The organism is Enterobacter sp. PTB, from assembly GCF_051130085.1.
GTDB lineage: Bacteria > Pseudomonadota > Gammaproteobacteria > Enterobacterales > Enterobacteriaceae > Enterobacter > Enterobacter ludwigii.
The window spans coordinates 1-56,629 of record NZ_JBDKEE010000019.1; the positions used below are offsets into that span (position 1 = coordinate 1).

General features: G+C 54.9%; 57 protein-coding genes and 4 tRNA genes (1 of these 61 cut by a window edge). 41 read left to right on the forward strand and 20 right to left on the reverse strand.

Annotated elements, in window-relative coordinates; genetic code table 11:
- Positions 1-86: 86 nt before the first annotated feature.
- From AAIR21_RS20015 to AAIR21_RS20030, 4 genes are all read left to right on the forward strand, one after another.
- A tRNA-Gln gene (locus tag AAIR21_RS20015) sits at positions 87-161 on the forward strand.
- Between the two features lie 17 nt (positions 162-178).
- Positions 179-255: transfer RNA gene (locus AAIR21_RS20020), tRNA-Met, on the forward strand.
- A 44-nt stretch (positions 256-299) separates the two neighbouring features.
- Positions 300-374 (forward strand) — tRNA-Gln (locus AAIR21_RS20025).
- Between the two features lie 36 nt (positions 375-410).
- Positions 411-485 (forward strand) — tRNA-Gln (locus tag AAIR21_RS20030).
- Between the two features lie 96 nt (positions 486-581).
- Here the strand turns inward: AAIR21_RS20030 and ubiF are convergent.
- Complete coding sequence (gene ubiF, locus AAIR21_RS20035; RefSeq protein ID WP_151887604.1) at positions 582-1,757, reverse strand: 3-demethoxyubiquinol 3-hydroxylase; 1,176 nt, start codon at positions 1,755-1,757, stop codon at positions 582-584.
- Positions 1,758-1,893: 136 nt separating this feature from the next.
- Here ubiF and miaB point away from each other — a divergent pair, with 136 nt between their 5' ends.
- The 10 genes from miaB to rihA all read left to right on the forward strand — a co-directional run bounded on the left by miaB (position 1,894) and on the right by rihA (position 12,102).
- Positions 1,894-3,318, forward strand: coding sequence for a tRNA (N6-isopentenyl adenosine(37)-C2)-methylthiotransferase MiaB (gene miaB, locus AAIR21_RS20040; protein WP_020884986.1), 1,425 nt, complete (start codon positions 1,894-1,896; stop codon positions 3,316-3,318).
- A gap of 164 nt (positions 3,319-3,482) precedes the next feature.
- Positions 3,483-4,529, forward strand: coding sequence for a PhoH family protein (locus AAIR21_RS20045; RefSeq protein ID WP_183516529.1), 1,047 nt, complete (start codon positions 3,483-3,485; stop codon positions 4,527-4,529).
- Positions 4,526-4,993 (forward strand): rRNA maturation RNase YbeY, encoded by a 468-nt coding sequence (gene ybeY / locus AAIR21_RS20050; protein ID WP_040016936.1) that lies wholly within the window; start codon positions 4,526-4,528, stop codon positions 4,991-4,993. Before AAIR21_RS20045 ends, ybeY begins: the two co-directional genes overlap by 4 nt.
- 89 nt (positions 4,994-5,082) lie before the next feature.
- Positions 5,083-5,961 (forward strand): CNNM family magnesium/cobalt transport protein CorC, encoded by an 879-nt coding sequence (corC, locus tag AAIR21_RS20055; RefSeq protein WP_014169132.1) that lies wholly within the window; start codon positions 5,083-5,085, stop codon positions 5,959-5,961.
- 5 nt (positions 5,962-5,966) lie between these two features.
- Positions 5,967-7,505, forward strand: coding sequence for an apolipoprotein N-acyltransferase (lnt, locus tag AAIR21_RS20060; RefSeq protein ID WP_044857535.1), 1,539 nt, complete (start codon positions 5,967-5,969; stop codon positions 7,503-7,505).
- Positions 7,506-7,836: 331 nt separating this feature from the next.
- Complete coding sequence (locus AAIR21_RS20065) at positions 7,837-8,742, forward strand: amino acid ABC transporter substrate-binding protein (protein WP_020884991.1); 906 nt, start codon at positions 7,837-7,839, stop codon at positions 8,740-8,742.
- A gap of 155 nt (positions 8,743-8,897) precedes the next feature.
- Entirely contained in the window at positions 8,898-9,638 is a 741-nt protein-coding gene (locus tag AAIR21_RS20070; protein ID WP_020884992.1) for an amino acid ABC transporter permease, read from the forward strand.
- Positions 9,638-10,312, forward strand: a complete 675-nt coding sequence (gltK, locus tag AAIR21_RS20075) for a glutamate/aspartate ABC transporter permease GltK (protein ID WP_014169128.1) — start codon at positions 9,638-9,640, stop codon at positions 10,310-10,312. The genes AAIR21_RS20070 and gltK overlap by 1 nt, the downstream gene beginning before the upstream one ends.
- Positions 10,312-11,037: an amino acid ABC transporter ATP-binding protein gene (locus AAIR21_RS20080; protein WP_014169127.1), complete on the forward strand. Its 726-nt coding sequence runs from the start codon at positions 10,312-10,314 to the stop codon at positions 11,035-11,037. The genes gltK and AAIR21_RS20080 overlap by 1 nt, the downstream gene beginning before the upstream one ends.
- A 120-nt stretch (positions 11,038-11,157) precedes the next feature.
- Complete coding sequence (rihA, locus tag AAIR21_RS20085; protein ID WP_040016929.1) at positions 11,158-12,102, forward strand: pyrimidine-specific ribonucleoside hydrolase RihA; 945 nt, start codon at positions 11,158-11,160, stop codon at positions 12,100-12,102.
- A gap of 79 nt (positions 12,103-12,181) precedes the next feature.
- Here the strand turns inward: rihA and AAIR21_RS20090 are convergent, their stop codons facing one another.
- Positions 12,182-12,664: a zinc ribbon-containing protein gene (locus tag AAIR21_RS20090; RefSeq protein ID WP_025204671.1), complete on the reverse strand. Its 483-nt coding sequence runs from the start codon at positions 12,662-12,664 to the stop codon at positions 12,182-12,184.
- Between the two features lie 214 nt (positions 12,665-12,878).
- Between AAIR21_RS20090 and leuS the strand changes: the two genes are divergently transcribed.
- The 14 genes from leuS (at position 12,879) to lipA (ending at position 27,842) form a co-directional block, all read left to right on the forward strand.
- Positions 12,879-15,461 carry a leucine--tRNA ligase gene (leuS, locus tag AAIR21_RS20095; RefSeq protein ID WP_020884994.1) on the forward strand — a complete coding sequence of 861 codons (2,583 nt, stop codon included), beginning with the start codon at positions 12,879-12,881 and terminating at the stop codon, positions 15,459-15,461.
- Positions 15,462-15,475: 14 nt separating this feature from the next.
- Positions 15,476-16,045: an LPS assembly lipoprotein LptE gene (gene lptE, locus AAIR21_RS20100; protein WP_025204672.1), complete on the forward strand. Its 570-nt coding sequence runs from the start codon at positions 15,476-15,478 to the stop codon at positions 16,043-16,045.
- The gene (holA, locus tag AAIR21_RS20105; protein WP_183516531.1) at positions 16,045-17,076 is read left to right on the forward strand and encodes a DNA polymerase III subunit delta; all 1,032 of its coding nucleotides are present in this window, start codon (positions 16,045-16,047) and stop codon (positions 17,074-17,076) included. Before lptE ends, holA begins: the two co-directional genes overlap by 1 nt.
- A complete protein-coding gene (gene nadD / locus AAIR21_RS20110; RefSeq protein WP_014169121.1) occupies positions 17,069-17,734 on the forward strand; it encodes a nicotinate-nucleotide adenylyltransferase in 666 nt (221 codons plus the stop codon). The genes holA and nadD overlap by 8 nt, the downstream gene beginning before the upstream one ends.
- Positions 17,735-18,004: 270 nt before the next feature.
- Positions 18,005-18,322, forward strand: coding sequence for a ribosome silencing factor (rsfS, locus tag AAIR21_RS20115; protein ID WP_003858696.1), 318 nt, complete (start codon positions 18,005-18,007; stop codon positions 18,320-18,322).
- 3 nt (positions 18,323-18,325) lie between these two features.
- On the forward strand, positions 18,326-18,793 hold the full coding sequence (gene rlmH, locus AAIR21_RS20120) for a 23S rRNA (pseudouridine(1915)-N(3))-methyltransferase RlmH (protein ID WP_003858701.1): 468 nt from the start codon (positions 18,326-18,328) through the stop codon (positions 18,791-18,793).
- Positions 18,794-18,821: 28 nt separating this feature from the next.
- Positions 18,822-20,723 (forward strand): peptidoglycan DD-transpeptidase MrdA, encoded by a 1,902-nt coding sequence (gene mrdA, locus AAIR21_RS20125; protein ID WP_014169119.1) that lies wholly within the window; start codon positions 18,822-18,824, stop codon positions 20,721-20,723.
- Between the two features lie 2 nt (positions 20,724-20,725).
- Positions 20,726-21,838, forward strand: coding sequence for a peptidoglycan glycosyltransferase MrdB (gene mrdB / locus AAIR21_RS20130; RefSeq protein ID WP_014169118.1), 1,113 nt, complete (start codon positions 20,726-20,728; stop codon positions 21,836-21,838).
- A 16-nt stretch (positions 21,839-21,854) separates the two neighbouring features.
- Positions 21,855-22,967, forward strand: coding sequence for an endolytic peptidoglycan transglycosylase RlpA (rlpA, locus tag AAIR21_RS20135; protein ID WP_047743935.1), 1,113 nt, complete (start codon positions 21,855-21,857; stop codon positions 22,965-22,967).
- 139 nt (positions 22,968-23,106) lie between these two features.
- On the forward strand, positions 23,107-24,318 hold the full coding sequence (gene dacA, locus AAIR21_RS20140) for a D-alanyl-D-alanine carboxypeptidase DacA (RefSeq protein WP_014169116.1): 1,212 nt from the start codon (positions 23,107-23,109) through the stop codon (positions 24,316-24,318).
- Between the two features lie 105 nt (positions 24,319-24,423).
- Positions 24,424-24,687, forward strand: a complete 264-nt coding sequence (gene ybeD / locus AAIR21_RS20145) for a DUF493 family protein YbeD (RefSeq protein WP_003858718.1) — start codon at positions 24,424-24,426, stop codon at positions 24,685-24,687.
- A 95-nt stretch (positions 24,688-24,782) separates the two neighbouring features.
- Positions 24,783-25,424, forward strand: coding sequence for a lipoyl(octanoyl) transferase LipB (gene lipB / locus AAIR21_RS20150; protein ID WP_041162491.1), 642 nt, complete (start codon positions 24,783-24,785; stop codon positions 25,422-25,424).
- Positions 25,425-25,715: 291 nt separating this feature from the next.
- Complete coding sequence (locus AAIR21_RS20155) at positions 25,716-26,669, forward strand: YbeF family transcriptional regulator (protein WP_020885001.1); 954 nt, start codon at positions 25,716-25,718, stop codon at positions 26,667-26,669.
- 207 nt (positions 26,670-26,876) lie between these two features.
- On the forward strand, positions 26,877-27,842 hold the full coding sequence (gene lipA / locus AAIR21_RS20160; protein WP_014169113.1) for a lipoyl synthase: 966 nt from the start codon (positions 26,877-26,879) through the stop codon (positions 27,840-27,842).
- Between the two features lie 81 nt (positions 27,843-27,923).
- On the opposite strand, the gene tatE is transcribed toward lipA, so the two are convergent.
- Complete coding sequence (tatE, locus tag AAIR21_RS20165) at positions 27,924-28,127, reverse strand: twin-arginine translocase subunit TatE (protein ID WP_014169112.1); 204 nt, start codon at positions 28,125-28,127, stop codon at positions 27,924-27,926.
- Between the two features lie 126 nt (positions 28,128-28,253).
- Positions 28,254-29,042 (reverse strand): deaminated glutathione amidase, encoded by a 789-nt coding sequence (locus tag AAIR21_RS20170; RefSeq protein ID WP_050737391.1) that lies wholly within the window; start codon positions 29,040-29,042, stop codon positions 28,254-28,256.
- Between the two features lie 67 nt (positions 29,043-29,109).
- On the opposite strand from AAIR21_RS20170, the gene crcB reads away from it, so the two are divergent.
- Positions 29,110-29,493, forward strand: coding sequence for a fluoride efflux transporter CrcB (gene crcB, locus AAIR21_RS20175; RefSeq protein WP_014169110.1), 384 nt, complete (start codon positions 29,110-29,112; stop codon positions 29,491-29,493).
- A 220-nt stretch (positions 29,494-29,713) separates the two neighbouring features.
- Here crcB and cspE read toward each other — a convergent pair whose 3' ends face one another.
- Positions 29,714-29,923: a transcription antiterminator/RNA stability regulator CspE gene (gene cspE / locus AAIR21_RS20180; RefSeq protein ID WP_002439184.1), complete on the reverse strand. Its 210-nt coding sequence runs from the start codon at positions 29,921-29,923 to the stop codon at positions 29,714-29,716.
- A gap of 190 nt (positions 29,924-30,113) precedes the next feature.
- A complete protein-coding gene (pagP, locus tag AAIR21_RS20185; protein WP_014169108.1) occupies positions 30,114-30,731 on the reverse strand; it encodes a lipid IV(A) palmitoyltransferase PagP in 618 nt (205 codons plus the stop codon).
- Between the two features lie 495 nt (positions 30,732-31,226).
- On the opposite strand from pagP, the gene dcuC reads away from it, so the two are divergent.
- Complete coding sequence (gene dcuC / locus AAIR21_RS20190) at positions 31,227-32,594, forward strand: anaerobic C4-dicarboxylate transporter DcuC (protein WP_020885003.1); 1,368 nt, start codon at positions 31,227-31,229, stop codon at positions 32,592-32,594.
- Between the two features lie 94 nt (positions 32,595-32,688).
- Positions 32,689-33,498: a ribonuclease I gene (gene rna, locus AAIR21_RS20195; RefSeq protein WP_020885004.1), complete on the forward strand. Its 810-nt coding sequence runs from the start codon at positions 32,689-32,691 to the stop codon at positions 33,496-33,498.
- Here rna and AAIR21_RS20200 read toward each other — a convergent pair.
- Together AAIR21_RS20200 and AAIR21_RS20205 are read right to left on the reverse strand one after the other, a co-directional pair.
- The gene (locus AAIR21_RS20200; protein ID WP_025204679.1) at positions 33,492-34,109 is read right to left on the reverse strand and encodes a flavin reductase family protein; all 618 of its coding nucleotides are present in this window, start codon (positions 34,107-34,109) and stop codon (positions 33,492-33,494) included. The two genes, rna and AAIR21_RS20200, sit on opposite strands and share 7 nt — an antisense overlap.
- Positions 34,110-34,198: 89 nt before the next feature.
- Positions 34,199-35,029: an alpha/beta fold hydrolase gene (locus AAIR21_RS20205; RefSeq protein ID WP_041162487.1), complete on the reverse strand. Its 831-nt coding sequence runs from the start codon at positions 35,027-35,029 to the stop codon at positions 34,199-34,201.
- 254 nt (positions 35,030-35,283) lie between these two features.
- Here AAIR21_RS20205 and rnk point away from each other — a divergent pair, with 254 nt between their 5' ends.
- Together rnk and yldA are read left to right on the forward strand one after the other, a co-directional pair.
- Positions 35,284-35,694: a nucleoside diphosphate kinase regulator gene (gene rnk / locus AAIR21_RS20210; protein WP_014169101.1), complete on the forward strand. Its 411-nt coding sequence runs from the start codon at positions 35,284-35,286 to the stop codon at positions 35,692-35,694.
- A 137-nt stretch (positions 35,695-35,831) separates the two neighbouring features.
- Positions 35,832-35,921: a small membrane protein YldA gene (gene yldA, locus AAIR21_RS20215; RefSeq protein ID WP_271661446.1), complete on the forward strand. Its 90-nt coding sequence runs from the start codon at positions 35,832-35,834 to the stop codon at positions 35,919-35,921.
- A gap of 9 nt (positions 35,922-35,930) precedes the next feature.
- On the opposite strand, the gene AAIR21_RS20220 is transcribed toward yldA, so the two are convergent.
- The gene (locus AAIR21_RS20220) at positions 35,931-37,169 is read right to left on the reverse strand and encodes a zinc-dependent alcohol dehydrogenase (protein WP_020885007.1); all 1,239 of its coding nucleotides are present in this window, start codon (positions 37,167-37,169) and stop codon (positions 35,931-35,933) included.
- 180 nt (positions 37,170-37,349) lie between these two features.
- On the opposite strand from AAIR21_RS20220, the gene uspG reads away from it, so the two are divergent.
- Positions 37,350-37,778: a universal stress protein UspG gene (uspG, locus tag AAIR21_RS20225; protein ID WP_020885008.1), complete on the forward strand. Its 429-nt coding sequence runs from the start codon at positions 37,350-37,352 to the stop codon at positions 37,776-37,778.
- A 59-nt stretch (positions 37,779-37,837) separates the two neighbouring features.
- On the opposite strand, the gene ahpF is transcribed toward uspG, so the two are convergent.
- Positions 37,838-39,403 (reverse strand): alkyl hydroperoxide reductase subunit F, encoded by a 1,566-nt coding sequence (ahpF, locus tag AAIR21_RS20230; RefSeq protein WP_183516532.1) that lies wholly within the window; start codon positions 39,401-39,403, stop codon positions 37,838-37,840.
- A 175-nt stretch (positions 39,404-39,578) separates the two neighbouring features.
- Complete coding sequence (gene ahpC, locus AAIR21_RS20235) at positions 39,579-40,142, reverse strand: alkyl hydroperoxide reductase subunit C (RefSeq protein WP_008501015.1); 564 nt, start codon at positions 40,140-40,142, stop codon at positions 39,579-39,581.
- A gap of 639 nt (positions 40,143-40,781) precedes the next feature.
- On the opposite strand from ahpC, the gene citR reads away from it, so the two are divergent.
- Positions 40,782-41,681 (forward strand): DNA-binding transcriptional repressor CitR, encoded by a 900-nt coding sequence (gene citR, locus AAIR21_RS20240; protein WP_032677673.1) that lies wholly within the window; start codon positions 40,782-40,784, stop codon positions 41,679-41,681.
- A 154-nt stretch (positions 41,682-41,835) separates the two neighbouring features.
- On the opposite strand, the gene AAIR21_RS20245 is transcribed toward citR, so the two are convergent.
- Positions 41,836-42,996, reverse strand: a complete 1,161-nt coding sequence (locus tag AAIR21_RS20245) for a pyridoxal phosphate-dependent aminotransferase (protein ID WP_025204683.1) — start codon at positions 42,994-42,996, stop codon at positions 41,836-41,838.
- Between the two features lie 123 nt (positions 42,997-43,119).
- Between AAIR21_RS20245 and AAIR21_RS20250 the strand changes: the two genes are divergently transcribed.
- Genes AAIR21_RS20250 through AAIR21_RS20260 form a run of 3 tightly spaced genes read left to right on the forward strand, consistent with a single transcriptional unit; the run spans position 43,120 to position 44,959 of the window.
- On the forward strand, positions 43,120-43,734 hold the full coding sequence (locus AAIR21_RS20250; protein WP_020885012.1) for a methylthioribulose 1-phosphate dehydratase: 615 nt from the start codon (positions 43,120-43,122) through the stop codon (positions 43,732-43,734).
- Complete coding sequence (gene mtnC, locus AAIR21_RS20255) at positions 43,731-44,420, forward strand: acireductone synthase (RefSeq protein ID WP_434682099.1); 690 nt, start codon at positions 43,731-43,733, stop codon at positions 44,418-44,420. The genes AAIR21_RS20250 and mtnC overlap by 4 nt, the downstream gene beginning before the upstream one ends.
- Positions 44,417-44,959, forward strand: a complete 543-nt coding sequence (locus AAIR21_RS20260) for a 1,2-dihydroxy-3-keto-5-methylthiopentene dioxygenase (protein WP_014169089.1) — start codon at positions 44,417-44,419, stop codon at positions 44,957-44,959. The genes mtnC and AAIR21_RS20260 overlap by 4 nt, the downstream gene beginning before the upstream one ends.
- Before the next feature lie 40 nt (positions 44,960-44,999).
- Here the strand turns inward: AAIR21_RS20260 and AAIR21_RS20265 are convergent, their stop codons facing one another.
- Together AAIR21_RS20265 and mtnA are read right to left on the reverse strand one after the other, a co-directional pair.
- Positions 45,000-45,470 (reverse strand): SRPBCC family protein, encoded by a 471-nt coding sequence (locus tag AAIR21_RS20265; protein ID WP_047955223.1) that lies wholly within the window; start codon positions 45,468-45,470, stop codon positions 45,000-45,002.
- Positions 45,471-45,513: 43 nt separating this feature from the next.
- Complete coding sequence (gene mtnA, locus AAIR21_RS20270; protein ID WP_040016915.1) at positions 45,514-46,530, reverse strand: S-methyl-5-thioribose-1-phosphate isomerase; 1,017 nt, start codon at positions 46,528-46,530, stop codon at positions 45,514-45,516.
- Between the two features lie 105 nt (positions 46,531-46,635).
- Here mtnA and mtnK point away from each other — a divergent pair, with 105 nt between their 5' ends.
- Positions 46,636-47,835 carry an S-methyl-5-thioribose kinase gene (mtnK, locus tag AAIR21_RS20275; protein ID WP_183516533.1) on the forward strand — a complete coding sequence of 400 codons (1,200 nt, stop codon included), beginning with the start codon at positions 46,636-46,638 and terminating at the stop codon, positions 47,833-47,835.
- Between the two features lie 54 nt (positions 47,836-47,889).
- Here the strand turns inward: mtnK and AAIR21_RS20280 are convergent, their stop codons facing one another.
- The 4 genes from AAIR21_RS20280 to AAIR21_RS20295 are packed head-to-tail and all read right to left on the reverse strand — an operon-like array spanning position 47,890 to position 52,717.
- Positions 47,890-49,131: an LVIVD repeat-containing protein gene (locus AAIR21_RS20280; RefSeq protein ID WP_040016913.1), complete on the reverse strand. Its 1,242-nt coding sequence runs from the start codon at positions 49,129-49,131 to the stop codon at positions 47,890-47,892.
- On the reverse strand, positions 49,128-50,192 hold the full coding sequence (locus AAIR21_RS20285; RefSeq protein ID WP_020885017.1) for a sugar ABC transporter substrate-binding protein: 1,065 nt from the start codon (positions 50,190-50,192) through the stop codon (positions 49,128-49,130). The genes AAIR21_RS20280 and AAIR21_RS20285 overlap by 4 nt, the downstream gene beginning before the upstream one ends.
- A 30-nt stretch (positions 50,193-50,222) precedes the next feature.
- Entirely contained in the window at positions 50,223-51,218 is a 996-nt protein-coding gene (locus tag AAIR21_RS20290) for an ABC transporter permease (protein WP_025204689.1), read from the reverse strand.
- Positions 51,215-52,717 carry a sugar ABC transporter ATP-binding protein gene (locus tag AAIR21_RS20295; RefSeq protein WP_183516534.1) on the reverse strand — a complete coding sequence of 501 codons (1,503 nt, stop codon included), beginning with the start codon at positions 52,715-52,717 and terminating at the stop codon, positions 51,215-51,217. The genes AAIR21_RS20290 and AAIR21_RS20295 overlap by 4 nt, the downstream gene beginning before the upstream one ends.
- A gap of 161 nt (positions 52,718-52,878) precedes the next feature.
- Between AAIR21_RS20295 and AAIR21_RS20300 the strand changes: the two genes are divergently transcribed.
- On the forward strand, positions 52,879-53,967 hold the full coding sequence (locus tag AAIR21_RS20300; protein WP_183516535.1) for an oxidoreductase: 1,089 nt from the start codon (positions 52,879-52,881) through the stop codon (positions 53,965-53,967).
- A 57-nt stretch (positions 53,968-54,024) separates the two neighbouring features.
- Positions 54,025-54,768 carry an SDR family NAD(P)-dependent oxidoreductase gene (locus AAIR21_RS20305; protein WP_183516536.1) on the forward strand — a complete coding sequence of 248 codons (744 nt, stop codon included), beginning with the start codon at positions 54,025-54,027 and terminating at the stop codon, positions 54,766-54,768.
- 53 nt (positions 54,769-54,821) lie between these two features.
- On the opposite strand, the gene AAIR21_RS20310 is transcribed toward AAIR21_RS20305, so the two are convergent.
- Both AAIR21_RS20310 and cstA read right to left on the reverse strand, forming a co-directional pair.
- Entirely contained in the window at positions 54,822-55,019 is a 198-nt protein-coding gene (locus AAIR21_RS20310) for a YbdD/YjiX family protein (RefSeq protein ID WP_014169079.1), read from the reverse strand.
- Positions 55,020-55,077: 58 nt separating this feature from the next.
- Positions 55,078-56,629, reverse strand: partial view of a pyruvate/proton symporter CstA gene (gene cstA / locus AAIR21_RS20315; RefSeq protein WP_014169078.1) — the 3' portion only. It continues 554 nt past the right edge of the window; only the last 1,552 of its 2,106 coding nucleotides appear in the window; its start codon lies off the right edge, out of view — the gene reads right to left on this strand; it ends in the stop codon at positions 55,078-55,080.

Here is a 56,629-nt window from a genome sequence, read left to right on the forward strand (position 1 = left end):
GGCACCGGTTTTTGATACCGGCATTCCCTGGTTCGAATCCAGGTACCCCAGCCATATTTCTTCGATTTTGCGGTTCTCCGCGGTATTGGGGTATCGCCAAGCGGTAAGGCACCGGTTTTTGATACCGGCATTCCCTGGTTCGAATCCAGGTACCCCAGCCATCGAAGATTGCAGTACTGGCTACGTAGCTCAGTTGGTTAGAGCACATCACTCATAATGATGGGGTCACAGGTTCGAATCCCGTCGTAGCCACCAAATTAATCATCTGTCGAATGATTCGGTAGACGAGAAAAAATTGTTGGGGTATCGCCAAGCGGTAAGGCACCGGATTCTGATTCCGGCATTCCGAGGTTCGAATCCTCGTACCCCAGCCAATTTAAAAAGTCGTTAAGCACATTGTTTAACGCAATTGGGGTGTCGCCAAGCGGTAAGGCTCTGGTTTCTGATACCAGCATTCCGGGGTTCGAATCCCTGCACCCCAGCCACTTAGTAACAAAAAAGCCCGCTCTGCGGGCTTTTTTGTTTTTGTTGGATTATGTACCGCATCCGAAAGCCCTCTCCCGCAGGAGAAGGCACTCAGATTAAAGGCCTAACGCATACTTCAGTGCCTGACGCTTCAGCCCACCGGCACGCTCCGCCGCCATCAACCCAATGTTACGCAGAATGCGCACCGGACCAAGATCGTTACTGAACCCGGCGTAAAACAGATCCATCCCCGACTGCATGATAAAGTTATCCGCCATACGCCGCGTCTGGTAACGTTTCAGTACCGGATGGCTGGCCCAGGCCTCCGCATGAGCGCGCGCATTGCCCAGCACATCCAGTAAAGCCTCAACGTCACGGTATCCCAGGTTCACGCCCTGCCCCGCCAGCGGGTGAATGGTGTGTGCCGCATCCCCCACCAGCGCCAGCCCTGCACGGGCATACTGCAACGCATGGCGACGGGTAAGCGGAAACGCCCCGGCGGCAACCGGCATGACGTTGCCCAGACGGCGTGGGAAGTGCTGATGGATCTCTCGCTGCAACTGCTCCATTGAAAGCCCCTGCAACTGACGAATGCGCGCCGGTTTGTCATACCACACCAGCGACGCCCAGCGATCAAACAACGGTAAAAAGGCATGCGGTCCATTCGGGGTAAAGTGCTGCCAGGTGCTCTCACCCGGGTCATTCTCACACTGCACGGTGATCAACATGCACGCCTGCTGGTACTGCCAGGCATGAATGCCAATTCCTGCCATTTGCCTGACCTGTGAGTTGGCACCATCCGCTCCGACAACCAGCCTCGCGGCCAGCTCATCACCCTTATCCAGCTCAAGCAAATACCCGCCTTCGTGGGGATGCAGTGCTTTAAGTGACGCCGGGACGCGCAGCGCCACTTTCGGATGCGCCTCCAGGGCCTGCCAGAGCGCCAGCTGGAGGACCGTATTTTCCACCATATAACCCAGGCGGGGCAGCTTCAGTTCAGCGGCATCAAACGCGACATGCGCATTCTCCCACTCCCAGGTTTCGAGACGGCTGTAAGGGTGCGCGCGCATCCCGAGCACGGCATCCCAGACGCCCAGCCCGCGCAGCAGATCGACAGAGGCAGCGCTGATAGCTGAAATTCGCACATCCGGCTTTGCCGTCGGGTCAAACGCAACAGGGGCAGCCTGCTCGATAACCGTCACCTCAAATCCCTGCTGCGCCAGCCCCAGCGCGAGTGCGCCGCCGACCATACCGCCGCCGACAACGGCAATTTCGGTTTGTTGGAGAGTCATGGTCAATTATCCTTAATGGTATATACCTTAAGTTTACCGGATTTTTTCGGTCTTGAGGTTGACAACCTTCATACTGGTCACAACCGCAGCAAAGCATTACAATACGCGCCCTGCATTCCTGAGCATGAGCAAGTCGATGACAAAAAAACTCCATATAAAAACCTGGGGCTGTCAGATGAACGAATACGATTCATCCAAGATGGCCGATCTGCTGGATGCCACGCACGGGTATCAACTGACTGACAACGCGAACGAAGCGGACGTGTTGCTGCTCAATACCTGTTCGATCCGTGAGAAGGCGCAGGAGAAGGTGTTCCATCAACTGGGCCGCTGGAAGCTTATCAAACGCAAAAGACCCGATGTGATCATTGGCGTGGGTGGCTGTGTGGCCTCGCAGGAAGGCAAACTGATCCGCCAGCGTGCTCACTATGTTGATATTATTTTTGGCCCGCAGACGCTGCACCGTCTGCCGGAGATGATCAACGCCGTTCGCGAGAATCGCCGCCCGGTGGTTGACGTAAGCTTCCCGGAAATCGAAAAATTTGACCGTCTGCCAGAACCACGCGCGGATGGTCCAACAGCCTACGTCTCCATTATGGAAGGCTGTAACAAGTACTGCACCTATTGTGTCGTACCGTATACCCGCGGCGAAGAAGTGAGCCGTCCGACCGACGACATTCTGTTTGAAGTGGCGCAACTGGCGGCACAGGGTGTGCGTGAAATTCATCTGCTGGGCCAAAACGTCAACGCCTGGCGCGGCGAGAACTACGACGGTACCACCGGCAGCTTTGCAGAACTGCTGCGCCTGGTGGCCGCGATCGACGGCATCGACCGCCTTCGCTTCACCACCAGCCACCCGATGGAATTTACCGATGACATCATTGATGTGTATCGCGACACGCCAGAGCTGGTGAGCTTCCTGCATCTGCCGATTCAGTGCGGTTCCGACCGCGTGCTGAACCTGATGGGACGTCCACATACGGTACTGGAGTACAAATCCATCATCCGCAAGCTGCGTGAAGCCCGTCCTGACATCCAGATTAGCTCCGACTTTATCGTTGGCTTCCCGGGCGAAACCACGGATGACTTTGAGCGCACGATGAAGCTCATTGGCGAAGTGAATTTTGACGTCAGCTACAGCTTTATCTTCTCAGCGCGTCCAGGTACTCCTGCGGCCGATATGGTCGACGATGTGCCGGAAGAAGAGAAAAAGCAGCGTCTGTATATTCTGCAGGAGCGTATCAACCAGCAGGCCAACGCCTGGAGCCGTCGCATGGTCGGCACCGTCCAGCGTATTCTGGTGGAAGGCACTTCCCGTAAGAGCATTATGGAGCTGTCAGGACGCACCGAAAATAACCGCGTCGTGAACTTTGAAGGCACGCCAGACATGGTCGGTAAATTTGTGGACGTGGAGATTGTCGACGTGCTGACCAACTCCCTGCGCGCAAAAGTGGTCCGTACCGAAGACGAAATGGGTCTGCGCATCGCACAGTCGCCGGAATCCGTCATGTCCCGCACCCGCAAAGAAAGCGACGCTGGCGTCGGTATTTACCAGCCATAACGCCATCCGGCCTGCCGGTTCGGCAGGCCTTGTATTTCCTCTCATCGCCCCCAATATCTTCCGCAACGCTTGCGCCTTTATTCTATGGCGTGAATAATTTCGGTAATGACCGTTTTATTACGCCAGGTGGCACCGGGTCAGTTAAACAATCAAAGAGGAACAGTTTGAACATAGATACGCGTGAAATTAGCCTTGAGCCAGCAGACAACGCTCGCCTGCTGAGCCTGTGCGGGCCGTTTGATGACAACATCAAACAACTGGAGCGACGTCTGGGTATCGAAATCAATCGTCGCGATAATCTTTTCAAACTCACCGGACGCCCTCTCTGCGTCAACGCCGCTGCGGATATTCTGCGTAGCCTGTATGTGGATACCGCCCCAATGCGCGGTGAAATACAGGATATCGAGCCAGAACAGATCCACCTCGCGATCAAAGAGGCGCGCGTGCTTGAGCAAAGCGCAGAAAGTGTGCCGGACTATGGCAAGGCCATCAATATTAAGACCAAACGTGGCGTCATTAAGCCGCGTACGCCAAACCAGGCGCAGTACATCGCCAACATTCTCGACCATGACATCACCTTCGGTGTGGGCCCGGCGGGTACGGGTAAAACCTATCTGGCCGTTGCCGCGGCGGTTGATGCGCTTGAACGTCAGGAGATTCGTCGCATCCTGCTGACCCGTCCGGCGGTGGAAGCGGGTGAAAAACTGGGCTTTCTGCCAGGCGATCTGAGCCAGAAGGTTGACCCTTACCTTCGTCCGTTATACGACGCACTGTTCGAGATGCTCGGCTTTGAGAAAGTTGAGAAGCTGATTGAGCGTAACGTGATTGAAGTTGCCCCGCTCGCCTATATGCGCGGCCGTACGCTGAATGATGCATTCATTATTCTCGATGAAAGCCAGAACACCACCATCGAACAGATGAAAATGTTCCTGACACGTATCGGCTTTAACTCAAAAGCGGTCATTACCGGTGACGTCACGCAGATTGACCTGCCGCGCAGCACCAAATCGGGTCTGCGCCATGCCATTGAAGTGCTGGCCGACGTCGACGAAATCAGCTTTAACTTCTTCCACAGCGAAGACGTGGTCCGTCACCCGGTTGTGGCGCGCATCGTTAACGCTTATGAAGCATGGGAAGAAGCAGATCAGAAGCGTAAGGCCGAACTGGCCGCAGAACGTAAGCGCGAAGCGCAGGAGCAAGAACAAAAATGAGTCAGGTGATCCTCGATTTACAACTGGCATGTGACGATAATTCCGGCTTGCCAGAAGAGGCGCAGTTTCAGACATGGCTGGATGCGGTTATCCCCCCGTTTCAGGAAGAATCAGAAGTCACGATTCGTCTGGTGGATGAAGCCGAAAGCCATGAGCTTAACCTGACCTACCGCGGGAAAGATAAGCCGACCAACGTGCTCTCTTTCCCCTTCGAAGCCCCACCGGGAATTGAGATGCCGCTGCTGGGCGATCTGATCATCTGCCGCCAGGTCGTGGAACAGGAAGCTAAAGAGCAGCAAAAACCGCTGGAAGCCCACTGGGCGCATATGGTGGTACACGGCAGCCTGCATCTGCTCGGCTACGACCATATTGAAGATGACGAAGCGGAAGAGATGGAGTCCCTCGAGACAGAGATAATGCTTGCTCTGGGCTATGAGGATCCGTACATTGCCGAGAAAGAATAGTCAGTCGACCGACTGACTAACATGCCGCCGCGTAGGGAAATAGCGCGGCGGTAAACGTTGAACTAACAAGAGAACCCTTAACAAACGCCATGAGCGACGACAATTCACACAGTAGCGACACGACAAACACCAAAAAGGGATTTTTCTCCCTCATTCTGAACCAGCTTTTCCACGGCGAACCTAAAAACCGTGACGAACTGCTGGAGCTGATTCGTGATTCCGGGCAAAACGACCTTATCGATGAAGATACGCGCGAAATGCTCGAAGGGGTAATGGACATCGCCGACCAGCGCGTTCGCGACATCATGATCCCCCGCTCGCAGATGATCACCCTGAAACGTAACCAGACTCTGGACGAGTGCCTCGATGTGATCATCGAATCCGCACACTCGCGTTTCCCGGTCATCAGCGAAGACAAAGATCACATTGAAGGGATTTTGATGGCGAAAGATCTGCTGCCGTTTATGCGCAGCGATGCCGAAGCCTTCAGCATGGAAAAAGTGTTACGCCAGGCCGTGGTTGTGCCGGAAAGTAAACGTGTGGATCGGATGCTGAAAGAGTTTCGCTCTCAGCGCTACCACATGGCGATTGTTATTGATGAATTTGGTGGCGTTTCCGGTCTCGTCACGATCGAAGATATCCTTGAGCTGATCGTGGGCGAAATCGAAGATGAGTATGACGAAGAAGAAGATATCGACTTCCGTCAGCTTAGCCGTCACACCTGGACCGTTCGTGCGCTGGCCTCGATTGAGGACTTTAACGACGCCTTTAGTACCCATTTCAGCGATGAAGAGGTCGATACTATTGGCGGGCTGGTGATGCAGGCCTTTGGCCACCTTCCGGCACGCGGCGAGACCGTTGACATCGACGGTTACCAGTTCAAAGTGGCAATGGCCGACAGCCGACGTATTATACAGGTTCACGTCAGAACGCCGGACGACTCACCGGTGCCAAAACTGGAAGATTAATGTAAATGGCATTTGCCCCATTACTTGAACGCCAGCGCGTACGTTTGCTGCTGGCGCTGTTACTCGGAGCCAGCGGAACGCTGGCTTTTTCTCCTTACGATATCTGGCCTGCAGCCATTCTCTCCCTGATGGGACTTCAGGGTTTAACCCTGAATCGTCGTCCCGTCCAGGCGGCAGCGATTGGCTACTTCTGGGGACTGGGGCTGTTTGGCTCCGGCATCAACTGGGTCTATGTCAGCATCGCTCAGTTTGGCGGTATGCCAGGACCCGTTAACGTCTTCCTCGTGGTACTGCTGGCCGCTTATCTCTCGCTCTATACCGGTCTGTTCGCGGGTATCCTTTCTCGCCTGTGGCCAAAAACCACCTGGCTGCGCGTTGCCATTGCTGCGCCGGTTGTCTGGCAAATTACCGAGTTCCTTCGCGGCTGGGTACTGACTGGCTTCCCGTGGCTGCAGTTCGGTTACAGTCAGATTGATGGCCCGCTAAAGGGGCTTGCTCCGGTAATGGGCGTTGAAGCGATTAACTTCCTGTTGATGGTGGTGAGCGGACTGCTGGTCCTGGCGCTGGTCACACATAACTGGAAGACGCTGGTCGTGGCGCTGGTGTTGTTTGCCCTGCCTTTCCCACTGCGTTATATCCAGTGGTACAGCCTGGTGCCAGAGCGCACCACGCAGGTTTCAATGGTGCAGGGGAATATCCCTCAGTCAATGAAATGGGACGAGAAAGAGCTGCTGAACACGCTGAAGATCTACGCTAACGCCACCGAGGCGGTCATGGGTAAATCGCAGCTCATCATCTGGCCAGAGTCGGCGATTCCGGATCTGGAAATTAACCAGCAGCCGTTCCTGAACATGATGAACGATCTACTGCTGGCTCGCGGCAGTACGCTGGTTACCGGGATTGTCGATGCGCGTCTGAATCAGCAGAACCGCTATGACACCTACAACACCATTATTACACTGGGTAAAGACAGCGAATACAGCTACAACTCCACTGACCGGTATAACAAGAATCACCTGGTACCGTTTGGCGAATTTGTACCGCTGGAGTCCATTCTGCGCCCGTTAGCACCGTTCTTTGACCTGCCGATGTCCTCATTCAGCCGTGGCCCGTACGTTCAGCCCCAGCTGCATGCGCACGGTTTTGCCCTGACGGCGGCCATCTGCTACGAAATTATCCTCGGCGAGCAGGTGCGCGATAACTTCCGTCCGGACACTGACTTCCTGCTGACTATCTCCAACGATGCCTGGTTTGGTAAGTCGATTGGCCCGTGGCAGCACTTCCAGATGGCGCGGATGCGCTCCCTGGAGCTGGCGCGCCCGCTGCTGCGTAGCACCAACAACGGCATTACCGCCGTGATTGGCCCGCAGGGCGAAATCCAGGCCATGATCCCGCAATTCACCCGTGAAGTGCTGACGACCAACGTCACGCCTGCGACGGGCCTGACGCCTTATGCCCGCACCGGCAACTGGCCGCTGTGGATCCTGACCGCGCTGTTCGGATTTGGCGCGGTGCTGATGAGCTTGCGTCAGCGTCGTCGATAATTTCCCCTCCCTTCCCCTCTCCCGTTGGGAGAGGGCATTTCTGGCACGTCTCTTGCTTTATTTCCCCACGTAAACGCAGTTTGGCTTAACATGCAACTTCGTCGCACCAGCGTAGATCACCGGTAGCACCGAAACGGTGCAACGAGAGATATTTGCCTCTGATTGGTGCGGCGCGCTTCGCAAAAATAAACAATAACGCAGCAAAATCTTTACATTAAGCCAGACTAAATGTTAACAAGCTTGCATAACACTGCACTCGCATAGCGCGAGATATAACAACATCACAATGGGTATCAATGCGTCACTGGCGCTGATAAGAAAGGAGTTGGGTATGCAATTACGTAAACTGGCCACAGCAATGCTGGTTATGGGGATGTCGGCAAGCGTCGTTCACGCTGAAGATGCTCCGGCTGCCGGGAGCACTCTCGACAAGATTGCCAAAAACGGCGTGATCGTGGTCGGCCACCGTGAATCTTCTGTCCCGTTCTCTTACTACGACAACACGCAAAAAGTCGTGGGCTATTCACAGGATTACTCCAACGCTATCGTTGAAGCTGTGAAGAAAAAGCTGAACAAACCTGACCTGCAGGTGAAGCTGATTCCAATCACTTCACAAAACCGTATTCCACTGCTGCAAAACGGCACGTTCGATTTTGAGTGCGGTTCCACCACCAACAACCTTGAGCGTCAGAAACAGGCTGCCTTCTCTGACACCATCTTCGTCGTGGGCACCCGCCTGCTGACCAAGAAAGGCGGCGAGATCAAAGACTTTGCGGACCTGAAAGGCAAAGCCGTTGTTGTTACCTCCGGTACCACTTCCGAAGTGTTGCTGCACAAGCTGAACGACGAGAAGAAAATGGATATGCGCATCATCAGCGCGAAAGATCATGGCGACTCTTTCCGTACCCTGGAAAGTGGCCGTGCTGTGGCGTTTATGATGGATGATGCCCTGCTGGCAGGCGAACGTGCAAAAGCGAAGAAACCAGACAACTGGGATATCGTCGGCACGGCGCAATCTAAAGAAGCGTACGGCTGTATGCTGCGTAAAGACGATCCGCAGTTCAAGAAGCTGATCGATGACACCATCGCTCAGGTTCAGACCTCAGGTGAAGCGGAAAAATGGTTCGATAAATGGTTCAAGAACCCGATTCCACCCAAAAATCTTAACATGAACTTCGAACTGTCTGACGACATGAAAGCGCTGTTCAAATCACCAAACGACAAGGCTCTTAACTAATTAGAACAACAGGGGCGGGATCTCCTGCCCTCTCGATTGTCGGGAAGCATGGACAGACTATACGTTGAGTGGTCGTTCCCCACTCAGCGCGAAAAATGAGCTTCTCACCAATCTTCGAGGGTAGCGCTGCTACCCTTTTTTTTCTGGAGTTTATTATGTCAATAGACTGGAACTGGGGCATATTCCTGCAACAAGCCCCGTTCGGCAACACCACCTATCTTGGCTGGCTGTGGAGCGGTTTTCAGGTTACCGTCGCCTTATCGATCACGGCGTGGATTATCGCGTTTCTTGTCGGTTCACTGTTCGGTATTTTGCGCACCGTGCCTAACCGTTTTCTCTCATCTCTCGGCACCCTGTATGTGGAACTGTTCCGTAACGTTCCGCTGATTGTGCAATTTTTCACCTGGTATCTGGTCGTCCCGGAACTGCTGCCGGAAAATATTGGCATGTGGTTTAAGTCAGAACTGGATCCGAACGTGCAGTTCTTTGTCTCCTCCATGCTCTGTCTGGGGCTCTTCACCGCCGCGCGCGTTTGCGAGCAGGTGCGTGCCGCCATTCAGTCACTGCCGCGCGGACAAAAAAATGCTGGCCTGGCGATGGGCCTGACGCTGCCACAAACTTACCGCTACGTACTGCTGCCTAACGCTTACCGCGTCATTGTTCCACCGATGACGTCTGAGATGATGAACCTGGTGAAAAACTCGGCCATCGCCTCGACCATCGGTCTGGTGGATATGGCCGCACAGGCGGGCAAGCTGCTGGATTATTCCGCTCACGCGTGGGAATCCTTCACGGCGATCACACTCGCCTATGTTCTGATTAACACTTTCATCATGCTGGTGATGAACCTGGTTGAACGCAAAATCCGCCTGCCGGGCAATCTGGGGGGCAAATAATGTACGAATTTGACTGGAGTTCTATCGTTCCATCCATGCCTTACCTGCTGGATGGCCTGCTGATCACCTTAAAAATCACCGTGATTGCTATTGTGGTGGGTATCGTCTGGGGCACCCTGCTGGCGGTCATGCGCCTGTCGGCCTTTAAACCGTTCGCCTGGTTTGCCACAGCCTACGTTAACGTTTTCCGCTCCATCCCACTGGTGATGGTACTGCTGTGGTTTTACCTGATTGTTCCCGGCTTTCTGCAAAACGTGCTGGGGCTGTCGCCGAAAACCGATATCCGCCTGATCTCCGCGATGGTCGCGTTCTCAATGTTTGAGGCTGCTTACTATTCAGAGATTATCCGAGCGGGTATTCAGAGTATTTCTCGTGGGCAGTCCAGCGCCGCGCTGGCGTTGGGGATGACGCACTGGCAATCCATGCAGCTCATTATTCTGCCGCAGGCGTTTCGCGCCATGGTTCCCCTCCTGCTGACCCAGGGCATCGTACTGTTCCAGGATACCTCTCTGGTCTACGTACTGAGCCTGGCAGACTTCTTCCGTACCGCGTCTACCATCGGTGAACGTGATGGTACGCAGGTCGAAATGGTGCTCTTCGCGGGTGGCGTCTATTTTGTGATTAGTTTAAGCGCGTCGCTGTTGGTCAGCTGGCTGAAGAAAAGGACTGTATAATGATTTCCCTGAAAAATGTTTCTAAATGGTATGGGCACTTTCAGGTGCTGACCGACTGCTCAACCGAAGTGAAAAAAGGTGACGTGGTGGTGGTATGTGGGCCATCCGGCTCTGGTAAATCCACGCTGATCAAAACCGTTAACGGCCTGGAGCCGGTGCAGCAAGGTGAGATCCTCGTCAATGGCACCAAAGTCAATGACAGGAAAACCAACCTTGCTCAGCTGCGTTCCCACGTCGGCATGGTGTTCCAGCACTTTGAGCTGTTTCCGCACCTCTCCATTATTGAGAACCTGACGCTGGCGCAGGTAAAAGTGCTGAAACGCGATAAAAAGCTCGCGCGCGATAAAGGTCTGAAGCTGCTGGAACGCGTGGGGCTCTCTGCGCATGCTGATAAATTCCCGGCGCAGCTCTCTGGCGGTCAGCAGCAGCGTGTGGCTATTGCCCGGGCCCTGTGTATGGATCCGGTCGCCATGCTGTTTGATGAACCGACTTCCGCTCTCGATCCCGAGATGATCAACGAAGTGCTGGACGTAATGGTTGAGCTGGCGCACGAAGGGATGACGATGATGGTGGTGACCCACGAAATGGGCTTTGCCCGCAAAGTGGCGAACCGCGTGATCTTCATGGACGAAGGGAAGATTGTTGAAGACTCGCCGAAAGAAGAGTTCTTCGCCAATCCTAAATCCGAGCGAGCAAAAGACTTCCTCGCCAAAATCCTGCACTAATCTCCCCGGTGCGCAATCTGCGGATTGCGCACTGCTTCACGCTTTAGCTCTCTTCTTCTCGTCGGCGTCACATTGCAGCGTTAACCTTGTCACAAAATAATGCTACGTATGGAGCACGCTATGGCACAACCTATCCTTCTCGATTGCGACCCGGGTCATGATGACGCGATCGCCCTCGTCCTTGCACTTGCCTCCCCTGAACTGGACGTCAAAGCCGTTACGTCCTCTGCCGGAAACCAGACCCCGGAGAAAACGCTGCGTAACGTCCTGCGTATGCTGACGTTGCTCAAACGCACCGATATTCCGGTCGCCGGTGGTGCCGTCAAACCGCTTATGCGCGATCTGATCATTGCCGACAACGTGCACGGTGAAAGTGGGCTGGATGGCCCGGCACTGCCCGAACCGGGGTTTGAAGCGCAACCCTGCACCGCCGTAGAGCTGATGGCGAAAGTGCTGCGTGAAAGCGCGGAACCGGTCACGCTGGTGGCCACCGGCCCGCAAACCAACGTTGCGCTGCTGCTGAACAGCCATCCGGAATTGCACAGTAAAATCGCCCGAATCGTGATCATGGGCGGCGCAATGGGACTCGGGAACTGGACGCCAGCGGCGGAGTTCAACATTTTTGTCGATCCGGAAGCCGCAGAGATTATCTTCCAGTCTGGCCTGCCGATTGTCATGGCCGGCCTGGACGTCACCCATCGCGCACAAATAATGGCGCACGACATTGCGCGCTTTCGTGCCATTGGCAACCCGGTGGCGACAACCGTCGCAGAGTTGCTGGACTTCTTTATGGAGTATCACAAAGCCGCGAAATGGGGTTTTCACGGCGCGCCGCTGCACGATCCGTGCACCATTGCCTGGCTGCTCAAACCGGAGATGTTTACCACGGTAGAACGGTGGGTAGGCGTGGAAACCCAGGGGAAATACACTCAGGGTATGACGGTAGTGGACTACTATTCGCTGACGGGCAATCAACCCAACACCACGCTGATGGTGGATATCGACCGTGAAGCGTTCGTGGATTTGCTGGCGGAAAGACTCAACTATTACAGTCAGGCCCGGTAAGCGATGGCCGCCGGGCATGGTAAACTGCTCTGCGGCATGATGCCCTCCCTCTGACCTGCAGAGAGAGGGCGGCTTTTACCTAGGGCTCAAACGGCCGACGCTGGAACTGATCGTGTCCGCACTTTGGACACAGCGGCAACACATCCGGCGTATAGACTGCAATGTGGTGATGGCATTTCTCGCACACCAGATTCCCCAGCCCGACCACTTCTCCGCTGTGATAGACCCCGTGGTGGTTGAGATCCTGAAAGACTTCACGCCACTCCAGCTGCGTTTTATCGGTGATATCCGCCAGCTCCTGCCACAGGCTTTCTTTAATTACCCGCATAAAGACACTGTCGGTAACCTCGTTCTGACTCTCTTCGTAGCTTCGCGCAAACTCTTCCAGGTCGCGGCGTACGGCGCGCGTCACCTCTTCCACTTCGGTTCGCGTTAACTCACCCGTTTGCGTCACGCGGGCCCGCGCCTGTTCCACCAGCGCATCGATATCACGCTCGCCATTACGCAGCCGTTCCGTCAGTGTTGTCACCAGTTCTCGGTAAAATTGAGCAACCTTGTTCATCATTTTGCCTCCCGGGTAAGTAACTGACTCTAATAATAGACCTTATTTCGCCACCGCTTTGCCAGGTGAACCACAGACCCGACAAATTCCTCACGCGCGCATTTGTGCGAAAGGCTGTTTTGGCGCGGGCGTTTGGGCTATGCTATGCGGATCTGAATTACCACATCCATTGGCTACATTTGTAGCTGTATTGAAAACAGGACCACTGGCTGCCATGCAAGAGCAATACCGCCCGGAAGAGATAGAATCAAAAGTCCAGCAACACTGGGACGAGAAGCGCACCTTTGAAGTAACCGAAGACGAGAGCAAAGAGAAGTATTACTGCCTGTCGATGCTTCCCTATCCTTCTGGTCGACTACACATGGGCCACGTGCGTAACTACACCATTGGTGATGTGATTGCCCGCTATCAGCGTATGCTCGGCAAAAACGTCCTGCAGCCAATCGGCTGGGATGCGTTTGGTCTGCCTGCAGAAGGCGCGGCGGTCAAAAACAACACGGCACCTGCCCCTTGGACGTACGACAACATCGCGTACATGAAAAACCAGCTCAAAATGCTGGGCTTTGGCTATGACTGGAGCCGCGAGCTGGCAACCTGCACCCCGGAATACTACCGCTGGGAGCAGAAATTCTTCACCGAGCTGTACAAAAAAGGCCTGGTGTACAAGAAGACCTCTGCCGTTAACTGGTGCCCGAACGACCAGACCGTACTGGCGAACGAGCAGGTTATCGACGGCTGCTGCTGGCGTTGTGATACCAAAGTTGAGCGTAAAGAGATCCCGCAGTGGTTTATCAAAATCACCGCCTACGCTGACGAGCTGCTGAACGATCTGGATAATCTGGATCACTGGCCTGATACCGTCAAGACCATGCAGCGTAACTGGATCGGCCGTTCAGAAGGCGTGGAGATCACTTTCAACGTTGAGAACGACGATCGGACCCTGACCGTCTACACTACCCGTCCGGACACCTTCATGGGTGCGACCTATCTGGCCGTGGCCGCTGGCCACCCGCTGGCGCAGAAAGCCGCGGAAAACAACCCGGAACTGGCGGCCTTCATCGACGAGTGCCGCAACACCAAAGTGGCCGAAGCCGACATGGCGACGATGGAGAAGAAAGGCGTTGATACCGGCTTTAAGGCTATCCATCCCCTGACGGGCGAAGCAATCCCTGTCTGGGCAGCCAACTTCGTGCTGATGGAGTACGGCACAGGCGCCGTCATGGCCGTTCCAGGCCACGATCAGCGTGACTACGAATTTGCCACCAAATATGGCCTGACCATCAAGCCTGTCATCCTCGCGGCTGATGGTTCTGAACCAGACCTCTCCGCACAAGCCCTGACCGAAAAAGGCACGCTGTTCAACTCGGGTGAATTCAGCGGTCTGAGCTTTGAAGATGGCTTCAACGCGATTGCCGACAAGTTAGCGTCGCTGGGCGTCGGTGAGCGTAAAGTCAATTACCGCCTGCGCGACTGGGGGGTCTCTCGCCAGCGCTACTGGGGAGCACCTATCCCAATGGTGACGCTGGAAGATGGTACCGTGATGCCAACGCCAGAAGATCAACTCCCGGTGATCCTGCCGGAAGATGTGATCATGGACGGTATCACCAGCCCAATCAAAGCCGATCCTGAGTGGGCAAAAACGACCGTTAACGGCCAGCCAGCGCTGCGTGAAACTGACACCTTTGATACCTTTATGGAATCGTCATGGTACTACGCGCGATACACCTGCCCGCAGTATCAGGAAGGCATGCTGGATTCCGATGCAGCAAACTACTGGCTGCCTGTGGACATCTACATCGGTGGTATTGAACACGCCATCATGCACCTGCTCTACTTCCGCTTCTTCCACAAGCTGATGCGCGACGCAGGCATGGTCAACTCTGACGAACCAGCAAAACAGCTGCTGTGTCAGGGAATGGTGCTGGCCGATGCCTTCTACTACGTCGGGGCGAACGGCGAGCGTAACTGGGTGTCTCCGGTTGACGCGATCGTTGAGCGCGACGAGAAAGGTCGTATCGTGAAGGCGAAAGACGCCGAAGGTCATGAACTGGTTTATACCGGCATGAGCAAGATGTCGAAGTCTAAAAACAACGGCATCGACCCTCAGGTGATGGTTGAGCGTTACGGCGCAGATACCGTGCGTCTGTTTATGATGTTTGCCTCTCCGGCTGACATGACCCTGGAATGGCAGGAATCGGGCGTTGAAGGGGCTAACCGCTTCCTGAAGCGTGTCTGGAAACTGGTTTACGAGCACACCTCTCAGGGTGATGCTCCGGCAGTGAACGTCGCGGCACTGACTGAAGATCAACAGGCGCTGCGTCGTGATGTTCATAAAACGATTGCAAAAGTGACCGATGATATTGGTCGTCGTCAGACCTTCAATACCGCAATTGCGGCTATTATGGAACTGATGAACAAGCTGGCAAAAGCCCCGCAGGACGGCGAGCAGGATCGTGCCTTAATGCGTGAAGCGCTGCTGGCCGTCGTTCGCATGTTGAACCCGTTCACCCCGCACGTCAGCTTCACCCTCTGGCAGGAGCTGAAAGGCGAAGGCGATATCGACAACGCACCGTGGCCAGTGGCTGACGAATCCGCGATGGTGGAAAACACCACGCTGGTTGTGGTCCAGGTTAACGGCAAAGTTCGCGGTAAAATTACCGTGGCGGTCGATGCTACCGAAGAACAGGTTCGCGAACGCGCAGGCCAGGAACATCTGGTTGCGAAATATCTTGAGGGCGTTACCGTACGTAAAGTGATCTACGTACCGGGTAAATTGCTGAATCTGGTCGTTGGCTAAGCGCGGGAGGAAACGTGCGACAACTGGCAACAATACTCTTATCTCTGGCGGTGCTTGTCACCGCTGGTTGTGGCTGGCATCTGCGCAATACCACGGCAGTGCCTGCTGAAATGAAAACGATGATTTTCGACTCATCGGATCCGAATGGTCCACTCAGCCGGGCAATTCGAAACCAGCTGCGTCTTAACGATGTTGAGTTGATTGAGAAAGGGACGTTACGTCAGGATGTTCCATCCCTGCGCGTTCTGGGCTCAACCTTAGCCAAAGACACGGCGTCCATTTTCCAGGACGGCCGTACCGCAGAGTATCAGATGGTCCTGTCGGTTAATGCCTCCGTTCTGATCCCGGGTAAAGACATCTACCCAATCAGCACGAAAGTGTACCGTTCGTTCTTCGATAACCCGCAGACGGCTCTGGCAAAAGACGCCGAGCAGCAGATTATCATTAACGAAATGTACGATAAGGCCGCAGAGCAGCTGATCCGTAAGCTGCCGGGCGTTGCCGCGTCAACGAAACAGGGTTCTGACATCATCGAAAAACCGGATGCCACAACGCCTCCTGTTTCTGCCTCAATGGGTAACTGATGATCAGGCTGTATCCTGAACAACTCCGCGCGCAGCTCAATGAAGGGCTGCGCGCGGCGTATCTGCTTCTCGGAAACGATCCGTTATTACTTCAGGAAAGCCTGGATGCCGTCCGACAGGCGGCGGCCGGTCAGGGCTTTGATGAACACCACACCGTTCAGCTGGATAACAACACCGACTGGAATGCCCTCTTCTCGCTTTGCCAGGCAATGAGCCTCTTCGCATCGCGCCAGACCATCCAGATCCTGCTACCGGAGAATGGCCCTAACGCGGCCATCAATGAACAGCTGGCAACGCTGGTCAGTCTGCTGCACAGCGATCTGCTGTTTATTGTGCGCGGCAACAAGCTCACCAAAGCGCAGGAAAACGCGGCCTGGTTTACCCGGCTCGCGGCCAATGCGGTTATGGTGACCTGTCAGACGCCTGAGCAAGCCCATCTGCCAAAATGGGTCGCGACAAGAGCGAAGCAAAGCAATCTTCAGCTGGACGACGCCGCAAACCAGCTCCTCTGCTACTGCTATGAAGGTAACCTGCTGGCACTGGCGCAGGCGCTGGACAGGCTCTCCCTGCTCTGGCCAGACGGTAAGCTGACACTGCCACGCGTGGAGCAGGCCGTTAACGATGCCGCGCACTTTACGCCCTTCCACTGGGTGGATGCACTGCTGGCAGCGAAAAGCAAACGCGCCCTGCATATATTGCAACAGCTGCGTCTGGAAGGTAGCGAACCGGTTATTTTGCTGCGCACTCTTCAGCGTGAATTATTACTGCTGATTACGCTCAAGCGTCAGTCTGCACATACGCCATTACGTTCGCTGTTTGATAAACATCGGGTGTGGCAAAACCGTCGGGCGATGACCACCGAGGCCATCAACCGCCTGAGTCATGAACAGCTGCGTCAGGCCGTGCAGCTTCTGATGCGCGCTGAGCTTACGTTGAAACAAGATTATGGTCAGTCGGTCTGGGCGGAGCTGGAAAGTCTCTCTCTGCTGCTCTGCCATAAGGCGCTGGCAGACGTATTTATCGATGGATAGTATGCATTCTTTACAGGCCCTGTACGGTGGTACCTTCGACCCGGTCCATTACGGACATCTGAAGCCGGTTGAAATTCTGGCGAATCTGATCGGCCTTCAGCGCGTAATCATCATGCCCAATAATGTGCCGCCACACCGTCCGCAACCTGAGGCGAGCAGCGAGCAGAGAAAAGAGATGCTCGCTCTGGCCATCGCGGATAAACCGCTTTTTAGCCTTGATGAGCGAGAACTGCGCCGCGACACACCGTCCTGGACGTCGCAAACGCTGCAGGAGTGGCGAGCCGAGCAAGGGCCGGACACGCCGCTGGCCTTTATTATTGGTCAGGACTCCCTGCTCAATTTTCCCACCTGGCACCAGTATGAAACGATTCTGGAAAACAGCCACCTGCTTGTCTGTCGCCGCCCGGGCTATCCGCTGACTATGCGAGAAGAGCAGTACCAGCAGTGGCTTGAGGCGCATCTCACAGACAATATTGAAGACTTGCACAACCAGCCTGCCGGGAAGATTTATCTGGCAGAGACGCCGTGGTTCGATATTTCTGCGACCCTCATTCGCGAGCGTCTGCAGCAGGGATTAGCCTGTGACGATCTGCTGCCATCAGCTGTGCTGGACTACATTCACGCGCATGGGTTGTATCAGAAAAGCGCAGACGCATAGCGGGGGCGCATGAAAAAGCGGCGTAATGATTATCCTGCCTTGACAGGTTAAGCCATACTGTTATCCTCCGCTGCCAGACTTTCCCGCCGATCATTGCTTTACAGAAATTGTTTTACAAAAATGGCGATGCAATCTCAGGCGGAGGGTGGGATGATACCCGCCTTCAAAAGCCCGGCCGGAGACATTTGTCCCGACACTGGCGTCAGTTCAGGTATACTGTCTGGCCACGAATTCATAGTTATACAATCTCATTCACCCCAGGGGGAAAACTTGCAGGGTAAAGCACTCCAGGATTTTGTTATCGACAAAATTGATGACCTGAAAGGTCAGGACATCATCGCTATCGACGTTAAGGGTAAATCCAGCATCACCGACTGCATGATTATCTGCACCGGTACTTCAACGCGTCATGTTGTTTCGATTGCCGACCACGTTGTTCAGGAATCGCGTGCAGCAGGCCTGTTACCGCTTGGCGTTGAAGGTGAAGCGACCGCTGACTGGGTGGTTGTCGATCTCGGCGATGTGATTGTCCATGTCATGCAGGAAGAGAGCCGTCGCCTGTATGAGCTGGAAAAACTCTGGGGTTAATGCGTGAAGTTGCAACTGGTCGCCGTCGGCACCAAAATGCCGGACTGGGTACAAACCGGTTTTACTGAATATCTGCGTCGTTTTCCAAAAGACATGCCGTTCGAACTGGTGGAAATTCCCGCCGGGAAACGCGGCAAGAACGCCGATATCAAACGTATTCTCGATAAAGAGGGAGAGCTGATGCTGGCTGCCGCAGGCAAAAACCGCATCGTCACCCTCGATATTCCAGGTAAACCCTGGGATACGCCGCAGCTGGCGCACGAACTGGAGCGCTGGAAGCAGGATGGTCGTGACGTCAGTCTGTTGATTGGCGGGCCTGAAGGGTTATCTCCTGCCTGCAAAGCGGCGGCAGAACAAAGTTGGTCTCTCTCCGCGCTGACGCTTCCCCACCCGCTCGTTCGGGTACTGGTGGCAGAAAGCCTGTATCGCGCGTGGAGCATTACTACCAACCACCCATATCACCGCGAGTAGTGACTGACCAGGGTAGATTAAGCAGCGGATGAAACTACAGAATTCTTTTCGCGACTATACGGCTGAGTCCGCGCTGTTTGTGCGCCGGGCGCTGGTCGCCTTTACGGGGATTTTGCTGCTTACCGGCGTGCTGATCGCCAACCTCTATAATCTGCAAATTGTCCGCTTTACCGATTATCAGACGCGTTCAAACGAAAACCGTATCAAGCTGGTGCCCATCGCGCCCAGCCGCGGCATTATCTACGACCGTAATGGCACTCCGCTGGCGTTAAACCGCACCATTTATCAAATCGAAATGATGCCGGAAAAAGTCGATAATGTGCAGGATACGCTTGAAGCGCTAAAAGGCGTTGTCGATCTGACCGACGATGATATCGCCGCGTTCAAAAAAGAGCGTGCTCGCTCCCACCGTTTCACCTCAATCCCGGTTAAAACAAACCTGACGGAAGTCCAGGTGGCCCGCTTTGCCGTGAACCAGTATCGTTTTCCCGGCGTGGAAGTGAAAGGTTACAAGCGTCGCTACTACCCTTACGGTTCCGCGCTGACGCATGTCATTGGTTACGTTTCCAAGATCAACGATAAAGACGTTGAACGCCTCGATAAAGACGGCAAACTGGCGAACTACGCAGCGACGCACGATATCGGTAAGCTGGGGATCGAACGCTACTACGAAGATGTCCTGCACGGGCAGACCGGCTATGAAGAGGTTGAAGTTAACAACCGTGGCCGCGTCATTCGCCAGCTCAAAGAAGTGCCACCGCAGGCGGGGCATGACGTCTACCTGACGCTCGACCTCAAGCTGCAGCAGTATATTGAAACCTTACTGGCGGGCAGCCGTGCTGCCGTTGTCGTCACCGACCCGCGTTCCGGCGGCATTCTGGCGATGGTGTCCATGCCAAGCTACGACCCGAACCTCTTTGTCGATGGTATCTCCAGCAAAGACTATTCCGGTCTGCTCAATGACCCGAATACGCCACTGGTGAACCGCGCCACACAAGGGGTTTACCCGCCAGCGTCAACGGTAAAACCGTACGTGGCGGTCTCTGCGCTGAGCGCGGGCGTCATCAACCGCAATACCAGTCTGTTTGACCCGGGCTGGTGGCAATTACCAGGCTCTGAAAAACGCTATCGCGACTGGAAAAAATGGGGCCATGGTCACCTCAACGTTACCAAATCGCTGGAAGAATCTGCGGATACCTTCTTCTACCAGGTTGCGTATGACATGGGCATTGACCGCCTGTCAGAGTGGATGAGCAAATTCGGCTATGGACATTACACCGGCGTTGACCTTTCAGAAGAACGTTCCGGTAACATGCCAACCCGTGAGTGGAAGCTGAAGCGCTTTAAGAAGCCGTGGTATCAGGGTGATACCATTCCGGTGGGTATCGGTCAGGGCTACTGGACGGCGACCCCGATTCAGATGAACAAAGCGATGATGATCCTCATCAACGATGGCGTAGTGAAAGTTCCGCACCTGCTGCAAAGTACGGTTGAAGACGGCAAAAAAGTGCCGTGGATCCAACCGCATGAGGCCCCGGTGGGTGACATTCATTCCGGTTACTGGGAAATTGCCAAAGACGGTATGTACGGCGTGGCGAACCGCCCGAACGGGACCGCACATAAGTATTTCGCCGGCACACCGTATAAAGTGGCCGCCAAATCCGGTACTGCGCAGGTCTTCGGTCTGAAAGCCAATGAAACCTATAACGCGCACCGCATTGCTGAACGTCTGCGTGACCATAAGCTGATGACGGCCTTTGCCCCTTATGATAACCCGCAGGTTGCGGTGGCGATGATTCTGGAAAACGGCGGCGCAGGTCCGGCCGTGGGGACCATCATGCGCCAGATCCTCGACCACATTATGCTGGGTGATAACAACACCGAACTGCCGGCTGAAAACCCGGCCGCCGCTGCGGCGGAGGACCAATAATCATGACGGATAATCCAAATAAGAAATCGCTGTGGGATAAAATCCACATCGACCCAGCCATGCTGCTGATCCTGTTGGCTCTGCTGGTTTACAGCGCCCTGGTTATCTGGAGCGCCAGCGGCCAGGACATCGGCATGATGGAGCGCAAAATCGGCCAGATCGCGATGGGTCTGGTCATTATGGTGGTCATGGCGCAGATCCCGCCGCGGGTCTATGAAGGCTGGGCACCGTATCTGTACATATTCTGTATTGTGCTGCTGGTTGCGGTAGATGCCTTTGGGGCCATCTCTAAAGGCGCGCAGCGCTGGCTGGATCTGGGCGTTGTCCGCTTCCAGCCCTCTGAAATAGCCAAAATAGCGGTTCCCTTGATGGTGGCGCGTTTTATTAACCGTGACGTCTGCCCGCCTTCGCTGAAAAATACCGCCATTGCGCTGGTGCTGATTTTCCTGCCGACGCTACTGGTTGCGGCGCAGCCTGACCTCGGCACCTCGATTCTTATCGCCCTCTCCGGCCTGTTTGTCCTGTTCCTGTCGGGTTTAAGCTGGCGTCTGATTGGCATTGCAGTCGTGCTGGTGGCAGCGTTCATCCCGATTCTCTGGTTCTTCCTGATGCATGATTACCAGCGACAACGCGTCATGATGCTGCTCGATCCGGAAACCGATCCGCTGGGTGCGGGCTATCATATTATTCAGTCCAAGATTGCGATCGGTTCCGGCGGCCTGCGCGGTAAAGGCTGGCTGCACGGCACCCAGTCCCAGCTGGAGTTCTTACCGGAACGCCACACCGACTTTATCTTTGCGGTTCTGGCGGAAGAGCTGGGCCTGGTTGGCATCCTGATTCTGCTGGCGCTGTATGTGCTGTTGATCATGCGAGGGCTGTGGATCGCCGCGCGTGCGCAAACCACCTTTGGCCGCGTGATGGCAGGCGGGTTGATGCTGATTTTATTCGTTTATGTCTTCGTAAATATTGGTATGGTGAGTGGTATTCTGCCGGTTGTTGGCGTCCCGCTCCCGCTGGTGAGCTACGGAGGCTCGGCACTGATCGTGTTGATGGCCGGGTTTGGTATCGTGATGTCGATCCATACCCACAGAAAAATGTTGTCAAAAAGCGTATAAAAATAAGGGGATCGGAATGCGTAAGCAGTGGCTGGGGATCTGCATTGCGGCAAGTTTACTTGCGGCCTGCACAAGTGATGATGGTCAGCAACAGGCAACCGTCGCGCCGCCGCAGCCTGCGGTTTGTAATGGCCCGATCGTTGAAATCAGCGGTGCCGATCCCGTTTATGAACCGCTCAATGCCAGCGCGAATCAGGATTACGAGCGCGACGGCAAAAGCTACAAAATTGTTCAGGATCCCTCCCGCTTTAGCCAGGCTGGCTTTGCCGCCATTTATGATGCCGAGCCAGGCAGCAACCTGACGGCGACCGGCGAAGCGTTCGATCCGATGCAACTGACGGCGGCTCACCCGACCCTGCCTGTCCCGAGCTACGCCCGTATCACCAACCTGGCGAATGGTCGTATGATCGTGGTACGCATTAACGATCGTGGTCCCTACGGTAACGACCGGGTGATATCCCTGTCACGCGCGGCTGCAGACCGCCTGAACACCTCGAACAATACCAAAGTCCGTATTGACCCGATTATCGTGGCGCAGGATGGCACCCTCTCCGGGCCAGGTACCGCGTGTACGACGGTGGCGAAACAGACTTACGCCCTTCCCGACCGCCCGAACCTGGACGGCGGCATGGGAAGCGTCTCTTCTCCGGCAGAGCCTTCTCAGCCAGCAGGAGAAGTGCGCCCAATCAGCAATGATACGCTGCAGAGTGACGACACGACGGGTGCGCCGGTAAAGAGTAGCGGCTTCCTTGGCGCACCGACAACGTTAGCCACCGGCGTGCTGGAAGGCAGCGAACCTACGCCAGCACCGGCTCCTGTTGCCGCTCCTGCCACAGAGCCTGCGCCCGTAACGGCTCCGGCGACGGCGCAAAGCACACCGGTTGCGGCTCCAGCGGCGGCCAGCGGCGGCTTTGTGGTTCAGGTTGGGGCGGTAAGCGATCAGGCCCGTGCGCAGCAGTATCAACAGCGTCTGAGCCAACAGTTTGGTGTTCCGGGACGCGTTGCGCAAAACGGCGCAGTATGGCGTATTCAGATGGGGCCGTTTGCCAGCAAATCGCAGGCAGCGTCTCTGCAGCAGCGCCTGCAAAATGAAGCCCAACTACAATCATTTATCGCTGTAGCGAAATAATGAACTGGCGGCATCCAAAGTGTCAATTTGTGTAAAACACATTCACAAACTCATGCTTAAAGTCGGATGCCTGCCTGAATAGCATTTGCTATAGTAAGGCACTTTTTTTAATTCCATCACGGATGTCGTTGTTCTGACCATGAAGACCACTTTTTCTGCTCGTTTTGTGCAGCGCATGGCGCTGACCACGGCCCTTTGCGCAACTGCTCTCTCTGCAGCTCATGCCGATGACCTGAATATCAAGACCATGATCCCTGGCGTTCCGCAAATCGACGCGGAATCGTATATCCTGATCGACTACAACTCTGGCAAAGTGCTGGCTGAACAGAATGCCGACGCCCGCCGCGATCCGGCCAGCCTGACCAAAATGATGACCAGCTACGTTATCGGCCAGGCCATGAAAGCAGGGAAGTTCAAAGAAACGGATCTGGTCACCATCGGTAACGATGCGTGGGCTACCGGCAACCCGGTATTTAAAGGTTCATCATTGATGTTCCTGAAACCGGGCATGCAGGTTCCTGTTTCTCAGCTGATCCGTGGTATTAACCTGCAATCCGGTAACGATGCGTGCGTGGCAATGGCCGATTTCGCCGCAGGAAGCCAGGATGCCTTCGTCGGTCTGATGAACAGCTACGTCACCGCGCTGGGTCTGAAGAACAGCCATTTCCAGACCGTACATGGTCTTGACGCAGATGGTCAGTACAGCTCCGCACGTGATATGGCGTTGATTGGTCAGGCGCTGATCCGTGACGTGCCGAACGAATACTCCATCTATAAAGAGAAAGAGTTCACCTTCAACGGTATCCGTCAGACCAACCGTAACGGCCTGCTGTGGGATAACAGCCTGAACGTTGACGGCATCAAAACTGGCCATACCGATAAAGCTGGCTACAACCTGGTTGCTTCTGCCACCGAAGGCCAGATGCGTCTGATCTCTGCCGTGATGGGCGGTCGTACCTTCAAAGGTCGTGAGACGGAAAGCAAGAAACTGCTGACCTGGGGCTTCCGTTTCTTCGAAACCGTGAACCCGTTGAAAGCCGGTAAAGAGTTTGCTTCTGAGCCAGTCTGGTTCGGTGATAACGACCGTGCTTCCCTTGGCGTGGATAAAGATCTGTACCTGACCATTCCTCGTGGTCGCATGAAAGATCTGAAAGCCAGCTACGTGCTGAACACCACTGAGCTGCACGCGCCACTGCAGAAAAACCAGGTGGTGGGCACCATCAACTTCCAGCTGGATGGTAAAACCATCGATCAGCGTCCGCTGGTTGTTTTGCAAGAAATCCCGGAAGGCAATTTCTTCGGCAAAATCATTGATTACATTAAATTGATGTTCCATCACTGGTTTGGCTAAAAATTGAACACTTGAAAGTGTGATTTTGATCCCCATATACTAGATATCCTGATAACTCCCACCTGTCGTGGGAGTTATTCTTTTTGACGTTACGCCGGAGCTGACATGAAAACCAAACTTAACGAACTGCTTGAATTCCCTACCCCGTTTACCTACAAAGTAATGGGTCTGGCGAAACCTGAGCTGGTTGATCAGGTGGTTGAAGTGGTACAGCGCCATGCGCCGGGTGACTACTCTCCGTCAGTAAAACCAAGCAGCAAGGGCAACTACCACTCGGTATCCATTACCATTACCGCAACCCACATTGAGCAGGTTGAGACGCTGTACGAAGAGCTCGGCAATATCGAAATTGTTCGTATGGTGCTGTAGTCCCTCTGCGGTTACCCGGTTTGCCGGGTAACCCGCCTCCCCGCTTGTGATATACTCTCCCTCACCTTTTGTCCCTCGTCTTCGGAGACGTCCTTTTGTATCAGGATAAAATTCTTGTCCGTCATCTCGGGCTGCAACCTTACGAGCCTGTCTCCCAGGCCATGCATGACTTCACCGATTCACGCGATGACACCACCCCTGATGAGATCTGGCTGGTCGAACACCTGCCGGTATTTACACAGGGACAGGCGGGAAAAGCGGAACATTTATTGATGACGGGTGATATCCCGGTAATTCAAAGCGATCGCGGTGGGCAGGTCACGTACCACGGGCCTGGGCAGCAGGTGATGTACGTTCTGCTGAACCTGAAGCGCAGAAAGCTCGGCGTTCGCGAACTGGTTACCCTGCTGGAACAAACCGTGGTTAACACGCTGGCGGAATACGGTATTGAAGCCCATCCGCGTGCCGATGCGCCGGGCGTCTATGTGGGAGAAAGTAAGATTTGCTCACTGGGGCTGCGTATCCGCAAGGGCTGCTCCTTCCATGGGCTGGCACTGAATATTAATATGGATCTTACCCCCTTCCAGCGCATAAACCCCTGCGGCTACGCCGGAATGGAGATGACGCAAATGCGCCAGTGGGTTGAAAGCGCAACGCCAGAGAATATTCGTCCTGTGCTTTTGAAGAACGTTTTAGCCCTACTTAACAATCCATCTTACGAATATATCGCTGCTTAATATATCATGCATCATGGCTCGATTATTTGACGGGCCACTGTTTATTTACCGCTTTTACGCTTTACAATAATCCGCTTATTCTATATTTTCGAAGCGCCCGAATATTACCGCTACATATTATTTAGCCTCCAGCCAGAACTGCATACAGGGCGTAAGTAACTTGCGTGATAATCACACAACTGTTTGTTTTTGATAAACAAGTGAAACAAAACCAACACTTTACGAATCTCTACAAGCATAATAAATAAATTCAACTATCATTCATAATGTGAATGTATACGGAGTGAAAGCGTGGAGTATAATAATTTACCAGCCAAACGACTGAATGACCCAGGTGGTGAGGACAAGCCACAAATTTTTCGGACTTTACGTAATATTGATCTCAATTTGTTGACTATTTTTGAGGCAGTATATGTCCATAAGGGTATCGTTAATGCTGCGAAAATTCTTAATCTCACGCCTTCAGCAATAAGCCAGTCAATTCAAAAACTGCGCGCTATATTTCCCGACCCGTTATTTATTCGTAAGGGCCAGGGGGTTACGCCGACGGCCTACGCCACCCATCTGCATGAGTACATCAGCCAGGGGCTGGAGTCGATTCTGGGTGCGCTGGATTTAACCGGCAGCTATGACAAACAGAGAACCATCACTATCGGCTGTACCCCGTCTGTCGGCGTGCTGGTGATGCCCGCTATTTTTCAGGCGATAAAAGAGCATGTTCCCCAGCTCCTGCTGCGAAATGTGCCGCTCAACGAGCCTGATATTCAGCTTGCTCAGTTTCAGACCGACCTGATTATAGAAAGCGGCAGCTTTAGCGCCCGAGCGCTCGGACAACATGTCCTGTATGCGGATAACCTGGTGCTGGTATGCCGCCAGCAGCATCCCGCCCTGAGCGGGCCGTTGACCATTGAAAATCTGCGCAACTACGATCATTCGTCTTTCATGACCGAAGGCCAGTCCAACCATGCGCTGCGTCAGCGAATTGATGAGATATTCCCGGAACGCCAAATCAGCTTCAGTAGTTACAATATGTTCACCACTGCCTCCCTGATTGGCAGCAGCGACATGCTCTGCATCATGCCTTCGCGTCTGTATACCTTGTTGCGTAAATGTTGGCCGCTGGAGAGCATTCCTCTCAACCAGCTCAATGCGGAATCTATCGAGATATCACTGCATTACAACAAACTCAGCTTGCGCGATCCGGTGCTGGAAAACGTTATCCGCGTCATCCGCCAGGCCTTCTGACAGGTTGATACAGCACAAGCCCCTGCCCCCTGCCGGGCAAAACGCACAAAACAACAACTATTTTACAAATTGGCGACCTGGCAGGCTGCTTTACCGACCGTTTCAATGATATACTGCCTGTCGTTCGTTCAAAAATAGTTGATAAATACAACATTCCCTTGAATAGAAACGCTTTCCTTCGATATTCGCAACTGGAACACGCACGCTATGAGTAAACCCATTGTGATGGAACGCGGTGTTAAATACCGCGATGCCGATAAAATGGCCCTTATCCCGGTTAAAAACGTGGCTACAGAGCGCGAAGCGCTGTTAAGAAAACCGGAATGGATGAAAATCAAACTTCCGGCTGACTCTTCGCGTATCCAGGGGATCAAAGCGGCGATGCGCAAGAACGGCCTTCACTCCGTCTGTGAAGAAGCCTCTTGCCCGAACCTTGCTGAATGTTTCAATCACGGTACCGCGACGTTTATGATTCTGGGTGCCATCTGTACCCGCCGCTGCCCGTTCTGCGATGTGGCTCATGGCCGCCCGGTAGCGCCCGACGCTAACGAACCTCAGAAACTGGCGCAGACCATCGCCGATATGGCGCTGCGTTATGTCGTTATTACCTCCGTTGACCGTGACGATCTGCGTGATGGCGGTGCTCAGCACTTCGCTGACTGCATTACCGCTATTCGCGAGAAAAGCCCGAACATCAAAATTGAGACGCTGGTTCCAGACTTCCGCGGCCGTATGGATCGCGCGCTGGACATCCTGACCGCGACGCCACCAGACGTGTTTAACCACAACCTGGAGAACGTGCCACGTCTCTACCGTCAGGTACGTCCTGGTGCGGACTATAACTGGTCTCTGAAGCTGCTGGAGCGTTTTAAAGAAGCGCATCCCCATATTCCAACCAAGTCAGGCCTGATGGTTGGTCTCGGTGAAACGAATGCTGAGATCATCGAAGTGATGCGCGATCTGCGCCGCCACGGTGTGACCATGCTGACGCTGGGACAGTATCTGCAGCCAAGCCGCCACCACCTGCCCGTGCAGCGCTACGTGAGCCCGGATGAGTTTGATGAGATGAAAGCCGAAGCGATGGCGATGGGCTTTACCCACGCAGCCTGCGGCCCCTTTGTTCGCTCCTCTTACCATGCCGATATGCAGGCAAAAGGCGAAGAAGTGAAATAAGACTGTAATATTCACTTACAGTAATGCAAAAAAACCGGCCTCTTGAGCCGGTTTTTTTTCGCAAGCCCTCAGGCATTGCCGTTACTCTTTGTGAGAAAGCTTCTCTGCCGGGATGTCACCCTCGGCGCTTTTCTTCGCAGCCGCATCATCGTCGTTCATTGCTTTCTTAAAGCCTTTGATGGCGGCACCCAGGTCACCACCCAGCGTGCGTAACTTCTTGGTACCAAACAGCAGGACGACCAGTGCGGCAACCACCAGCAGTTTGGTAATACTAATCTCACCCATAGATACCTTCTTTACATAAACCAGGCTGCATTCAGCGCCAAAAACCTGATTGTATTAACGGTCATTTGACGCGTGCACACAATAGCAATCTGTAACAAGGTGAATCAAGCATTGTTGAAAAAAACATCACAATAATTGCGGTGGCGCAAACCGACGGTTGCGAAGAACCGGTAATTGCTGCCGTGCAAGCGTAATCCTCTCCCGCTGTAACTCTGTCATCAGCAAAGCCGGGGCCTCCGCCGCAGCGGCTATCGTAACCCCCAGCGGATCCACCACCCTGCTCTGCCCAATGTTCTTATTGCCGCACTCCCCCGAGGCCACAACATAACAGGTTGTATCCAGCGCACGCGCTGCAAGGAGCGTTGCCCAGTGATGCTCTTTAAGCGGCCCCTTGACCCACGCGGCAGGCACTACTAGCACGTCAGCCCCCTTTAACGCGAGCGTAAGTGCCAGCTCAGGAAAACGCAGGTCGTAGCAGGTCATCAACCCAATCTTAAAGCCATCGACATCAAGCAGCGGTGGGATGCTGTCTCCCGGATCCACCCGCCGTGACTCCTGAATGCTGAAGGCATCATAAAGATGGAGTTTGGCATAGCGCGCAACGACCGCGCCGTCACGGATGGCCACGAGGGTATTTACCGCCCGTCCCGCCGTCGAGGGGACATGCACCGTAAAGAGGGTGGTCAAACCATTGCCCGCACTTTCCGCCAGCAGGTGCTGTAAAAATCCGCCGTCCAGGGGCTGGGCAGACTTCACCGACAGGTCCGGGTCGTTGTCATCTCTTGCCAGCAGCGCCTCCGGCAGCACCAGCAAGGAAGCTTCTTTCAGGCGGGCCTGCCTCATCAGAGAGACACATTTATCTGCATTCTCTTGCCAGTCAGGCGTAACCGCAAACTGTCCTACCGCAACATACATATTTGTCCCCTCAGCAAAAACCGCGTTAAACTCGCCACTCTTACACATCAAATAGCAGGTATTTACAGTGTTACAACTACTTTTAGCCGTTTTTATTGGTGGGGGTACGGGTAGCGTTGCGCGGTGGTTTTTGAGTATGCGTTTTAATCCCCTGCATCAGGCTATTCCAATGGGTACGCTGGCGGCTAACCTGATAGGTGCTTTCATTATTGGCGTGGGGCTGGCCTGGTTTAACCGTATGACGCATATCGATCCCGTGTGGAAGCTATTGATTACCACCGGCTTTTGCGGCGGTTTAACCACCTTCTCAACGTTCTCGGCGGAAGTGGTTTTCCTGTTTCAGGAAGGGCGTGTCGGCTGGGCGCTGATGAACATTGCGATTAATATGCTCGGCTCCTTTGCGATGACGGGGATCGCATTCTGGCTATTTTCTTCCGCCACGACGCACTAACAGACGCTGCGTTAATGTTGGCTTAATTTTTCTCTGTCACTCTGAACGCAATACTGAACGAGGGTGACAGAATGAAACAGAACCTGATGAGCGCAGGTGTGGTGTTGTTGAGCGTGCTGATCGTTGCCAGCTTCCTCAAAATGTATCTGCTTAGCTGATTCCACGCGAAAAAAAACCCGCTCAGTGAGCGGGTTTTGAAATTCTTGCTGACGCGTCTGAATTACAGAGCGATTACGTTAGCAGCAGAAGGGCCTTTGGCACCGTTAGTGATTTCGAACTCTACACGCTGACCTTCAGCCAGAGTTTTGAAACCATTAGACTGGATTGCAGAGAAGTGTACGAACACGTCTTTGCTGCCATCTTCAGGAGTAATGAAACCGAATCCTTTGGACTCATTAAACCACTTAACGTTACCTTTAATCTTAGACATCAAAATTACCTTTACATTAAAAAACGACACAAATGCTGTGTCGGGTACCAGTACATCAATTGTGGGACCTTTTGTCCAGCGGTTCTTTGATAAAAAGTGACTAAAGTCGCGTTAATTTCTGCTGACGGTTTTTTATCTCAACGGAATCAACGACTGCACACTTTTTCACCAGTACGTGACGTTTTTTCAGTTAAAACTGAAAACGCATCCAGGCGAAGTAAACGTTACCGTTGTTGTATGTCCCCGGGATATAGGTCATCTGGAACGTTGCCGGACCATAGCCGATAGAGGCCAGAGGCAGCAGCACCGGAATCGGAATGTAGTTCCAGTTGTCGCGTGCGGTCACACCGGCGGTGTAGCCCAGCCCCACATGGAAGTTTTCATCGGCTAACGGACGCCAGGTTTTCTCCCAGCCATAACCCCCGATCGGTTCCCATTTGTTAAAGGAATCTTTAAAGGCCATCAGATAGATGCCATGCCAGTTCCCTTTTTCGTCCCAACGCGACTGACCAAAACCAGCCCCCCACGGGCGCTCGTTATATTTGTCAGTCTTTTCTTTGTCATAGGCAAAACGCGCATGCCACGTTATTGCCGGAACATACAGGTCATAATGCTCTGGCGCAGTCCAGGTCTGCGACACATTATCAGTGAAGGTGGAGAACCAGCCTTTATCGGTTGCATTGCTCTCGGCGTGTGCAACAGACGACAATGCTAACTGCCCAAAAATAAACAACAAAATGAGGAAAAATTTATTACGTACAATCACAATGCAATTACCATTCTTAGTATTCGAGGCAAAGTTTACCATAAAATAGTTTAATCAAAGCTTAACAGCATCAGCGTTATTCCTAATTAATCAACTTCTTCCTGGGAATATTCTGAGAGGAACATACCTTCACGCCATAATAAGCACAAAAAAAGTAAGCCTTTATTAGGCTTTAATACGCTGGACAACCTCACCAACGCCAGCAATGACGGTCTCCAGGGCCCGTTCCGGAGGGCTGCCGGCAGCCATTAAAAACTCAATTCCCAAAGGGTTTTTGCCTTTTCTTTCTGCGGCGAATCTAAACCCACAAAATATTTAACAACCCATTATCATTTAATTGACATATAGTGATATCTCTACCGGTCAATATGCGCATGAGATAAATGCCGGGGCGATGGCAAAAATACCGTTAATATCTTCTTTAGTAGTCTGTTTATTGATTTTAATCAGCAAGGACAGAACATTAATTCGGCACATTTCATCCTTCTTTTTTATTGATTATTTGTGCTCTCGGGCAGCAAGGATACAGGGGAAACCATGCTTACGTTTATCGAGCTCCTTATCGGAGTCGTCGTCATTGTCGGTGTAGCGCGCTACATCATTAAAGGTTACTCGGCCACAGGGGTGTTATTTGTCGGCGGGCTAACCCTGCTCATTATCAGCGCCATCATGGGCCATCAGGTGTTACCGGCCAGCGCAGACAGTACGGGCTACACCGCCACTGACATTGTTGAATACATTAAAATCCTGCTCATGAGCCGCGGTGGCGACCTGGGTATGATGATCATGATGCTGTGCGGTTTTGCGGCGTACATGACCCATATCGGCGCGAATGATATGGTGGTTAAACTGGCATCCAAACCGCTGCAGTACATTAACTCCCCGTATCTGCTGATGGTCGCGGCCTATTTCCTTGCCTGCCTGATGTCCCTCGCCGTGTCGTCCGCCACCGGTCTGGGCGTACTGTTAATGGCCACCCTGTTCCCGATTATGGTTAACGTCGGTATCAGCCGCGGCGCGGCCGCCGCGATTTGCGCCTCGCCGGCCGCCATTATTCTTTCCCCCACCTCCGGTGATGTCGTGCTCGCAGCCAAAGCCGCTGAGATGTCGCTTATCGACTTTGCGTTCAAAACCACGCTGCCCATTTCTATCGTCGCCATTGTCGGCATGGGCATCGCGCACTTCTTCTGGCAGCGTTATCTCGATAAGAAGGAGAACATCAGCCACGAGATGCTGGACGTGAGTGAAATCACCACCACCGCGCCGGCGTTTTATGCCATTCTGCCGTTCACACCTATTATTGGCGTGCTTATTTTTGACGGTAAATGGGGCCCACAGCTGCACATCATCACCATTCTGGTGATCTGCATGCTGCTGGCCGCCCTGCTGGAGTTTGTGCGTGGGTTTAACACGCAGAAAGTCTTCTCGGGTCTGGAAGTGGCCTATCGCGGTATGGCGGATGCGTTTGCAGGAGTCGTTATGCTGCTGGTTGCAGCAGGCGTCTTCGCCCAGGGTCTGAGCACCATCGGCTTTATTCAGAGCCTGATTTCCATCGCCACCTCGTTCGGCTCGGCCAGTATTATCCTGATGCTGGTTCTGGTGGTGCTGACCATGCTCGCCGCCATGACCACCGGTTCCGGTAACGCGCCGTTCTACGCCTTCGTTGAGATGATCCCGAAACTGGCTCACTCCTCAGGCATTAACCCGGCCTATCTCTCCATCCCCATGCTGCAGGCGTCAAACCTCGGTCGCACCATTTCGCCGGTATCGGGTGTGGTTGTAGCCGTTGCCGGGATGGCAAAAATCTCGCCTTTCGAAGTGATCAAACGCACCTCCGTCCCCGTGATTGTGGGGTTGATTATCGTGATTATTGCCACGCAGGTGCTGGTACCCGGCGCAGCTTAAGCTAAATTCCTGATATCCAGAAAGCGCCTGCGGGCGCTTTTTGTGCTTTAATAATTTCCAGAAATTATTCATGCTCATTCGATCAGGAAATCACATGTTCAGGAAGGATATCGTTATTCCGTCTGGCGCAATCGCGCTGGCACTCTGTGTATTCTCCGCACAGGCCGACCCACTCAAGGCAACGCAGTATGGCGATTTCGATCGCTACGTTCTGGCTCTTTCCTGGCAAACCGGGTTCTGCCAGAGCATGGCCGACCGTAACCGCAACGAGCCCGAAGAGTGCCGTTTACAAAAAGAGAGTGATAACAAAACCGATTTTCTGACCGTGCACGGATTATGGCCGGGGCTGCCAAAATCTGTTGCCGCACGGGGTGTGGATGAACGTCGCTGGATGCGTTTTGGCTGCGCGACCCGTCCAATCCCGAACATGCCGGAGGTGAAGGCCAGCCGCAAATGCGCTGCCGCCGAAACCGGACTGTCGCTTTCAGGTGCTGCGAAGCTGAACAGCGTTATGCCAGGTGCTGGCGGTAACTCCTGCCTGGAACGCTACGAATATGCCAAACACGGCGTATGCTTTGGTTTTGATCCTGACGCGTATTTCGGCACAATGGTGCGCATGAATCAGGAGATAAAAAACAGCGCGGTCGGCAAGTTCCTCGCCGATAACTATGGAAAAACCGTAAGCCGCAGCGACTTTGACAGCGCCGTGGCCAAAGGCTGGGGCAAGGAGAATGTCAAAGCGTTCAAGCTTACCTGTAATGGCAACCCGTCCTACCTGACCGAAATGCAGATCTCACTGAAGGCAGACACCATTAATAACCCACTTTCTGCAACCTCATTTGCTCCGCAGCCACACCCGGGTAACTGCGGAAAACAATTCGTCATTGATAAAGCCGGTCACTGATTGACGATCGGTCGGGTCATGTCAAACCGGTGCTCGTCACTGATGCCATAGTAAGCCGTCGGCCCACCCGCACGCAGGATGGGCTGCGCTTTCGCTGTCTGATAAATCCCCTCTTCCAGCAACGTTTCGGCGATGTGAATACCCACCACTTCGCCGAGCACCAGCCAGGTATCAACCGGTGTGCCGTCGGCCCCGGTAAGCTGAATACACTGCGACAGGCGACACTCAAAGTTAACCGGGCTTTCTGCCACCCGCGGGGCGTTCACCAGCTGGCTGGCCGCTGGCGTTAATCCCGCAAAGGTAAATTCATTTTCATCGTGGGGAAGCATAGCCGAGGTCGCATTCATCGCTTCAGCCAGATCGCGCGTCGCCAGGTTCCAGACAAACTCGCCGGTTTCGGTAATATTACGCACGCTGTCTTTCCAGCCGTTGCTGGAAAAACCGATGATGGGCGGACGATAGTTAAAGCAGTTAAAGAAGCTATACGGCGCGAGATTCAGCTGACCGGCGTTGTCGCACGAGGAGATCCAGCCAATCGGGCGTGGGCCAATAATCGCGTTCAGTGGGTCATGCGGCAGGCCGTGTCCCAGAGAAGGTTGATAGAAATACATAGTGCTCTCTTAATGGTGGGGCAGACACGAATTGCGTTTCGCTCAGTACCCTGGATCAGGACACTCAGCGTAACGCAATCCGCCAGGAATTAAGACTGAATAAATTTCAGCAAATCGTCATTGATCTGGTGCTTATGCGTGGTGCATATGCCGTGAGAACCCCCGGCATAGACCTTCAGTTCAGCGTTCGGCAGGAGCTCTGCAGCCACCCGACCACAGGTCTCGATCGGGACTATCTGGTCGTCGTCGCCGTGGATCACCAGCGTCGGGATAGTCATCTTTTTCAGATCTTCACGCAGATCGGTTTCAGAGAACGCTTTGACGCAGTCATACAGCGCCTTGATCGACCCCTGAAGCCCCTGCTCAACGAAGCTCTCCCGCACCGCTTTGGACTCTTTCGCCCCCGGGCGGTTATAGCCATAAAACGCCTCGGTCAGCGCATAGAAGAAAGCCGCACGATCGTTAATCACGCCTTCCCGAATACCATCAAACACCTCTTTCGGCACACCGTTCGGGTTGAAATCGGTTTTGATCATAATCGGTGTCACGGCACCAATAAGTACCGCTTTCGCCACGCGATCCGTACCGTGGCGACCAATATAGCGCGCCACTTCGCCACCGCCGGTTGAATGCCCCACGTGAACAGCGTCTTTCAGATTCAGACGCGCCGTCAGCTCAGCCAGATCGTCGGCGTACTGATCCATATTGTGCCCATCCCACGGCTGCGCTGAGCGGCCATGTCCGCGGCGGTCATGTGCAATTACGCGAAATCCTTTTGATCCCAGGTATAACATTTGGTCTTCAAAGGCATCCGCCGTCAGCGGCCAGCCGTGGCTAAACACCACGGGTTGCCCGCTTCCCCAGTCTTTAAAATATAAATAACTGCCGTCTTTCAACGTAATTTTGTCGTAATCGCTCATGAGATCTCCTGAGAAGAAACACTGAATGCGGATAGTCGCCCGCAGGGGGCGCTTAAAAAGAATAATGCAAATTGGCAAGGGAGCACGTTTTTCACCGAAAATTCATATGACCCATGAATGTGACCTGTATCACTTCAAAGTTGTGCGCTCAGCCAGTATCATCAGAAGAGTTAAACCCTCGCTGCCAGACGGCGAGGGTTTTCTTTTGGATTGGTTTCTGCGTTACACGCAGCATTAACGACATGGAGTAAAAAATGTCCAGACCCACCATCATCATCAATGAGCTTGACGCAGAACGTATTGACAGACTGCTGGAAAAAGCAGAATTCGCTTCGCTTCCGGTGGCTGACGCCCTGAATGAAGAGCTTGACCGGGCGCAGATGTGCACGCCTGAATCCATGCCTCACGACGTGGTCACCATGAACAGCCGGGTTAAATTCCGTAACCTGGCCACCGGTGAAGAGCTGACCCGAACGCTGGTCTACCCGGCGCAGATGACCGACAGCAGTGCACAGCTTTCGGTCCTTGCCCCTGTGGGTGCCGCGCTTCTTGGTCTGCGTACGGGAGACACCATCAACTGGGCGTTGCCAGGCGGTGCCGCGGCGCATCTGGAAGTGCTGGAGCTGCTCTACCAGCCAGAAGCCGCGGGCGACTACCTGCGTTAACCCCATCTGAACAAACGCTCCCGCGTTGCACAGAGGATGCACCCGCATCCTCTTTCCGCAAATTCACCCGATTATCCTATATCGCCCGAAAACCCCTTAACCCACGCTTAATCTGTTTGGGTGCCGCGGGGACGGTCATGAGTGAGATAGTGGTTATCACACTTATTTTTCTCATTATTCTGGCGATCATCGTCATGGCGGTGCTTTATCTTGAGCGTCATCGGTAAGCGATAATCTCACACCACCCCACCCGGGAAAGCATTGACCAGGCCTTTCACCTGCTGTGCCGCCGCGTCAGGCGTTTCCGCCCCCGGCACCAGAATGACCTTGCGGCACTCCTCCTCCCGTTTTTCGAAAATCTTGTAGGCGCGTTCCGCATCCGCCAGCGGCAGATAGTGGGTCACAATCTCCTCCGGCGTAAGCAGCCCTTTTTCGATAAGCGGCAGCAACTCGCCCAGCCAGGCGTGGACGTGTGTCTGCCCCATCCTGAAACTCAGCCCTTTATCGAAGGCATCGCCAAACAGGAAGCCGTGAATAAACCCGGCGTAAACGCCAGGGACGCTGACAACGCCGCCGCGCCGGACAGCCGCGATACACTGACGCAACGCTTTGCCGCTGCTGCCTTCAATTTTAAGGTTGCTGAGGATTGTTTCCGTGGTGCTGCCTTTGGCTTCGAACCCGACGGCATCAATCACCGCATCGACACCACGCTGGCCGGCAGTTTGCTCAATGATTTTTTCGGCGGCATCGTTATCATCATCAAAGTTGACCGGGATTGCGCCGTAGCGCGCCTGAGCGAATCGCAGGCGATACGGGTGATGGTCGATGACGAAGATCTGTTCCGCCCCGAGCAGTCGCGCGCAGGCAATGGTCAGCAACCCCACCGGCCCGGCGCCGAAAACGGCCACGCTCGATCCTTTCTCGATCTGCGCATTTTTTGCCGCCTGCCAGGCGGTGGGTAAAATATCTGACAGGAACAGCGCTTTGTCATCGGACAACAGCGGCGGCACCTTGAACGGCCCAACGTTCCCCTTCGGTACGCGAACATATTCCGCCTGGCCTCCCGGCACGCCGCCGTAGAGATGGCTATAGCCAAACAGCGCGGCCGGCGCGGGAATCTGCTTTTTGTTCAGTGCGGCGCCCTGCCCAGCGTTGGTCGTCTCGCAGGCCGCGTATTGCTGCAGACGGCAGAAGAAACAGTCACCGCAGGCAATTACAAACGGGATAACCACGCGATCGCCTTTCTGTAAATTCTTCACCTCCCTGCCACACTCAACGATTTCCCCCATAAATTCATGACCAAAAATATCGCCGTGTTGCACCTTCGGGATTTTGCCGCGATAGAGATGCAGATCGGACCCGCAAATCGCCGTAGCCGTGACCCGCAGAATAATATCGTCTGGCTGTTCAATGATGGGATCGGGGACATTCTCGACGCGAACATGATGTGGGCCGTGATACGTGAGTGCTTTCATGCAACCTCCGAAAGGATCCAGGACAGTGTATAAAGGGTAGCTACCCCAGAAGACTTGCCCGTGATGACGGATCTTTTGAGATTTTTCCTGGCGAGATCAAAAAGTGGCGCCGCGCTTACAGAAACCATTCATATTTTGTGGTTGAATGAATTCAGCGTTTATAAACAAGGAGAAACGGGTATGTATCAGACAATCATTATGCCGGTTGATGTTTTCGAGATGGAGCTGAGCGACAAGGCCGTACGCCACGCGGAGTTCCTGGCGCAGCAGGACGGGATCATTCATCTTTTACACGTGTTACCGGGTTCCGCCAGCCTGAGTCTGCACCGCTTTGCCGCCGATGTACGTCGCTTCGAAGAGCATCTTCAGCACGAAGCTGAAAATCGTCTACAAACCATGGTCGGGCATTTCAGCATCGACCCTTCACGTATCAAAACTCACGTCAGGTTCGGCAGCGTGCGGGATGCCGTTAATGAACTGGCCAATGAACTGAAAGCAGACGTCGTGGTGATCGGTTCCCGTAATCCTTCCATTACCACCCACCTACTGGGCTCTAACGCGTCGAGCGTGATCCGCCACACCCACATTCCGGTGATGGTCGTCAGGTAAAAAAAAGAGGCCACCTTTCGGTGGCCTCTTGCTGTTGCAGGTGTAGTCTTACTTTCTTTTTATGCCGTTTTGGTGCGAATCAGATAATCAAATGAGCTCAGAGACGCTTTCGCCCCTTCACCGGTGGCAATGATGATCTGTTTGTACGGAACCGTGGTGCAGTCCCCTGCCGCGAACACCCCTTTCACGCTGGTTTCGCATTTCGCATCGATAATAATTTCGCCCATCCGGTTGCGCTCAATCGCGCCGTCCAGCCAGGTGGTGTTTGGCAACAGACCAATCTGTACGAAGATCCCCGCCAGCGCCACGCTATGCGCGTCACCGCTCACGCGGTCGCGGTATTCCAGACCGGTCACTTTGCTGCCGTCACCTTTCACTTCCGTGGTCTGCGCATTCAGCACGATATCGACGTTTTTCAGGCTACGCACTTTGTCCTGCAGCACCTGGTCCGCTTTCATCTCTGGGGCGAACTCCAGCAGGGTGACGTGTTCAACGATACCCGCCAGGTCAATCGCCGCTTCCACACCAGAGTTACCGCCGCCGATCACCGCCACGCGTTTACCTTTAAACAGCGGGCCGTCGCAGTGCGGGCAGTAGGTGACGCCTTTGGTGCGATACTGATCTTCACCCGGGACGTTCATGTTGCGCCATTTGGCGCCGGTGGCAATGATAATGCTGCGCGCTTTCAGCACCGCGCCGGAGGCGGTTTCAATCTGGTGTAACCCCCCTTCAACCGCGGCCGGAACCAGCTTGCTGGCGCTCTGGCTGTCGATCACATCCACTTCATAATCGCTGACGTGCGCCTTCAGTGCGCCAGCCAGTTTCTGGCCTTCGGTCTTCGGCACAGAGATGTAGTTTTCGATATCCACGGTGTCGAGCACCTGGCCACCGAAGCGTTCGCCCATCAGGCCGGTACGAATGCCTTTACGGGCGGAGTAAACCGCCGCCGCCGCGCCCGCCGGGCCGGAGCCGACAATCAGAACATCATACGCGTCACGTTTGTTCAGCGCTTCTGCCGCACGTTTTTCGGCACCTGTGTCCACTTTGGCAACGATTTCGGTCAGCGTCATTCGGCCCTGGCCAAACTCCTGACCGTTCATAAAGACCGCCGGAACGCCCATGACGTTACGGTCGGTGATTTCGTTCTGGAACGTACCGCCGTCAATCGCCGTGTGCTTAATGCGCGGGTTCAGCACCGACATCAGGTTCAGCGCCTGCACCACGTCCGGGCAGTTATGGCAGGAGAGTGAGTAATAGGTTTCAAACTCAAAATCGCCGTCAATATCGCGGATCTGCTCGAGCAGCGCCTGCGCCTCTTTTGACGGATGACCACCGGTCCACAGCAGTGCCAGCACCAGCGAGGTGAATTCGTGGCCCAGTGGAGAACCGGCAAAACGCGGCCCCTGGTCAGAACCCGGATTGGTGATCAGGAAGGAGGGCTTGCGCACCGCCAGACCGTTATCTTCTTTGAAGGTCACGTTCGGTGACAGTTCGGCGATCTCTGCCAGCAGTTCCTTGATCTCTGCCGATTTAGCGCTGTCGTCCAGCGTAGCAATCAGCTCAACAGGTTTGGTCAGTTTCTCAAGGTAGGCCTTGAGCTGGGTTTTCATATTGGTGTCGAGCATTGTTCTTCCCTCTCTAAAAACGTCATCATGCAAGCTGCCTTACTCGGGCGGCCTGAATGCAACTTGCATCATGGTGCTGGAATAAAATGGGCGCGGGCGCGCCCATTACGACTGTCATTTCCGGAGCCTGTCGCGTCAGAGCAGGCGATGCTCTGCGCGAAAGACGGCGGGAAACTTAGATTTTGCCAACCAGGTCTAAAGACGGTGCCAGAGTCGCTTCGCCTTCTTTCCATTTCGCCGGGCAAACTTCACCTGGGTGAGAAGCAACGTACTGCGCCGCTTTCACTTTACGCAGCAGGTCAGAAGCATCACGGCCGATACCTTCAGCGGTAACTTCGATTGCCTGGATAATGCCCTGCGGGTCAACAACGAAGGTAGCACGGTCAGCCAGGCCTTCATCTTCGCGCATGTTGTCGAAGTTACGGGTCAGGGCGCCAGTCGGGTCGCCGATCATCGCGTATTTGATTTTCGCGATGGTTTCAGAGCTGCTGTGCCATGCTTTGTGGGTGAAGTGGGTGTCGGTAGAAACAGAGTAAACGTCTACGCCCAGCTTCTGCAGTTCGTCATAATGGTCTGCAACGTCACCCAGTTCGGTCGGGCAAACGAAGGTGAAGTCTGCCGGATAGAAGAAGAAGACGCTCCAGCGGCCTTCGGTATCTTTCTCGGTCACTTCGATGAATTCACCGTTTTTGAACGCCTGGTTTTTGAAAGGTTTAATTTTGGTATTAATCAAAGACATCTGTACTTCCTCCGTGTTTTCGTTGAGATGTAAGGTAACCAACTTTCGCCGGGTGGGCTAATGCGTTTGCTTTATCAAATCAATCAGCCATACCTAACAACCCGAACAAGACAACGTGATGAACTGAATTAACGAAAAGCCAAAAGTAAAAAGGCCGCCCTGGTGGGCGGCCCTGATACCTGAACTTTCCACAGGAACTTTCAGTGCCAGCAATTGCTGGCGTTGCGTTGCGCTCTACATACCTCATATCAAGGCCGTAACAGCGCCTTGATTACAACACCCGCACAGCGCGAGGGCAATGCACATGAGCGCCAATCGTATCTATGGCTGTGATAGGTTTCATCGAACACGGTTTATCGCGCAGAACGTAAGACGCGCCGGCGAGGATTAATAAAAATGAATGATAATTATTTGTCTATATATAATTGAGACTATTTTAATGCAAACACCCTCGCAGTTTTAGAGATAAAAATATCTTAATATTCATTGAAGCTCTATTTTATAAATCTGCCATCGTGATATATTAAGTCAACATACAACTCTAATTAAGTAAGTTAATTGCATGGATGGTAAATGATTAACTTCCTTCTATAGTTATCAGTGATGTGTTAACGCAACGCAGTCCACTCAGGATGAAACATGGCTAATCTCTACGATCTGAAAAAATTTGATCTTAATCTGCTGGTAATTTTCGAGTGTATTTATCAGCACTTAAGCATCAGCAAGGCAGCAGAAACGCTCTATATTACGCCCTCGGCGGTCAGCCAGTCGCTGCAAAGGTTGCGTAATCAGCTCAACGATCCCCTGTTCATTCGTTCCGGGAAAGGGATTACGCCCACCACGGTAGGCGTGAACCTGCACCATCATCTTGAGCAAAACCTCAACCAGCTTGAGCAGACGATTAACATCATGCATGGCTCAACGCTAAAAAAGAATTTTGTGGTGTACAGCCCGCAAATTCTAACCACCGAAAACCTGCTAGGTCCGCTTAAATTATTGATGCGAGAGCACAATTACGAGATTGAACTGCATGACATGCTACTCTCTGCTGACTCCGCAGAAGATCTGCTGGCATACCGTAAGGCAGACTTAATTTTCTCAATGGCCCCGGTTAGTAACCGTTCAATGATTTGTGTGCCATATGCATCTTATTCCGTCCTGCTGGTCTGCAGCCAGGATCATCCGCGGATGAAAGAGGTGGCCACCATGGAAGAGCTTCAGGAAGAGAAGTTTACGATATTCCTCAGTGATGAGCCGGGCGTTAAAACCTACCAATCGATGGCAGAAAAAGTGCATGCGGAAAAGACAATCGGTTTTCGCTGTGACTCTGTATTTACTATTATTTCTATGATAAGCGCCTCTCATTTAATTGGTTACGTACCGGAAATCTTATTTGATAAATACAGTGAAGTGCTAAGACTCAAAAAAATCACTGCACCGTTCACCCTTCCCTCGCTTGACATTTTCATGATTTATAACCGTTCGGCATTGAACAGTACGGCATTCGCGAAATTTATTAACGAAGTAACAGAAAAATAACAGTGACGGGCTGTGTCGCTCACAGCCCGTTCTCTCTGTTAATACATAATCCTGACTTATATTTTATAACGCGCTTTCGCGTTATTTTGACTGATATTACTCTCACTTATTATAGGCAGACCGCCGTTATTCTAACGTGAGAGGGATGAGACGCTCAGAGTGTATTCAGCCGCTCCGCCGCCGCGAGAAGCGTCGATTCCTGTTTCGCAAAACAGAGCCGGATCAGCTTATGCGGGAACGGGTCGGCGCAAAATACGGACAGCGGAATGGCAGCAACGCCCACCTCTTTTGTCAGCCACTGGCAAAAACTCACGTCATCCCGATCTGAAATCGCGCTGTAGTCCGCCAGCAGGAAGTAGGTCCCTTCGCAGGGTAAAATCTCCAGACGGCTCTGGCTTAGCGCATTCACAAACAGATCCCGACGCTGACGGTAGAATGCCGGCAGGTCGCGGTAGTGCTCCGGTTCGGCGCGCAGCATATCAGCCAGGGCCAGCTGGGCCGGCGTGTTTACGGCAAACGTCAGGTACTGGTGCACTTTACGCAGCTCAGCGCTGATGGCCGCGGGAGCCACGCAGTACCCCACCTTCCAGCCGGTCATATGATAGGTTTTACCAAATGACGATACCGCCACGGCACGCTCGCGAAGCTGCGGATGGGCCAGCACGCTGGCATGCCCTTCCTGCGCAAAACAGATGTGCTCATACACTTCATCGCTCAGCACGTAAATTTCACGCCCGGCAATCGCCTGCCACAGCTTAGCGAAATCGGCTTTCTGCCATGCGGTCGCCGACGGGTTGTGTGGGGTATTGATAATAACCAGACGGGTTTTGTCGCTCAGCAAGGCAGCAAACGCCTGCCAGTCCGGACGGAAATGCGGTGGCTGTAGCGCGATACGTTTCACCACGCCGCCGGAGAGTTCAACCGCCGGCGCGTAGCTGTCATAACTCGGGTCAAAGCAGATCACCTCATCACCCGTGCGCACCAGCGCGGTAATTGCGGCATACAACGCTTCGGTCGCCCCTGCTGTCACCGTGATGTCGCTGGTAGCGTCTGGCTTATAGCCATACAGCTCAGCCGTTTTGTCTGCTATGGCGTCCCGCAGTGCCTGCACGCCCGTCATCGGTGCATACTGGTTCGCCCCCTGCGCAACGTGGTACGCCAGACGTTCCTGCAAATAACGCGGGCCATCAAAATCAGGGAACCCTTGCGAGAGATTAATGGCGTTGTGCTGCTGGGCCAGTGCGCTCATTTGCGTAAAGATGGTGGTGCCAAGACTGGGAAGTTTACTCTGAGGAATCAATGCGTTATTGCTCATTGTGTTGTGCCTGCATGTAATACTTATGTTGCTGACACTATAACACGATGTTAGTCTTTGGCAATCAAGACGCTTAGACGTCTAAACAATATGAATATTCCTGACCGAGAGGGAAAAAGGAAGATGACCGACAACCTGCAACTCACACACCTGGTCGACGCCTGCCGCTGGATCGGCGCCAAAGGCTGGGCTCCCGCGACCGGCGGCAACATGTCCGTGCGTCAGGATGCGCATCTGTGTTGGCTCAGCGAATCCGGCAAAGATAAAGGCAGCCTGACCACCGACGATTTTCTGCAGGTGGAGATTGCGACCAACCGTGCACCCTCTGGCCGCACGCCGTCGGCTGAAACCGGGCTTCACACGCTCATCTATCGTCTGTTTCCCGAAGCCAACGCGGTTCTGCACGTCCATACCGTCAATGCCACGGTCTTGTCGCGGCTGGTCAAAGAGCCTGAGCTGAAGATCACCGGCTTTGAGATGCAAAAATCCCTCTCCGGGCAGAGCACGCATCTGGATACGGTCGCCATCCCGGTGTTTGATAACGACCAGGATATCGACGCACTCGCCGTGCGCATTGCCGAATACGCTCAGGCGCACCCGTTTAATTATGGTTTTCTTCTGCGCGGTCATGGCTTAACCTGCTGGGGACGCGATGTGGCCGAGGCCCGCCGTCATCTGGAAGGACTGGAATTCTTATTTGAATGCGAAATGCGTTTACGACACTGGGAGAGAGTATGATTCGCGCGATTGTGACGGATATTGAAGGGACCACCAGCGATATCCGTTTTGTCCATGATGTTTTGTTCCCCTACGCGCGTGAGCGTCTGGCGGCCTTTGTGACCGCGCAGCAGTACGCCGAGCCGGTCAAATCGATTCTGGACAACCTGCGTGATGAAATTAACCACCCGCACGCCAGCGTAAGCGACCTTATCGACACACTCTTTACGTTTATGGATGAAGACCGCAAGTCAACCGCGTTAAAGGCGCTGCAGGGGATCATCTGGCACGACGGCTACGTTAACGGCGATTTTACCGGCCACCTCTACCCGGACGTCCTGCCTGCGCTGGAAAAATGGAAAGCGCAGGGTATTGATCTCTATGTTTATTCCTCAGGCTCCGTCGCGGCGCAGAAACTGTTATTTGGCTACAGCGACGAAGGTGATATGACTCATCTGTTCAGCGGCTATTTTGATACCCACATCGGTGCCAAGCGCGACGTCCAGTCTTACCAGAACATTGCGGCACAAACGGGTATCCCCCCGTCGCAGATCCTGTTCCTGTCGGATATACATCAGGAGCTGGACGCCGCTGAGCAGGCAGGTTTTCGCACCCTGCAGCTGATTCGCGGCGATGATGACGGTGCAAGCCATCACCATCAGGTACACCAGTTCGACGAGATTAACCCGGAGCAGATCCCTTCATGAGCGCATTGACCATTTATTCCGATAAAGACCCCAGTCAACCTCGCTGGCACAGCACCGACGCTGCCGACATCGCCCAACAGCTCAACGCCAGAGGGGTTCGTTTTGAACGCTGGGCCGCAGACCGCGACTTAGGCCGCGATCCTGCCCCCGATGCGGTTATCGCGGCTTATCAGCATGCGATCGACACGTTAGTGGCAGAGAAAGGTTATCAGAGCTGGGATGTCATCAGCCTGCGTGCCGACAACCCTCAAAAAGAGGCGCTGCGCGCAAAGTTCCTGAACGAGCATACTCACGGGGAAGATGAAGTGCGTTTCTTTGTTGAGGGTGCGGGGCTTTTTTGCCTGCACATTGGCGACGAGGTGTGTCAGGTATTGTGTGAGAAAAACGACCTGATTTCCGTGCCTGCCGGAACGCCGCACTGGTTTGATATGGGCTCAGAGCCGAACTTTACCGCCATTCGTATTTTTGATAACCCCGAGGGGTGGATTGCGCAGTTCACCGGCGATGCGATTGCGGATGCGTATCCGCGTCTGGCATGATTTTTCCCCTCTCCCTTCAGGGAGAGGGGGCGAAAAAACGTCAGTATTTCAATCCCTTCGTATACGCCACCAGCTGGTCCAGCACAATGCCCCACCCTTCGTGGAAGCCCATCTGTTCATGCTGCTCGCGGATTTCCGCCGTTGGGTGGCGAGCAATGGCGGTATAACGCGTTTTGCCCTCCCCCACATCATCCAGCAGTAGAATGGCGGTCATAAACGGCTTTTCGGCGGGCTTCCAGCCTTCCGTGTAACCGTCGGTAAAGACCAGCTTCCTGCCGGGATCGATTTCGAGAAACACACCCCGGTTATCCATCCGTTGCCCGTCTACCTCAAACACCGTGTTAAACCGCCCGCCAACGCGCAGGTCAAGGTCACACTCGGTCACTTTGTGCGGAACCGGAATGAAGAAGTTTTTGATGTGCTCGGGTGTCGTCCAGCAGAGCCACAGCAGATCGCGCGGGGCATCCACCACGCGTTCCAGTTTTAAGTCTGTATCAGGATCAAGCGTCACGTGACTGTCCTCCTAAAGGGAACCCCTTAAAGGATAGTCGTCCTCAGGCGAATTTCCCTTTTGCCACCTCTTCCGGCGTGACGATGCCCGTATCCAGCACCCAACCGCTTATCAATGCCGCTGGCGTGACGTCAAAGGCCGGGTTGTAGACCTGCGCGTTTTCAGGAGCCCACTGCACCGCGCCAAAGCTCCCGGCCACGCCCGTCACTTCGCTGGCCGCACGTTGTTCAATGGGGATTGCCTCACCGTTCGGGCACGCCGGGTCAAGCGTGGTGTGCGGGGCGGCGACATAGAACGGAATACCGTGAAACGTTGCCAGAACCGCCAGAGAATAGGTGCCAATTTTATTCGCCACGTCGCCGTTGGCCGCAATACGGTCTGCGCCCACCCACACCGCGTCAACCAGCCCTTTTGCCATCAGGCTGGCGGCCATGGAATCGGCGATCAGCTGATACGGCACGCCCAGCTCGCCGAGCTCCCATGCGGTCAGTCTTCCACCCTGCAACAGGGGGCGGGTTTCATCCACCCAGACAGTGTTGACGCGTCCTTCCTGATGCGCGCGGGCAATCACGCCGAGCGCGGTGCCAACCCCTGCCGTCGCCAGCCCGCCGGTATTGCAGTGGGTCAACAGACGGCTGCCGGGTTTCACCAGCGTACTGCCGGCGTTCGCGATGGCCTCGCACAGCTGCTTGTCTTCATCAATCAGACGCAGCGCTTCCGCCACCAGCGCAGGCACAAAATCCTCCTGCCAGAGAGCCAGCTTCATGCGGTCGAGGTTGTTCATCAGGTTCACCGCCGTCGGGCGGGATGCCCGCAGGGTCTCCAGGGCCACAGCCAGTTCATCACGGCTTTTGCCGTTTTCCGCCAGAAGGGCCAGCAGCAGGCTTGCAGAGAGACCAATCAGCGGTGCCCCGCGTACGCGCAGGGCGTGAATATGGCCGACCAGCGCCTCTACCGTCGAGGCGTCAAGCCAGCGTTTCTCCTGAGGAAGCGCCTGCTGATCGAGAATAAATAACTGATTCTCCGCCACTCGCAGGCTGGTCGTCTGTAATGTCTGCATGTCGTTAATTCCCTGTTGCGTTGTTGTAGCACATTGTGTCAGGATGAAATCCAGATGTATAGACGTCTAAATGCCTTTATTAGCTAAACCAGTGAGGAACAGGCAATGTCGCAATACCGTACCTTTACCGCCCAGGATGCCGTGGAGTATGCAAAGCAGTTCGGCGGCCTTGATGATCCCTCATCGCTGGTGGAGGCGCAGGAAGTGGGCGACGGTAACCTCAATCTGGTGTTCAAAATTTACGATACCGAGGGCGTAAGCCGCATCGTTGTTAAGCAGGCGCTGCCGTATGTGCGCTGCGTCGGCGAATCCTGGCCACTGACCCTGGATCGCGCCCGCCTGGAGGCGCAAACGCTGATCGAACACTACCAGCACAGCCCGCAGCACACGGTGAAAATCCACCACTTCGACCCCGAACTGGCGGTGATGGTGATGGAAGATCTCTCCAGCCATGCCATCTGGCGCGGGGAGCTGATCAAAAATACCTACTACCCGCAGGCGGCGCGTCAGTTGGGTGAGTACCTCGCGCACACGCTGTTCCATACCAGCGACTTTTACCTGCACCCGCATGAAAAGAAAGCGCAGGTCGCGAAATTCATTAATCCGGAGATGTGCGAGATCACCGAAGATCTGTTCTTCAACGATCCGTACCAGGTCCACGAACGTAACAACTACCCTGCTGAACTGGAAAAAGACGTTGCCGCCCTGCGCGATGACGCTCAGTTAAAAATTGCCGTGGCCTCGCTGAAGCACCGCTTCTTCTCACACGCTGAAGCCCTGCTGCATGGCGATATTCACAGCGGCTCGATTTTCGTGGCAGACGGCAGTCTGAAAGCCATCGACGCAGAGTTCGGCTACTTCGGCCCCATCGGTTTTGACGTCGGCACCGCCATCGGCAACCTGCTGCTCAATTTCTGCGGCCTGCCGGGGCATCTCGGTATTCGCGATGCCGCCGCGGCCCGTGAACAGCGTCTGACCGACATTCAGTCGCTGTGGAACACCTTCGCGGAGCGCTTCCAGATCCTGGCCAGTGAGAAAACGCGCGATGCGGCACTTGCTGCCCCGGGCTACGCCTCTGAATTCCTGAAAAAGGTATGGAAAGACGCGATCGGATTCTGCGGCACGGAGCTGATTCGCCGCAGTGTCGGTCTGTCGCACGTGGCGGATATCGAGACCATTCAGGATGAAGCAATGCGCCACGAATGCCTGCGCCACGCGATTACGCTTGGCAAGGCGCTGATTGTGATTGCCGACCGTATCGACACCGCCGAAGATCTGGTGGCGCGGGTGCGTCAGTACAGTTAAACGCCTCGGCCCTCTCCCGATGAAGAGGGCCGTCAGAAAGACACCAGCGCGCCGTTACCCCAGATACTCAATCACCGACAATCCGCCGTTATAATCCGTGCTGTAGATAATGCCCTGCGCATCGACAAACACATCGCATGACTGGATCACCTGCGGTCGATTCGGCCGCGTATCCATCATCCTCTCAGGCGCCGCCGGCACCAGCGCACCGGTTTCAACCGGACGGTAAGGATTGGAAATATCAAACGCGCGCACGCCCGCATTCTGCCAGGTCGCAAAAATCAGCGTAGAGCTGACAAAGCTTCCCGGCCGGTTCTCGTGCAGGTTGTGTGGACCAAAATGCGCCCCTTTGGCCACATAATCCCGCTCCTGCGGCTGCGGGAATGTGGAAATACTTACCGGGTTCGACGGCTCGCGAATATCAAACAGCCAGATGAACTTCTCACCGTCCTCCTGGTTATCCAGCACCGCTTCATCCAGCACCACCAGCAGGTCACGATCCGGCAATGGCAGCGCGGTGTGCGTGCCACCTCCAAACGGCGGGCTCCAGTTGCGATGGCTAATCAGCTTCGGCTGCGTGCGATCCTTCACGTCCAGCAGCGTCAGTCCCCCGTCGCGCCAGCTCCCGTAAGCGGTATCCCCGGCAATAATCGCGTGGTGCAGCGCGTAGCGTTTACCTTCCGGCCAATTGGGTTGCTCACCGTCGGCCTGGTTCATCCCCGGCAGCCACCAGCGCCCGGCCACCTCAGGCTTTTGCGGGTCGGCCAGATCGATCGTCAGGAAAATATAGTCGGTAAAGCCGTCGATCAGCGCCGAAACATACGCCCAGCGCCCGCCGACGTACCAGATACGGTGAATGCCGATGCCGCTCAGGGATAAAAAGCCGATCTCACGCGGTTGGTCAGGGGTGGAGATATCAAACACCCGCAACCCGGCGCTCCAGCCTTTGTCCTGCACGTCGCGTACGGTTTCTCCTACCTGACGGGTGTAGTAGACCTTTTCGTCAGCGAAACGGGCATCTGCGAACAAGTCTCGCGCATTAATGACCAGCAGGAGATCGTCGTGCGCCTGAAGATGAACATTCCAGGTGCCGGGCGGCGCGGGCATATAGCCTGCCGGTTTGGGATGTTTCGGGTCACGCACGTCCACAATGGAAAAGCCCTGTGAGACCATATGCCCGATGTACGCGAAACCGCGATGCACCATCAGCTGCACGCCGTCCGGGCGACCGCCCTGGTCGCTATGGCCAATCAGCCGCATATTGCGGCTGTATTCAGGCGTGGGAAGCACACTCATTGATGTTTCGCTTCAAGCGTCGCAAACCACGGGGCGATAAAATCTTCGGTCTGACCCCAGCCTGGAATGATTTTCCCCAGCGACGCCACGTTCACCGCGCCTGGCTGGGCGGTCAGCAGCGCCTGCGGGATCGCCGCCGCTTTGAAATCATACGTGGCGGGTGTGGTTTCACCGGCAATCTTGTTGGCAATCAGACGTACGTTGGTTGCACCAATCAGCTTCGGATCCACCGCCACGCTCACTTTCCACGGGCTGCCTGGCTCGCGCATCAGCTGAAGATCCTGGTTTGAGATATCGATGCTGTAGAGTTTGATTTCGGTGCGGCCGTTCTCTTTCAGGGCTTTGTAGGCCCCCTGGCTGAAGGCATCCCAGGTTCCCCAGATGGCGTCAATTTTGCCTTTCGGGTATTTCGCCAGAATAGCGCCCACTTTATTCGCGGTATCTCCCTGCACGTCAGACGAAACGGCACCGATAGACTCCAGTTCTTTAATGTCCGGATACTGCTTCTGCAGCGCTTTATAGGCTGCCTGACGACGTTCCATCGGCGGGAAACCGGCAACCCACAGCTTCACGATGTTGGCTTTACCGTTGAAATCTTTCGCCAGCTGGCCGAAGGAGAGATGGGTCAGGGAAGCATCATCCTGCTGGGTCACGGTCACCCCGGGAATGTCGCCCTGAACGGCGGTATCAAACACCGACACTTTAATGCCGGCATCGACGGCTTTTTTCACCAGCGCGGTCGCATAGGGGTCGCGCCCCTGAGAGAGGATAATCCCGTCATATTTCTGGCTGATCGCCTGATTAACGAAGTCCTGGAATTTGGCATCGTCGCCATTGCTCAAAAAGGTGCTGACCTTAAAGCCGAGCTTTTTGCCTTCCTGAATGGCACCGGCGACAAACTGCGTGGTGTTGTCGTCAGAGCCGAGGTTACGGATCACCGCAATGCGGATGGGGCCGTCATGATTTGCAATGGCGGGCGGAAGCGGTGCGGGGGTTGCCGCAAGGCCTGGCAGCGACGTCAGTAACCCTAATGCCACCAGAGAGAGGGTGATTTTTTTCATTCTGTTTTCCCGTTGTGTTGTGATCAATCGTTAGCGTTTTTGTATGTAGGTAATCGCCAGCGCCACGGCGAGCACCAGCCCTTTTATAATGTCCATCGCATAATAGGGTACGGAAAGCATCACCAGACCGTTCGACAGCACGCCAAGAATGACTGCCCCGACGAGCGTACCCAGCGCGTTCGGTTTTCCGGACCCGGCGAGCGAGAAGCCAATCCACGCCGCCGCAACCGCATCCATCAGATAGCCGCCGCCCGCATTCACCTGTGACGAGCCAATCCGCGAGGCCAGTAAAATGCCGCCTAGTCCGGCGAGCAGAGAGGCAATCACGTAGGCCGCCACCTTGTAGCGCGTGGTGCGAATACCGGAGAGACGTGCCGCCTCCGGATTACCGCCGATGGCATACATGCGTCGTCCATGGGTGGTCAGTGACAGCCCCAGCTGTGCGAGGATCGTCACCACCAGCATGATGATCACGATAGTCGGCACCTGTCCCAGCAGGCTGAACGCCGCCGGAATGGTCCCTTCAGCCATGTCGCCGCTCGGCAGTACCATGTTTTCGGTAATTGACCCGCCGTAGCTATAGGTCATCGCCACGCCCTGGATAACAAACAGGCTGGCAAGCGTGGCAAGCATGTCCGGGATCCGCAGGATGACAATCAGAAACGCGTTAAACAGGCCAACCAGGGTACAGAGCGCCAGGGTAATCAGTATCGATTCGGTGGTGCCGAAGCCGTACCAGACGAACAGTGACACCACCAGCGCGTTAGCCAGCGATGCCGTTGAACCAACCGACAGGTCAAACCCGCCGATGGTCAGCGAAATTGACACCCCGATAGCAATCACCGTCACGATGGCAATGGAGCGCAGGATATTGATAATGTTGTTCGGATCGAGGAAGTTGTCCGACGCCAGGCCAAAGATGGCCACCAGCGCCACCACGGTCAGCAACATGCCCCACTTGTAGAGAAAATCAAAAATTTGCTGACGGCCAGACGCCGCCGCCGTTACTGAAAGGGCCTTGCTCACGACGCCGTTCCTCCGGTTGAATAATAAAGTAGTGTCTCTTCGTGGGCCTCGGCCCCGGCGATTTCCGCCACGATACGTCCGTCCCACAGCACGCAAATGCGATCGCACAGCCCCACCAGTTCAGCGAATTCACCGGAGGCGTAAATCACCCCTTTGCCCTCGCGCGCCAGGCCGTCAATTAACTGGAACAGATCGGTTTTCGCTTTGACATCGACGCCTTTGGTCGGCTCATCGAAAATCAACACGCTGGCGTCGTTGCGCAGCCACTTGCCGATGGCAATCTTCTGCTGGTTGCCCCCCGACAGACGACGCAGCACCTGCCCCGGCCCACGCGCACGCACGCCGACGCGGGCAATCACCTCTTCCGCCCAGCGCCACGCCTGACGGTGGCCGAACAGGCTCCAGCGCGAGAAGCTGTTATCCGCGGTGACCGCCAGGTTCATGCTCACCGGTTCATCAATAAAAATGCCCTCTTTGCGCCGCTCCTCCGGTACCAGCGCCAGACCGCGCAATACCGAGTCCGCCGGATCGCGCGGCTGCCAGGGCTGATGATTTAGCTCACCACGCGCTACACGGCTTTTGCTGGCCCCAAACAGCGCCTTGCAGAGTTCCGTTTTGCCCGCTCCCGCCAGCCCGGCAATGCCCAGGATTTCGCCTTTTCGCAGGTGCAGGGAGATATCTTTCAACAGCGCGTCATCGTGCAGCCCTTCCACGCGCAGTAACGTCTCGTCGCTGTGCGCAGGACGGGCCGGCGGATAGATATCGTTAAGCTCATGACCAAGCATCTTCTCAACGATTGCGTCACCGCTGAGGTTCGCCATCGGGCCGGATTCAATCAGCTTGCCGTCGCGCAGCACGGTTAAGGTGTCGCAAATAGCGTTCAGTTCGTGAATACGGTGAGAGATAAACACCACGCCAATCCCCTGCTTTTGCAGACGTCTCACTACGGCGAAAAGCCGTTCGCTTTCATGGCTATCCAGCGGCGCGGTCGGTTCATCCAGAATCAGAAAACGGCAGTGGTGTGAGAGCGCCCGCGCCAGCAAAACCTGCTGCTTTTCTGCCAGCGTGCAGGTGTCGACGATGCGTCGCACATCCAGAGCGATACCCAGCTGCGCCAGCGCCTGTTTCGCCTGCTGGCGGATTGCACGCCAGCGATAGCGATGCCCCGGCTGTGCGAGCTGATCGAGCATGATGTTTTCGGCAATGCTCAGCCCTGGTATCAGCGCGACGTCCACTTCCTGCTGCACCAGGTGGATACCCAGCCGTTTGGCATCAAGCGGCTCGCGGATCGTCACCGGCTGGTTATTAATGCAGATCTCACCTTCGTAGCGATCGTAAGTGCCGCACAGCACCGCCATCAGCGTCGATTTCCCCGCGCCGTTTGCGCCGGTCAGCGCATGCACGGAGCCGCCCATTAACGTCAAATCCACGCGCGACAATGCCTGAAAGCCGGAAAAGGCCAGGCTGATACCGCGCATCTCAAGGCGACTGGAAACCATCCGCGTTAAATCCTTCTTTCATATTGTGATTTATCGAATTTTTCACAGCTCCGGTTGACTGACAACGACGGAAAAGGCATAAGATAAAGCGAAATATTATTAGCCATCCGGATGTCCAGACATAACATCGGGTTAGCGCTTGCTAAAAAAAAGGACAACACATGAGCAACACCGATATCCGCGTCGTGCCAGGCCCGGCGAACTATTTCTCGCATCCGGGAAGCCTTGCGCACCTGAATGAATTCTTTACGCCGGAACAGCTCTCCCGCGCGGTGTGGATTTATGGCGAACGCGCCATTGAAGGCGCGCGCCCTTTCCTGCCGGAAAGCTTTCACACACCGGGGGCGAAACATCTGCTCTTTAAAGGGCACTGCAGCGAACGTGACGTCACCGATCTGGTGACGGCGTCTGGCAATAACGCCAGCGTGGTGATTGGTGTCGGCGGTGGCGCACTGCTTGATACCGCCAAAGCGGTGGCGCGCCGTCTCGGCGTGCCGGTGGTGGCTATTCCCACCATCGCCGCCACCTGCGCCGCCTGGACGCCGCTCTCCGTCTGGTATAACGATGCCGGTCAGGCGCTGCAGTTTGAGGTGTTCGACGATGCTAACTTCCTGGTGCTGGTGGAACCGCACATTATCCTCAATGCCCCAGCGGAGTACCTGCTGGCAGGCATCGGCGATACGCTGGCGAAGTGGTATGAAGCGGTGGTCCTGGCCCCTCAACCCGAAAACCTGCCCCTGACCGTACGTCTGGGGATCAATGGCGCGCTGGCGATCCGCGACGTGCTGCTTTCCCGTAGCGAAGAGGCGCTGGCCGACCAGCAGCGTGGCGAAGCGACGCAGGCGTTCAGGGACGTTGTGGATGCCATTATTGCCGGGGGCGGAATGGTGGGCGGTCTGGGCGAGCGCTATACCCGCGTGGCGGCCGCGCATGCGGTGCACAACGGTTTAACCGTTTTGCCGCAAACGGAAAAATACCTGCACGGTACCAAAGTGGCCTACGGCATCCTGGTGCAAAGTGCGCTGCTCGGCCAGGATGACGTGCTGGCCGAGCTGGTGGCGGCCTATCAGCGCTTTACCCTGCCCACCACGCTTCGCGAACTGGAGGTGGATATCAACAACCGCGACGAGCTGGACAAGGTCATTGCTCATACGCTGCGCCCGGTGGAATCTATCCACTATTTGCCGGTCGCGCTCACCCCTGAGGTTCTGCGCGCCGCGTTTGAGAAAGTGGAATCCTTCAGCCGTTAATTGTTCCGACCGACTATACCTAATGATGATTCTCATCACTCTCGCAACGAGGTCATCATGCAGATCGATTTAACAGGTAAGAAGGCGCTGGTTACCGGCGCCAGCCGTGGGTTGGGTCGTGCCATCGCACTTTCACTGGCACGCGCCGGTGCCGATGTGGTTATTACGTATGAAAAATCCGCCGACAAAGCCCAGGCGGTCACCGAAGAGATAAAGGCGCTTGGGCGCCACAGCGAGGCGATTCAGGCCGACAGCACCAGCGCACAGGCCATTCAGGATGCGGTTACCCATGCGGCGCGCTCCCTGGGCGGGCTGGATATTCTGGTCAACAACGCCGGGATCGCACGCGGCGGTCCGCTGGAGTCCATGACGCTGGCGGATATTGACGCCCTGATTAACGTCAATATCCGGGGCGTGGTGATCGCCATTCAGGAAGCGCTGGTGCATATGTCTGACGGCGGGCGCATTATCAACATCGGCAGTTGTCTGGCAAACCGTGTGGCGATGCCCGGTATTGCCGTCTATTCGATGACCAAATCTGCACTCAACTCTCTTACCCGGGGTCTGGCTCGCGATCTCGGCCCGCGCGGCATTACCGTGAACCTTGTGCATCCTGGCCCGACAAACAGCGATATGAACCCGGAGGATGGAGAACAGGCTGAATCTCAGCGCCAGATGATTGCGGTGGGACATTACGGCCAGCCGGAAGACATCGCCGCCGCGGTCACCTTCCTGGCCAGTCCTGCCGCCGGACAAATATCCGGCACGGGACTGGATGTCGATGGCGGGTTAAACGCCTGATCGCATGTTGAATGTAAACAAAAGCAGATCAGCCTTTGTTTACCGAAAGAGGGTTAACAGCACTTCGCGCCGCCCTTGCCGCCGTAGCGGGCGTCCTGGCGGTCGCGGAAGAAAGCTTCATAGGTCATTGGCGTCTGGTCAGGGTGGTTGACGCGCATATGCTCGACATAGTTGTCGTAATCCGGAACGCCGATCATCATTTTGGCGGCCTGGCCCAGGTATTTTCCTGCTTTGGAGAGGGTGTCGAACATAGTGGATATCTCGTCTTTTATCCCCTCTCCCCGGCGGGGAGAGGGTGAGGTTGAGCGATTAATGCGCCCCTTTCGCCTGGGTCACAATCTCTTCCAGGTTCTCAGGCATTGGCTCATACGGTGTCTCTTTTGCCGTCGGCTTGTCTTCTTTCAGCGCCGCCAGTGCAGTCTTCAGAGAATACAACGCCAGCACCACAACCACCACCATAAAGAAGATGGTCAGCCCGGCGTCCAGACGGTTGTTAAACACCAGCTGCGACAGCTGCGATTCCGTATATTGCGCCGGGATCTTACCGCTGTCGATCATCGCCTGGAACTTGTTGGCGATAGCCAGGAAGCCCACTTTGTTGTCCGGGCTGAAGGCTTTCTGCCAGCCTGCCGTCAGGGTACAAATCAGCAGCCATGCGGTCGGCAGTAACGCCACCCACGCATAACGCTGACGCTTCATTTTGAACAGCACTACCGCACAGAGCATCAGCGCCATGCCCGCCAGCATCTGGTTGGCAATACCAAACAGCGGCCACAGGGTGTTAATCCCCCCCAGCGGATCGACGACACCCTGATGGAGGAAATATCCCCACGCCAGTACGCACAGCGCCGTTGCCAGCAGGTTCGCCGGTAATGAATCGGTACGTTTCAGGTTCGGTGAGATCACCCCCAGCAGATCCTGCAGCATAAAGCGTGCCGCACGCGTTCCTGCATCCACCGCCGTCAGAATAAACAGCGCTTCAAACAGAATGGCGAAGTGATACCAGAACGACACGTCCATCAGCCCGCCCAGCGCGCCGTGCAGAATATACGCCATGCCCACCGCCAGCGTTGGCGCGCCCCCCGCACGGGAAATAATTGACTGCTCGCCCACTTCACTGGCGATATGGGTCAACGTGTCAGGGGTAATGGCAAAGCCCCAGCCGCTTACCACCTGCGCGGCAGAGGCCACCACGTCAACGGTGCCGGCCGGTGCCAGCAGCGCCATTGGGCTGTTCATCGCGAAGTAAACGCCCGGGTCGATAATACAGGCCGAGACCAGCGCCATTATCGCCACGAACGATTCCATCAGCATGCCGCCGTAGCCAATCAGGCAGGCCTGATTCTCATTGGCGAGCATTTTCGGCGTGGTACCGGAGGCAATCAGCGCGTGGAAACCAGACACCGCGCCACAGGCGATGGTGATAAACAGGAACGGGAACAGGTTGCCGGTCCAGACCGGGCCGGTGCCATCAATAAATTTGGTCAGCGCAGGCATGGTCAGCGTCGGGCGCATAATCAAAATGCCGATTGCCAGCCCCACAATCGTGCCAATTTTCAGGAAGGTGGAGAGGTAATCGCGCGGGGCCAGCAGCAGCCACACCGGCAGCACCGCCGCCACAAATCCGTACCCTACCAGCATCCACGTCAGCTGTACGCCGGTGAAATCGAAGAACGGCGCCCACGTCGGGCTCTCAGCCACCCAGCCGCCGGAGATAATGGCAAACACCAGAAAGACCAGGCCGATGACCGACACTTCACCAATGCGTCCCGGACGCAGGTAGCGAATGTAGATCCCCATAAACAGCGCCAGCGGAATGGTAAAGGCCACGGTATAGGTTCCCCACGGACTGTGGGTCAGC

Bases quoted from the DNA above. Each gene is read 5' to 3' on its own strand.
- ubiF (WP_151887604.1), bottom strand. From the start codon at position 1,757: ATGACTCTCCAACAAACCGAAATTGCCGTTGTCGGCGGCGGTATGGTC.
- miaB (WP_020884986.1), top strand. From the start codon at position 1,894: ATGACAAAAAAACTCCATATAAAAACCTGGGGCTGTCAGATGAACGAA.
- ybeY (WP_040016936.1), top strand. From the start codon at position 4,526: ATGAGTCAGGTGATCCTCGATTTACAACTGGCATGTGACGATAATTCC.
- corC (WP_014169132.1), top strand. From the start codon at position 5,083: ATGAGCGACGACAATTCACACAGTAGCGACACGACAAACACCAAAAAG.
- lnt (WP_044857535.1), top strand. From the start codon at position 5,967: ATGGCATTTGCCCCATTACTTGAACGCCAGCGCGTACGTTTGCTGCTG.
- AAIR21_RS20065 (WP_020884991.1), top strand. From the start codon at position 7,837: ATGCAATTACGTAAACTGGCCACAGCAATGCTGGTTATGGGGATGTCG.
- AAIR21_RS20070 (WP_020884992.1), top strand. From the start codon at position 8,898: ATGTCAATAGACTGGAACTGGGGCATATTCCTGCAACAAGCCCCGTTC.
- gltK (WP_014169128.1), top strand. From the start codon at position 9,638: ATGTACGAATTTGACTGGAGTTCTATCGTTCCATCCATGCCTTACCTG.
- AAIR21_RS20080 (WP_014169127.1), top strand. From the start codon at position 10,312: ATGATTTCCCTGAAAAATGTTTCTAAATGGTATGGGCACTTTCAGGTG.
- rihA (WP_040016929.1), top strand. From the start codon at position 11,158: ATGGCACAACCTATCCTTCTCGATTGCGACCCGGGTCATGATGACGCG.
- AAIR21_RS20090 (WP_025204671.1), bottom strand. From the start codon at position 12,664: ATGAACAAGGTTGCTCAATTTTACCGAGAACTGGTGACAACACTGACG.
- leuS (WP_020884994.1), top strand. From the start codon at position 12,879: ATGCAAGAGCAATACCGCCCGGAAGAGATAGAATCAAAAGTCCAGCAA.
- holA (WP_183516531.1), top strand. From the start codon at position 16,045: ATGATCAGGCTGTATCCTGAACAACTCCGCGCGCAGCTCAATGAAGGG.
- nadD (WP_014169121.1), top strand. From the start codon at position 17,069: ATGGATAGTATGCATTCTTTACAGGCCCTGTACGGTGGTACCTTCGAC.
- mrdA (WP_014169119.1), top strand. From the start codon at position 18,822: ATGAAACTACAGAATTCTTTTCGCGACTATACGGCTGAGTCCGCGCTG.
- mrdB (WP_014169118.1), top strand. From the start codon at position 20,726: ATGACGGATAATCCAAATAAGAAATCGCTGTGGGATAAAATCCACATC.
- rlpA (WP_047743935.1), top strand. From the start codon at position 21,855: ATGCGTAAGCAGTGGCTGGGGATCTGCATTGCGGCAAGTTTACTTGCG.
- dacA (WP_014169116.1), top strand. From the start codon at position 23,107: ATGAAGACCACTTTTTCTGCTCGTTTTGTGCAGCGCATGGCGCTGACC.
- ybeD (WP_003858718.1), top strand. From the start codon at position 24,424: ATGAAAACCAAACTTAACGAACTGCTTGAATTCCCTACCCCGTTTACC.
- lipA (WP_014169113.1), top strand. From the start codon at position 26,877: ATGAGTAAACCCATTGTGATGGAACGCGGTGTTAAATACCGCGATGCC.
- tatE (WP_014169112.1), bottom strand. From the start codon at position 28,127: ATGGGTGAGATTAGTATTACCAAACTGCTGGTGGTTGCCGCACTGGTC.
- AAIR21_RS20170 (WP_050737391.1), bottom strand. From the start codon at position 29,042: ATGTATGTTGCGGTAGGACAGTTTGCGGTTACGCCTGACTGGCAAGAG.
- cspE (WP_002439184.1), bottom strand. From the start codon at position 29,923: ATGTCTAAGATTAAAGGTAACGTTAAGTGGTTTAATGAGTCCAAAGGA.
- pagP (WP_014169108.1), bottom strand. From the start codon at position 30,731: ATGGTAAACTTTGCCTCGAATACTAAGAATGGTAATTGCATTGTGATT.
- dcuC (WP_020885003.1), top strand. From the start codon at position 31,227: ATGCTTACGTTTATCGAGCTCCTTATCGGAGTCGTCGTCATTGTCGGT.
- rna (WP_020885004.1), top strand. From the start codon at position 32,689: ATGTTCAGGAAGGATATCGTTATTCCGTCTGGCGCAATCGCGCTGGCA.
- AAIR21_RS20200 (WP_025204679.1), bottom strand. From the start codon at position 34,109: ATGTATTTCTATCAACCTTCTCTGGGACACGGCCTGCCGCATGACCCA.
- AAIR21_RS20205 (WP_041162487.1), bottom strand. From the start codon at position 35,029: ATGAGCGATTACGACAAAATTACGTTGAAAGACGGCAGTTATTTATAT.
- rnk (WP_014169101.1), top strand. From the start codon at position 35,284: ATGTCCAGACCCACCATCATCATCAATGAGCTTGACGCAGAACGTATT.
- yldA (WP_271661446.1), top strand. From the start codon at position 35,832: ATGAGTGAGATAGTGGTTATCACACTTATTTTTCTCATTATTCTGGCG.
- AAIR21_RS20220 (WP_020885007.1), bottom strand. From the start codon at position 37,169: ATGAAAGCACTCACGTATCACGGCCCACATCATGTTCGCGTCGAGAAT.
- uspG (WP_020885008.1), top strand. From the start codon at position 37,350: ATGTATCAGACAATCATTATGCCGGTTGATGTTTTCGAGATGGAGCTG.
- ahpF (WP_183516532.1), bottom strand. From the start codon at position 39,403: ATGCTCGACACCAATATGAAAACCCAGCTCAAGGCCTACCTTGAGAAA.
- ahpC (WP_008501015.1), bottom strand. From the start codon at position 40,142: ATGTCTTTGATTAATACCAAAATTAAACCTTTCAAAAACCAGGCGTTC.
- citR (WP_032677673.1), top strand. From the start codon at position 40,782: ATGGCTAATCTCTACGATCTGAAAAAATTTGATCTTAATCTGCTGGTA.
- AAIR21_RS20245 (WP_025204683.1), bottom strand. From the start codon at position 42,996: ATGAGCAATAACGCATTGATTCCTCAGAGTAAACTTCCCAGTCTTGGC.
- AAIR21_RS20250 (WP_020885012.1), top strand. From the start codon at position 43,120: ATGACCGACAACCTGCAACTCACACACCTGGTCGACGCCTGCCGCTGG.
- mtnC (WP_434682099.1), top strand. From the start codon at position 43,731: ATGATTCGCGCGATTGTGACGGATATTGAAGGGACCACCAGCGATATC.
- AAIR21_RS20260 (WP_014169089.1), top strand. From the start codon at position 44,417: ATGAGCGCATTGACCATTTATTCCGATAAAGACCCCAGTCAACCTCGC.
- mtnA (WP_040016915.1), bottom strand. From the start codon at position 46,530: ATGCAGACATTACAGACGACCAGCCTGCGAGTGGCGGAGAATCAGTTA.
- mtnK (WP_183516533.1), top strand. From the start codon at position 46,636: ATGTCGCAATACCGTACCTTTACCGCCCAGGATGCCGTGGAGTATGCA.
- AAIR21_RS20280 (WP_040016913.1), bottom strand. From the start codon at position 49,131: ATGAGTGTGCTTCCCACGCCTGAATACAGCCGCAATATGCGGCTGATT.
- AAIR21_RS20285 (WP_020885017.1), bottom strand. From the start codon at position 50,192: ATGAAAAAAATCACCCTCTCTCTGGTGGCATTAGGGTTACTGACGTCG.
- AAIR21_RS20295 (WP_183516534.1), bottom strand. From the start codon at position 52,717: ATGGTTTCCAGTCGCCTTGAGATGCGCGGTATCAGCCTGGCCTTTTCC.
- AAIR21_RS20300 (WP_183516535.1), top strand. From the start codon at position 52,879: ATGAGCAACACCGATATCCGCGTCGTGCCAGGCCCGGCGAACTATTTC.
- AAIR21_RS20305 (WP_183516536.1), top strand. From the start codon at position 54,025: ATGCAGATCGATTTAACAGGTAAGAAGGCGCTGGTTACCGGCGCCAGC.
- AAIR21_RS20310 (WP_014169079.1), bottom strand. From the start codon at position 55,019: ATGTTCGACACCCTCTCCAAAGCAGGAAAATACCTGGGCCAGGCCGCC.